This window comes from Algoriphagus sp. SE2 (genome assembly GCF_039563885.1).
In the GTDB taxonomy this organism is placed as follows: Bacteria; Bacteroidota; Bacteroidia; order Cytophagales; family Cyclobacteriaceae; genus Algoriphagus.
Map to the genome: position 1 here is coordinate 1 of NZ_JBCLWJ010000015.1, position 57,671 is coordinate 57,671.

The 57,671-nt window shown below is 37.3% G+C and carries 54 protein-coding genes and 1 other RNA gene (1 of these 55 running past the window's edge); 18 read left to right on the top strand and 37 right to left on the bottom strand.

Features of this window, described 5'->3' with window-relative positions; translation table 11 throughout:
• Positions 1 to 22: 22 nt before the first annotated feature.
• The 10 genes from AAGF08_RS15940 to AAGF08_RS15985 all read right to left on the bottom strand — a co-directional run bounded on the left by AAGF08_RS15940 (position 23) and on the right by AAGF08_RS15985 (position 9,261).
• Positions 23 to 487: a GNAT family N-acetyltransferase gene (locus tag AAGF08_RS15940; protein ID WP_343512292.1), complete on the bottom strand. Its 465-nt coding sequence runs from the start codon at positions 485 to 487 to the stop codon at positions 23 to 25.
• A 158-nt stretch (positions 488 to 645) separates the two neighbouring features.
• On the bottom strand, positions 646 to 1,608 hold the full coding sequence (locus AAGF08_RS15945) for a transketolase family protein (protein WP_343512294.1): 963 nt from the start codon (positions 1,606 to 1,608) through the stop codon (positions 646 to 648).
• A gap of 24 nt (positions 1,609 to 1,632) precedes the next feature.
• On the bottom strand, positions 1,633 to 2,484 hold the full coding sequence (locus AAGF08_RS15950; RefSeq protein WP_343512295.1) for a transketolase: 852 nt from the start codon (positions 2,482 to 2,484) through the stop codon (positions 1,633 to 1,635).
• Between the two features lie 9 nt (positions 2,485 to 2,493).
• Positions 2,494 to 2,943, bottom strand: a complete 450-nt coding sequence (bcp, locus tag AAGF08_RS15955) for a thioredoxin-dependent thiol peroxidase (protein WP_343512296.1) — start codon at positions 2,941 to 2,943, stop codon at positions 2,494 to 2,496.
• 28 nt (positions 2,944 to 2,971) lie between these two features.
• A complete protein-coding gene (locus AAGF08_RS15960) occupies positions 2,972 to 4,843 on the bottom strand; it encodes a M23 family metallopeptidase (protein WP_343512298.1) in 1,872 nt (623 codons plus the stop codon).
• Positions 4,830 to 5,441, bottom strand: a complete 612-nt coding sequence (locus tag AAGF08_RS15965) for a fumarylacetoacetate hydrolase family protein (protein WP_343512300.1) — start codon at positions 5,439 to 5,441, stop codon at positions 4,830 to 4,832. The genes AAGF08_RS15960 and AAGF08_RS15965 overlap by 14 nt, the downstream gene beginning before the upstream one ends.
• Positions 5,442 to 5,450: 9 nt before the next feature.
• Positions 5,451 to 6,128, bottom strand: coding sequence for a DUF4377 domain-containing protein (locus AAGF08_RS15970; RefSeq protein WP_343512301.1), 678 nt, complete (start codon positions 6,126 to 6,128; stop codon positions 5,451 to 5,453).
• A complete protein-coding gene (locus AAGF08_RS15975) occupies positions 6,125 to 6,838 on the bottom strand; it encodes an SGNH/GDSL hydrolase family protein (RefSeq protein WP_343512302.1) in 714 nt (237 codons plus the stop codon). The genes AAGF08_RS15970 and AAGF08_RS15975 overlap by 4 nt, the downstream gene beginning before the upstream one ends.
• 7 nt (positions 6,839 to 6,845) lie before the next feature.
• The gene (locus AAGF08_RS15980) at positions 6,846 to 7,889 is read right to left on the bottom strand and encodes an LD-carboxypeptidase (protein WP_343512304.1); all 1,044 of its coding nucleotides are present in this window, start codon (positions 7,887 to 7,889) and stop codon (positions 6,846 to 6,848) included.
• Positions 7,890 to 8,139: 250 nt separating this feature from the next.
• Positions 8,140 to 9,261: a hypothetical protein gene (locus tag AAGF08_RS15985; RefSeq protein ID WP_343512305.1), complete on the bottom strand. Its 1,122-nt coding sequence runs from the start codon at positions 9,259 to 9,261 to the stop codon at positions 8,140 to 8,142.
• A gap of 672 nt (positions 9,262 to 9,933) precedes the next feature.
• On the opposite strand from AAGF08_RS15985, the gene AAGF08_RS15990 reads away from it, so the two are divergent.
• Positions 9,934 to 10,704: a DUF6090 family protein gene (locus AAGF08_RS15990; protein WP_343512306.1), complete on the top strand. Its 771-nt coding sequence runs from the start codon at positions 9,934 to 9,936 to the stop codon at positions 10,702 to 10,704.
• Between the two features lie 325 nt (positions 10,705 to 11,029).
• A complete protein-coding gene (locus tag AAGF08_RS15995) occupies positions 11,030 to 11,509 on the top strand; it encodes a hypothetical protein (protein ID WP_343512307.1) in 480 nt (159 codons plus the stop codon).
• Between the two features lie 256 nt (positions 11,510 to 11,765).
• On the opposite strand, the gene AAGF08_RS16000 is transcribed toward AAGF08_RS15995, so the two are convergent.
• From AAGF08_RS16000 to AAGF08_RS16015, 4 genes are all read right to left on the bottom strand, one after another.
• Positions 11,766 to 12,392: a sulfotransferase family protein gene (locus AAGF08_RS16000; RefSeq protein WP_343512308.1), complete on the bottom strand. Its 627-nt coding sequence runs from the start codon at positions 12,390 to 12,392 to the stop codon at positions 11,766 to 11,768.
• Positions 12,393 to 12,622: 230 nt separating this feature from the next.
• Positions 12,623 to 13,933, bottom strand: a complete 1,311-nt coding sequence (locus AAGF08_RS16005) for a D-alanyl-D-alanine carboxypeptidase (protein ID WP_343512309.1) — start codon at positions 13,931 to 13,933, stop codon at positions 12,623 to 12,625.
• Complete coding sequence (locus AAGF08_RS16010) at positions 13,911 to 14,306, bottom strand: DUF423 domain-containing protein (protein ID WP_343512310.1); 396 nt, start codon at positions 14,304 to 14,306, stop codon at positions 13,911 to 13,913. Before AAGF08_RS16010 ends, AAGF08_RS16005 begins: the two co-directional genes overlap by 23 nt.
• 268 nt (positions 14,307 to 14,574) lie before the next feature.
• Positions 14,575 to 15,243: a YggS family pyridoxal phosphate-dependent enzyme gene (locus AAGF08_RS16015; RefSeq protein ID WP_343512311.1), complete on the bottom strand. Its 669-nt coding sequence runs from the start codon at positions 15,241 to 15,243 to the stop codon at positions 14,575 to 14,577.
• Positions 15,244 to 15,292: 49 nt separating this feature from the next.
• Between AAGF08_RS16015 and AAGF08_RS16020 the strand changes: the two genes are divergently transcribed.
• Both AAGF08_RS16020 and AAGF08_RS16025 read left to right on the top strand, forming a co-directional pair.
• Positions 15,293 to 16,840 carry a GH3 auxin-responsive promoter family protein gene (locus tag AAGF08_RS16020; protein ID WP_343512313.1) on the top strand — a complete coding sequence of 516 codons (1,548 nt, stop codon included), beginning with the start codon at positions 15,293 to 15,295 and terminating at the stop codon, positions 16,838 to 16,840.
• Entirely contained in the window at positions 16,840 to 17,463 is a 624-nt protein-coding gene (locus AAGF08_RS16025; RefSeq protein ID WP_343512315.1) for a LysE family transporter, read from the top strand. The genes AAGF08_RS16020 and AAGF08_RS16025 overlap by 1 nt, the downstream gene beginning before the upstream one ends.
• Here AAGF08_RS16025 and AAGF08_RS16030 read toward each other — a convergent pair.
• Entirely contained in the window at positions 17,460 to 17,852 is a 393-nt protein-coding gene (locus AAGF08_RS16030) for a DUF302 domain-containing protein (protein WP_343512316.1), read from the bottom strand. The genes AAGF08_RS16025 and AAGF08_RS16030 overlap by 4 nt on opposite strands.
• A gap of 128 nt (positions 17,853 to 17,980) precedes the next feature.
• On the opposite strand from AAGF08_RS16030, the gene AAGF08_RS16035 reads away from it, so the two are divergent.
• A complete protein-coding gene (locus tag AAGF08_RS16035) occupies positions 17,981 to 18,586 on the top strand; it encodes a hypothetical protein (protein WP_343512317.1) in 606 nt (201 codons plus the stop codon).
• 28 nt (positions 18,587 to 18,614) lie between these two features.
• Here the strand turns inward: AAGF08_RS16035 and AAGF08_RS16040 are convergent, their stop codons facing one another.
• Together AAGF08_RS16040 and ald are read right to left on the bottom strand one after the other, a co-directional pair.
• Positions 18,615 to 19,313, bottom strand: a complete 699-nt coding sequence (locus AAGF08_RS16040; protein ID WP_343512318.1) for a DUF502 domain-containing protein — start codon at positions 19,311 to 19,313, stop codon at positions 18,615 to 18,617.
• A 205-nt stretch (positions 19,314 to 19,518) separates the two neighbouring features.
• A complete protein-coding gene (gene ald, locus AAGF08_RS16045; protein ID WP_343512319.1) occupies positions 19,519 to 20,634 on the bottom strand; it encodes an alanine dehydrogenase in 1,116 nt (371 codons plus the stop codon).
• Between the two features lie 428 nt (positions 20,635 to 21,062).
• Between ald and AAGF08_RS16050 the strand changes: the two genes are divergently transcribed.
• A complete protein-coding gene (locus AAGF08_RS16050; RefSeq protein WP_343512321.1) occupies positions 21,063 to 23,477 on the top strand; it encodes a thiamine pyrophosphate-dependent enzyme in 2,415 nt (804 codons plus the stop codon).
• Between the two features lie 28 nt (positions 23,478 to 23,505).
• Here AAGF08_RS16050 and AAGF08_RS16055 read toward each other — a convergent pair whose 3' ends face one another.
• Positions 23,506 to 24,177 carry a hypothetical protein gene (locus AAGF08_RS16055; protein ID WP_343512323.1) on the bottom strand — a complete coding sequence of 224 codons (672 nt, stop codon included), beginning with the start codon at positions 24,175 to 24,177 and terminating at the stop codon, positions 23,506 to 23,508.
• A gap of 67 nt (positions 24,178 to 24,244) precedes the next feature.
• On the opposite strand from AAGF08_RS16055, the gene AAGF08_RS16060 reads away from it, so the two are divergent.
• Positions 24,245 to 25,240, top strand: coding sequence for an acyl transferase (locus AAGF08_RS16060; protein WP_343512324.1), 996 nt, complete (start codon positions 24,245 to 24,247; stop codon positions 25,238 to 25,240).
• 185 nt (positions 25,241 to 25,425) lie between these two features.
• On the opposite strand, the gene AAGF08_RS16065 is transcribed toward AAGF08_RS16060, so the two are convergent.
• Both AAGF08_RS16065 and rnpB read right to left on the bottom strand, forming a co-directional pair.
• Positions 25,426 to 26,583, bottom strand: coding sequence for a sigma-54 dependent transcriptional regulator (locus tag AAGF08_RS16065; protein WP_343512326.1), 1,158 nt, complete (start codon positions 26,581 to 26,583; stop codon positions 25,426 to 25,428).
• A 17-nt stretch (positions 26,584 to 26,600) separates the two neighbouring features.
• Positions 26,601 to 27,011: RNase P RNA component class A (rnpB, locus tag AAGF08_RS16070), an RNA gene on the bottom strand.
• Between the two features lie 222 nt (positions 27,012 to 27,233).
• Here rnpB and AAGF08_RS16075 point away from each other — a divergent pair.
• Both AAGF08_RS16075 and AAGF08_RS16080 read left to right on the top strand, forming a co-directional pair.
• Complete coding sequence (locus AAGF08_RS16075; RefSeq protein WP_343512327.1) at positions 27,234 to 27,707, top strand: DUF4442 domain-containing protein; 474 nt, start codon at positions 27,234 to 27,236, stop codon at positions 27,705 to 27,707.
• Positions 27,708 to 27,757: 50 nt separating this feature from the next.
• A complete protein-coding gene (locus tag AAGF08_RS16080) occupies positions 27,758 to 28,321 on the top strand; it encodes a DUF3109 family protein (protein WP_343512328.1) in 564 nt (187 codons plus the stop codon).
• A gap of 64 nt (positions 28,322 to 28,385) precedes the next feature.
• Here the strand turns inward: AAGF08_RS16080 and AAGF08_RS16085 are convergent, their stop codons facing one another.
• The 4 genes from AAGF08_RS16085 to AAGF08_RS16100 all read right to left on the bottom strand — a co-directional run bounded on the left by AAGF08_RS16085 (position 28,386) and on the right by AAGF08_RS16100 (position 33,555).
• The gene (locus AAGF08_RS16085; protein WP_343512329.1) at positions 28,386 to 30,665 is read right to left on the bottom strand and encodes a DPP IV N-terminal domain-containing protein; all 2,280 of its coding nucleotides are present in this window, start codon (positions 30,663 to 30,665) and stop codon (positions 28,386 to 28,388) included.
• Between the two features lie 99 nt (positions 30,666 to 30,764).
• On the bottom strand, positions 30,765 to 31,319 hold the full coding sequence (locus AAGF08_RS16090; RefSeq protein ID WP_343512330.1) for a DUF4287 domain-containing protein: 555 nt from the start codon (positions 31,317 to 31,319) through the stop codon (positions 30,765 to 30,767).
• Between the two features lie 23 nt (positions 31,320 to 31,342).
• Positions 31,343 to 32,335, bottom strand: coding sequence for a hypothetical protein (locus tag AAGF08_RS16095; protein WP_343512332.1), 993 nt, complete (start codon positions 32,333 to 32,335; stop codon positions 31,343 to 31,345).
• A 74-nt stretch (positions 32,336 to 32,409) separates the two neighbouring features.
• Entirely contained in the window at positions 32,410 to 33,555 is a 1,146-nt protein-coding gene (locus tag AAGF08_RS16100) for a DUF5009 domain-containing protein (RefSeq protein ID WP_343512333.1), read from the bottom strand.
• Positions 33,556 to 33,678: 123 nt separating this feature from the next.
• Between AAGF08_RS16100 and AAGF08_RS16105 the strand changes: the two genes are divergently transcribed.
• Together AAGF08_RS16105 and AAGF08_RS16110 are read left to right on the top strand one after the other, a co-directional pair.
• Complete coding sequence (locus AAGF08_RS16105) at positions 33,679 to 34,560, top strand: PPK2 family polyphosphate kinase (RefSeq protein WP_343512334.1); 882 nt, start codon at positions 33,679 to 33,681, stop codon at positions 34,558 to 34,560.
• A 226-nt stretch (positions 34,561 to 34,786) separates the two neighbouring features.
• Positions 34,787 to 36,025 carry a S8 family serine peptidase gene (locus AAGF08_RS16110; RefSeq protein WP_343512335.1) on the top strand — a complete coding sequence of 413 codons (1,239 nt, stop codon included), beginning with the start codon at positions 34,787 to 34,789 and terminating at the stop codon, positions 36,023 to 36,025.
• Positions 36,026 to 36,102: 77 nt separating this feature from the next.
• Here the strand turns inward: AAGF08_RS16110 and AAGF08_RS16115 are convergent, their stop codons facing one another.
• The 4 genes from AAGF08_RS16115 to AAGF08_RS16130 form a co-directional block, all read right to left on the bottom strand.
• Complete coding sequence (locus tag AAGF08_RS16115) at positions 36,103 to 38,307, bottom strand: tetratricopeptide repeat protein (protein ID WP_343512336.1); 2,205 nt, start codon at positions 38,305 to 38,307, stop codon at positions 36,103 to 36,105.
• Positions 38,308 to 38,781: 474 nt separating this feature from the next.
• A complete protein-coding gene (locus tag AAGF08_RS16120; protein WP_343512337.1) occupies positions 38,782 to 40,911 on the bottom strand; it encodes a c-type cytochrome domain-containing protein in 2,130 nt (709 codons plus the stop codon).
• Positions 40,912 to 40,919: 8 nt separating this feature from the next.
• Positions 40,920 to 42,374 carry a DUF1501 domain-containing protein gene (locus tag AAGF08_RS16125; protein ID WP_343512339.1) on the bottom strand — a complete coding sequence of 485 codons (1,455 nt, stop codon included), beginning with the start codon at positions 42,372 to 42,374 and terminating at the stop codon, positions 40,920 to 40,922.
• A gap of 1 nt (position 42,375) precedes the next feature.
• The gene (locus tag AAGF08_RS16130; protein WP_343512340.1) at positions 42,376 to 44,694 is read right to left on the bottom strand and encodes a PSD1 and planctomycete cytochrome C domain-containing protein; all 2,319 of its coding nucleotides are present in this window, start codon (positions 44,692 to 44,694) and stop codon (positions 42,376 to 42,378) included.
• A gap of 303 nt (positions 44,695 to 44,997) precedes the next feature.
• Between AAGF08_RS16130 and AAGF08_RS16135 the strand changes: the two genes are divergently transcribed.
• Together AAGF08_RS16135 and AAGF08_RS16140 are read left to right on the top strand one after the other, a co-directional pair.
• Complete coding sequence (locus AAGF08_RS16135) at positions 44,998 to 45,501, top strand: hypothetical protein (RefSeq protein ID WP_343512341.1); 504 nt, start codon at positions 44,998 to 45,000, stop codon at positions 45,499 to 45,501.
• Positions 45,502 to 45,675: 174 nt separating this feature from the next.
• A complete protein-coding gene (locus tag AAGF08_RS16140; protein ID WP_343512342.1) occupies positions 45,676 to 46,089 on the top strand; it encodes a hypothetical protein in 414 nt (137 codons plus the stop codon).
• 76 nt (positions 46,090 to 46,165) lie between these two features.
• Here the strand turns inward: AAGF08_RS16140 and accC are convergent, their stop codons facing one another.
• The 7 genes from accC to pdxA all read right to left on the bottom strand — a co-directional run bounded on the left by accC (position 46,166) and on the right by pdxA (position 51,832).
• Positions 46,166 to 47,515, bottom strand: a complete 1,350-nt coding sequence (gene accC / locus AAGF08_RS16145; protein WP_343512343.1) for an acetyl-CoA carboxylase biotin carboxylase subunit — start codon at positions 47,513 to 47,515, stop codon at positions 46,166 to 46,168.
• Positions 47,516 to 47,538: 23 nt separating this feature from the next.
• A complete protein-coding gene (gene accB / locus AAGF08_RS16150; RefSeq protein ID WP_343512344.1) occupies positions 47,539 to 48,015 on the bottom strand; it encodes an acetyl-CoA carboxylase biotin carboxyl carrier protein in 477 nt (158 codons plus the stop codon).
• A gap of 94 nt (positions 48,016 to 48,109) precedes the next feature.
• A complete protein-coding gene (gene efp / locus AAGF08_RS16155; RefSeq protein ID WP_343512345.1) occupies positions 48,110 to 48,673 on the bottom strand; it encodes an elongation factor P in 564 nt (187 codons plus the stop codon).
• 26 nt (positions 48,674 to 48,699) lie between these two features.
• Positions 48,700 to 49,698 carry a beta-ketoacyl-ACP synthase III gene (locus AAGF08_RS16160; protein WP_343512346.1) on the bottom strand — a complete coding sequence of 333 codons (999 nt, stop codon included), beginning with the start codon at positions 49,696 to 49,698 and terminating at the stop codon, positions 48,700 to 48,702.
• A gap of 229 nt (positions 49,699 to 49,927) precedes the next feature.
• Positions 49,928 to 50,119: a 50S ribosomal protein L32 gene (gene rpmF / locus AAGF08_RS16165; RefSeq protein WP_008201274.1), complete on the bottom strand. Its 192-nt coding sequence runs from the start codon at positions 50,117 to 50,119 to the stop codon at positions 49,928 to 49,930.
• A gap of 18 nt (positions 50,120 to 50,137) precedes the next feature.
• On the bottom strand, positions 50,138 to 50,704 hold the full coding sequence (locus AAGF08_RS16170; protein ID WP_343512348.1) for a DUF177 domain-containing protein: 567 nt from the start codon (positions 50,702 to 50,704) through the stop codon (positions 50,138 to 50,140).
• A 111-nt stretch (positions 50,705 to 50,815) separates the two neighbouring features.
• Positions 50,816 to 51,832, bottom strand: a complete 1,017-nt coding sequence (pdxA, locus tag AAGF08_RS16175) for a 4-hydroxythreonine-4-phosphate dehydrogenase PdxA (RefSeq protein WP_343512349.1) — start codon at positions 51,830 to 51,832, stop codon at positions 50,816 to 50,818.
• A 117-nt stretch (positions 51,833 to 51,949) separates the two neighbouring features.
• Between pdxA and rsmA the strand changes: the two genes are divergently transcribed.
• The 5 genes from rsmA to AAGF08_RS16200 all read left to right on the top strand — a co-directional run bounded on the left by rsmA (position 51,950) and on the right by AAGF08_RS16200 (position 56,100).
• Entirely contained in the window at positions 51,950 to 52,735 is a 786-nt protein-coding gene (gene rsmA, locus AAGF08_RS16180; protein WP_343512351.1) for a 16S rRNA (adenine(1518)-N(6)/adenine(1519)-N(6))-dimethyltransferase RsmA, read from the top strand.
• Positions 52,722 to 54,089 carry a magnesium transporter gene (mgtE, locus tag AAGF08_RS16185; protein WP_343512352.1) on the top strand — a complete coding sequence of 456 codons (1,368 nt, stop codon included), beginning with the start codon at positions 52,722 to 52,724 and terminating at the stop codon, positions 54,087 to 54,089. The genes rsmA and mgtE overlap by 14 nt, the downstream gene beginning before the upstream one ends.
• Positions 54,090 to 54,098: 9 nt before the next feature.
• Positions 54,099 to 55,028: a 2-hydroxyacid dehydrogenase gene (locus tag AAGF08_RS16190; RefSeq protein WP_343512353.1), complete on the top strand. Its 930-nt coding sequence runs from the start codon at positions 54,099 to 54,101 to the stop codon at positions 55,026 to 55,028.
• Between the two features lie 162 nt (positions 55,029 to 55,190).
• The gene (greA, locus tag AAGF08_RS16195) at positions 55,191 to 55,664 is read left to right on the top strand and encodes a transcription elongation factor GreA (protein ID WP_296699571.1); all 474 of its coding nucleotides are present in this window, start codon (positions 55,191 to 55,193) and stop codon (positions 55,662 to 55,664) included.
• Positions 55,665 to 55,707: 43 nt separating this feature from the next.
• Positions 55,708 to 56,100, top strand: coding sequence for an HIT family protein (locus AAGF08_RS16200; RefSeq protein WP_343512354.1), 393 nt, complete (start codon positions 55,708 to 55,710; stop codon positions 56,098 to 56,100).
• Positions 56,101 to 56,136: 36 nt separating this feature from the next.
• Here AAGF08_RS16200 and AAGF08_RS16205 read toward each other — a convergent pair whose 3' ends face one another.
• Together AAGF08_RS16205 and AAGF08_RS16210 are read right to left on the bottom strand one after the other, a co-directional pair.
• Positions 56,137 to 57,012, bottom strand: a complete 876-nt coding sequence (locus tag AAGF08_RS16205) for a carbohydrate kinase (protein WP_343512355.1) — start codon at positions 57,010 to 57,012, stop codon at positions 56,137 to 56,139.
• 3 nt (positions 57,013 to 57,015) lie between these two features.
• Positions 57,016 to 57,671 carry the end of a sugar porter family MFS transporter gene (locus AAGF08_RS16210; RefSeq protein WP_343512356.1) on the bottom strand. It continues 676 nt past the right edge of the window, so 656 of the gene's 1,332 nt are visible here — the last part of the coding sequence; the start codon falls outside the window, past its right edge; its stop codon occupies positions 57,016 to 57,018.

Genomic DNA, 57,671 nt, shown 5'->3' on the forward strand with positions numbered 1-57,671 from the left:
CTTAAGTAAGGAGAGGCTTTTTTTATGTTTTTTTACTCATGATCTGTATACCTCTAACTTCAGGATGAAGTCTTTCAAAATCTAATTGATATGTAAAAACCTTCGTAAAACCCATATTTTCATAAAACCTCTTGGCTTGAGGCTTTTCAACCATCGCTTCTAGCCAGATATTATCTAGTCCATTGGCTTTGGCAACTTGTTCGACGTAAGCCATCAATTCTTTTGCAACACCTTTGCCATGTACTGAGGCATCTAGGTAGAGTCTATGAAGCTTCATGGCATTGGGGATTTCTATCTCCCTGGGAGAAAAAGGGAAGTCATATTTTAAAATCCCAACGGTTCTACTTTCATGTTCCACAAAAAAATAATGGCTTCTTTCCCTAGAAAGCTCCTTTTTCACATTTTCAGGATTATAACATAACTCTAAATACCAATCTCCTCCATCTATCCAAAAATCTTCATATGCATTTTTATAAACTCTTTCCATTAAGCTAAAGAGCTTTGGTTGATCTTCTGGGTGTATGGGGATTAATGAAAGTTTTGAATTAATAACAATCATGGAAATTGAATCAAAGCGTAAGATAGAAACAATAAAAAACCACAGCCATATTTGACTGTGGTTTTCAATATGAAAATCGTTAAATCTTACTTTCTTGAAATAGCTTTCTTAGCAGCTTTGACGATATTTTCGGCATTCAGGCCATACTTTTCTAACAATTGAGCGGGAGTTCCAGATTCTCCGAAACTATCATTCACACCAACATACTCAAGAGGTGCTGGATAATTTCTTGTTAGCGTTTGAGCGACACTGTCTCCCAAACCACCATTAATTTGATGCTCTTCAGCAGAAACTGCACATCCCGTTTTTTTGACTGATTCCAAGATTGCTTCCTCATCCAAAGGCTTAATAGTATGGATATTGATCACTTCAGCGTGAATTCCTTCTTCTCGAAGCATAGCTTCAGCAACAACCGCTTCCCATACAAGATGACCCGTGGCGAAAATGGTGACATCCTTCCCGTCGATCATTTTCCATGCTTTACCAATTTCAAATTTCTGATCAGCAGGAGTGAAGATTGGCCAACTTGGTCTTCCAAATCTCAAATAAACTGGCCCCTCGTACTCAGCAATTGCTAAAGTAGCAGCCTTCGTCTGATTGTAATCGCAAGGATTGATTACTGTCATATTTGGAAGCATCTTCATCATTCCCAAATCTTCCAAAATCTGGTGCGTAGCTCCATCTTCTCCTAAGGTCAAACCAGCATGGGAAGCACAGATCTTGACATTTTTTTCTGAGTAAGCGACGGATTGGCGAATTTGGTCATAAACTCTTCCTGTTGCAAAATTTGCAAAAGTTCCTGCAAAAGGGATTTTGCCACCTAAAGCCAAACCAGCAGAAAGTCCGATCATGTTTGCCTCTGCGATACCTGTCTGGAAGAATCGATCTGGGAATTCCTTTTGAAAAGCTCCCATTTTTAAAGATCCTATCAAATCAGCACAAAGTCCAACCACATTTGGGTTCTTTCTTCCTGCCTCTAAAAACCCATCTCCAAAGCCGGAACGAGTATCTTTTTTTTCTGTATATGTAAATTTTAAGTCTAAGCTCATCTTTTGATTTTTTTGGGATTGGGATTAATAGTCACCTAGCGTTTCTTCAAGTTGGGACAATGCATTCTCAAGCTGCTCATCATTTGGAGGCGAACCGTGCCACTTATGTGTACCCACCATGAAGTCTACTCCAAATCCCATCTCTGTGTGAAGTAGATTCATCACGGGCTTACCTTCACGGGTTAGATTTTTTGCTTTCTCCAAACCGATAAGAACAGATTCCATATCGTTTCCATTTGGAGTTTCCATTACTTCCCATCCAAAAGCCTCAAATTTATCCCTCAGGCTTTTCAAGTCCATTATTTTGTTGGTTGGGCCATCGATCTGCTGTCCGTTATAATCCACAGTTGCGATCAGATTATCAACTCCGTAATGCGCAGCATACATCGCTGCTTCCCAAACTTGCCCCTCTTGGAGTTCACCATCTCCCATCATCACATAGACTAGTTTGTCGTCACCATCAATTTTCTTTGCTTGCGCAGCTCCTAAAGCTACGGAAAGGCCTTGGCCCAATGAGCCTGAAGCCACACGTACACCAGGAAGGTGCTCTTCAGTAGCCGGGTGACCTTGAAGCCTAGAATTCAACTTTCTAAATGTTTTTAATTCTTCTACAGGGAAATATCCACTTCTCGCCAAAACGGAGTACCAGCCCGCTGATAGGTGTCCATTTGAAAGGAAGAAAATATCTTCTCCTTTCCCATCCATTTTAAAATCTGGATTATGTCTTAACTGGTTAAAATATAATGCTACAAAGAATTCAGCACAGCCTAGTGGTGCACCTGGATGGCCAGATTGAACGGCATGTACCATTCTTAACACATCTCTTCTGAGCTGGGTAGCAATTTTTTGGAGTTCTTCTACTGATTTTTTTTCCATTAGGTAGGTTTATTTTAAGATTTGAGCGGTATGATCCTTTGTTTTAACTTTTTCAATGATTTCAGCAATCTTCCCTTCTTCATCGATAATAAAAGTGGTACGGGCTGTTCCCATATACTTTCTTCCATACATGGATTTTTCCACCCAGGTCCCATAGGCTTCATGTACTTTTTTATCTGGATCTGCGATCAATGAAAATGGTAGAGATTGCTTTTCAATAAACTTTTGATGTGATTTTTCAGCATCTGAACTGATTCCCAAAACCACATATCCGGCTTTTTGAAGTGCTTCGTAATTATCTCTCAAGTTACATGCTTGTGCAGTGCAACCCGGAGTATTGTCTTTTGGATAAAAGTAGAGAACCACTTTCTTACCACGGTAATCAGAAAGTTTGATGGTTTCACCTGTTTCAATTTTCGCTTCAAAATCTGGAGCCATTTGGCCAACTTCTAATTTCATGTCTTTTCTTTTGGAATAAATAATTTGTTTATAAAGTCCCTTTCCACTCAGCCACATTGCCTGCTTGGTCAGTTACCTTAAGGACAATAGATCCTTTTATTGGTTCCCCATTTTGAGTTTCTGACCATATAAGTGATTGTTTATGTTCATAGCGCATCAATAGCCATTTGCCATTGACATTTGCCTCAAAACTAGCGATGCCTGAAGAATTATCTCTTATTGTAAACCTCAATCCAGAGGAGTTTATCCGTACTGGAGTTATGCTTGGTTTGTCATCGTCTGTGGCCAAAACAAAAGTACCAAAATTTCTGGTTTTAAAACGGATAGATTCGCCTTCCCATCTGCCCCCAACAAAAGACTTCCTTCCACTAGAGGATTCTTGGAAAACAAAAACCTTTTCTTTATTTCCAGAATAGCCTGGAAGATTCCAAGTGATATCCATATCACTCCATAGATATTCTGAAGGTTCATTTATTTCAAGAAGAGGGGAGGAGGAACTTCCCGAATGATTAACCCTTAGGTATAGATCTTCTAATAAGGATCTGTCATGAAATCTAATCTTTACATTTTCATTTGCAAAGAGATGTTCCGTATCAACGGGGATTTTGGCATTTATTCCTACAATTACTACCTCAGAACAAACATCAATCTCTTCGGGAATTCCAAAATTCATATCCCATAGGTACGTTCTGCTTTGTGAATTTTGGTATGCAGGAAGCATTTCAAAAGTGTTTGCTCCTACGTAAAATTTAGCTAAACCACCATCGGGTGAAATTGGAGCTTTTACTTTCAAAATATGACCCTCATAAGAAACAGTAGCCCTGGTAGGGGCCGGGCCGTCGTTGACATTATGCTCTAAATCTTGCCCTTGTAGAGGAATGGAGATCTTTCGTGAATTTCCATAAGCATCAGTTAACGATAGCAGATAGGTTTTTTTTACGCCGGGGTCCAATTCAAAATGACCTGTATTTGGTGCTTTAGGATCGAAATAGTCAAATTTCAAATCTTCTTGTACATACAGTTTTGTAAATCTGTTTCTGTAGGTGTGTAGTAAAAATTGACGGGTATAATTGAAATCAACCTTATCCACGACCAATGAAAAAACCTTGCTTGAATCATCTGATAGTTCAAAGGTTGGAAAACCATTTCTATTGCTTGCCCCATCTAGTCGATCAAAACTCTGAATTTCAAGACCAACTTGACCTGTGATCTGAACAGTAGACGGAAGCGTGTAAGACCCCCTGGAATAGACGGGAGTGACTTCTAATCGCTCAAATTTTCCATTTACCCTTGAGTCAATATTAAGAGGTACTATCGCGATTTTTTGAGGGGTGGGAGGTGTGTTATCCACGATTTCGGGAAATCCAAATAGGAGGGGATCCATCGCCCGCTCCAGACTATCCCGAATTTCAAAATGCAGATGCGGGCCGCCTGAACCGCCAGTATTTCCACTATCTGCGATTCTTTCTCCTTTTTTTACAGGTAATTCTCCAGGTTCCGGATAGACCTCTAATTCATTGACTTGTGCTTCATACATTTTATTTCGCATGAACTCGGTCAATTGATTATTGAAGTTTCTCAAATGTCCATAAACCGTGATTTTGCCATTGGGGTGCCTGAGGTAAATGACATTGCCATATCCAAATGAAGAGACTTTGATCCTATAAACCCAACCATCAGCAGCTGCCACAATTGGTTCTCCTTCCTGACCACCAGTTTTGAAATCCAACCCGGTATGAAAGTGATTAGGTCGTAATTCAGCAAAGTTTCCTGATAAATAATTTCTTATTCCAGGTTTGATTGGTGAAATAAAATAATCCCTGTCAACTTCTTGTGAAAAAGAAGAAAGGCAAAAATTTAAAAGTAAGAGAATAATGGGAATTGATTTATTTAACTTCAAAATCAAGCAGTTTTTTTGTCCCAATGAATCCTTCTAATCGATCTCCAATCTGCACTGGTCCAACTCCAGCTGGTGTTCCTGTATAGATCAAATCACCTTTCTTTAACATAAAAAATTTAGTGACATATTCGATGATGGTTCCAAAGTCAAAAAGCAACAAACTGGTGTTTCCTTTCTGTCGAATTTCTCCATTTATTTCCAGATGAAAATCGATGTTGTTCAGGTCTTCAAACTCAGAAACCGGGAGGAAATTTCCTATCGGAGCTGAACCGTTAAATGCTTTTGAAATTTCCCAGGGAAGCCCTTTGGCTTTACATTGATCTTGCAAGTCCCTTGCGGTAAAATCAATACCAAAACCAATTTCATCAAAATAACGGTGAGCAAACTTCTTTTCAACGTACTTTGCTTCCTTGTTGATTTTCAAAACCAACTCAGCTTCGTGATGGATATTTTTTGAAAACTCAGGATAATAGAAAGGAGCTCCCTTTTTTAAAATAGCAGTCTCAGGTTTTAAAAATACAACCGGATTTGTAGGCTTTTCATTTTTGAGTTCCTCAATATGCGCCACATAGTTACGACCAATGCAAATTATCTTCATGATTACCTATTAATCTACTGCTTGGAAAACCATTAAAACAGCTCCATTATCATCCAACAAAGTAAGTTGATTCTCTCCAATTTGATACGTTTTTGTAGCAGTAATTGCTTTGAGAATTTCATTTTCTACGCTCATGTCAATGCAGGCCATTTTAGTACTTGCACCAGGACCAAATTCAATATTCGTTGAATCAATTGACTGAATCTTACCTCTTACTGTATTACATCCCATATCCCCAAAAAAGGACATCTCACTAGCATTGAATTCAAAAATCAATGTCTCATTAGATTTCTTATTTATTGGGTTTTCAATTTCTCCGACTTTCAATAATTTCCAAGTATTGGTTATCCTTAAATTCTCGTCCATTTCTTTACTCATTATTTCCACTAATTGATAAACTTTAGAGGATGCATCGGCTGGAACTGGGGTGCTTCTATCTGAGACTTTGACTTTAATTTGATAAATGTAACCAGGCTCATAATCGAACCCTTGAATCTGATCATAGAAAAATTGCCAGTTGCCTTCTTCCAAGGTTTTGGCTTTTTGAATCTGTAAACAACTCATCGGACCTACACCAACGCAGTCTTTTTTTGAGGAATTTATCCACCAGGTTTCTATGTCCGTCCCTTCCTTTTCACAGCTCATTACACTCAAAATAATAACGATTAAAGACAAATAGATTTTCATTCGAATTCTTTTTTTGAAATGGTATCAAATAATGCCTCTGCCCATGTTTTATAAACCAATCCACTTGGATGGAGCTGGTCCTCAACAATCATTTCCGGTTCTCCACCAATAATTCGATAATCTGTGGTGATGTCAATGAATGTGACTCCATATTTTTCACAAATTGCTTCCTTAGCCTGATTAAATGCCGTAATTTCTTCTGCTACCTTAGCAGAATTTTTGCCATTTTGAGACGCAAAAGGAGTTACTCCCCAATCGGGAATTGAAATAACGACCACATGATCTGGTAAATTGCCAGCAAATCCAATCGCACGAAGCAGCATTTTCTCAAAATCTACTTCATACTTGCTTAATGATCCTCCTCTGTATTGGTCATTGACACCAATCAATAAGGTGACCAGGTCGTATGGATCATCTACAAGCGCTGCGTTGTTAATCCCTTCTTCTAATTCATCAACAGTCCAACCCGTTTTTGCAATGATTCTTGGGTTGTCCCATTTGACATCGCTAGACTTATTTAATAGTGCTACCAATTGATTGGGATATCTCTTACTTTCTTCTACTCCCTCACCGATGGTATAGCTATCTCCCAAAGCCAAATAGGTCAGGTTATAATTTTCATCCATTTCATTTTCAGTTCCAGTTTCTTTCTTCGTTTCTTGGCAAGCGACAAGACAAAGAATTGCAAATAATAGTAATGAAGTTTTCATTATGTTATTAAGATTCAAAAACAGACTCCATTAGTGTAAAAGTACCTGCATCAGCATCCATTTTTACTTTGGCGCCCACAGGAATGATAAACTGCTTCGAAATATGACCGATCATCGCTCCAGAATACGCCGGAATCCCCAAAGGTAAAATATAATCATCCAGCACCTGATCCAAAGTAAGGGATCCATAACCACCGCCAGGTTCACAGTCAGAACATTGACCAAAAATAAACCCTTTGATCTGATCTAAGGTGCCATTGAGTTTTAACGTACTCATCATTCGATCCATTCGATAGGGATCTTCTCCTACATCTTCGATAAATAAAATTGCGTCCTTGAAATCCGGATAGTAAGGACTTCCTGAGATAGCAGTCAAAACAGTCAGGTTCCCACCGAGAATTTTACCTTCTGCCATGCCACTTGTCAGGGTTTGAATTCGGTTAGATTTCACTACCAGATCATCACTTTCGGGGTGGATATTTTCATAGGTTACCCGCTCATGATCAAAGAAAAGTTTCTGAAACTGCTCCACATTGAAGCTATTCCAACTTCCAGAACCCATGGGACCATGGAAAGTGATCATTCCTGTTTGTGCCTGAATGGCACAGTGCAAGGCAGTGATGTCAGAATAGCCAAGCAGCGGTTTAGGGTTTTTAGAAATTTGCTTGTAGTCGATAAGGGGTAAAATTCTAGCAGCACCGGATCCCCCACGAATGCTGACAATCGCTTTCACCTCTGGATCAGCAAACATGTCATTCAGATCTCCGGCTCTTTCTTGATCTGTTCCAGCCAAATGACCTCTTCTGTTTTGGGCATTTGCTCCCATTTTCACCCGAAATCCCAAAGCTTCTAACGCTTCTTTTGCAAAGGTAAACTGCATTCGATCTGCAGAGGCAGAAGAAGGACTAACGAGTCCCACGGCATCACCTTTTTTAAGCGCTTGTGGTTTTAAAGTTTTGGCAAATTCTTCTTTCCCTGGAAAGGTAAATGAAAGTGCCGCGGCCGAACTGGCCATTAAGCCAAGAGATTTTAAGAAATCGCGTTTTTGCATTCGATTGGTTTATTTTCGAAATGTGAAAATAAGCTTTTTTATCGCTTGACTAAAGAGGAAAGGGACAATTGGTCGTTTCTTATTGTTACCGATTTTAAAAAAACAATCTAAGGCTTTATGCCTACAAAAAATGGGATGCAATACCATGACTAAATCAAGTCATTTCGATGGGTGGGGGTATTAACTTGAAGAAAATGAAAAAAGCCCGATTTAGTAAAAATCGGGCTTAAAGATAAACGATTCTGCTATTTTACTTTTTCTTCCCAAAAACTACTCCGATTGGTGTAAATAACTCTTCGCTTTCTGCGATGTTAATTCCATCCTCTGAGTTTCTTGTTCTGGCAGCTTCAGATGGAGTAGGAAGCTCATAACGCTCACCTACAGTTGCTGCACCATAACCAAGATCTCTCACAGATCCAGCAGTAATTCTGCTCAATGGGTTATCTACACCACCATTTAAGAAACCGGTCATTAATTCATTAAACAAAGCATCCTCATCCCAATGGCCAAAAGAAGTTCCTTGACGAATAAATGGAGTTCCATCAGGTCTGAAAAACACGCCTTCTACTGGTAGTAAACCTTCACCGCCTTCAGTTTTCCAGAACAAATTACCCCTATTGCCTAAATAATCCGGATTAAATATCTGTTCAATAGTAGAAAGGTTGATTAAATTTTCTACATCAAATCCAAAATCTCCAAGTCTCCAAAGTGTACCAATTCCCAAGACGTGGCCCATTTCATGAAGAATCACATTCTCAAATTGACCCTGCTCTTCCAATCTATCCAAGTCAGCTACATCAAATTCCATTATTCCTGCTAAACTTGTAAAACCCTCGGTCGATTCGAATTCAGCTCTAATCCATGTCGGACCAGCTCTCCCTAAAATTCTTCCTGGACCATCGATCTCTCTCAGGTTAACTTCTATGACTAAATCATCCAGCACTCCTTCGGAAGGTACAACATCTGGTTGACCTGGATAGAAAGATGGAATAGTTACTCCTGTCAGATCTGCTTCATCTTTAATAATGATTCTTTCCCAACGTTCTACTGCTGATTCAAAAACTTCTCTTTGTCTTTCTGTTGGTTCAACTACAAATTTCAAATCAATATTGAATCGGACACGATCAGAAGGAATTCCTCTGCTTTGTGCATTAGTTGCTTCTCCTTCTGCGGAGGCTTCCAAAAATGTTCCTTCTAGTTGAAGTAGGTTGGGATTTAATTTCGATAGCGCTTTATCGGTCACTACGTTGGTCAGGTCCGAAGTATCAGGCTCATCCTCTACCGTGGAACAGGCAGAAAACAAAAGCCCGCCGAACAAGGCCAAAATTAAACTTAACTGCGGGAAGCTAAATTTCCATTTAAATTGTTTCATAAAATTTTGTTGATTAAAAGGTTGTTAAAAATAATTTGATAAACTAAATAACAAGTAATAAGGACGTAAGAAAAATGTCCTTTATAAACTGCATTTAATATAAGAATAAATAACATTATTCTCATTTAAATGTTTTTTTTAAAAAAAATCTAACAAATTTTCCTCTTGAGGACTATCCTAATCAGGGTATTAATTACATCTTTTTTCTACTTTCCTCACATAGGCAAATTTTTGATAAAACGAAAAACTTAAAAAGAACTATTGTTTTATTACTTGGGCTGATCTATCTTACCTGAGTAATTAATTTTTAACCCTTAAAATCAATTTTTGTTATGGAAAACAAAGTATCTATCGATATTCCAGCTGCAGATCTCCAGGCCATCAAAGATGCAGTCGCTGTATTAGTGAAATAATATTGATTTTAGCTCAAAGCGTATTTTGTATTTACTTTTTTTCATGGATTTTAAAATAAAAATTAAAAGATTTCCTTCCTGTCGGTAGGCTAGCTTTCTTACCTATAGCGGATCGAGATGACTCGAAATCTTCTTGACAGCGCCTGCAATTATGCTTTTTGACTGGGGCTTGTAAATCAGTATCTTTCACCAAACTTAAAAGTTCAAAAACTCTTTAGCTTGGTGTACTACGTTTGCTTCTTCACCCAATCGCTCATTAATGATTAAATTCTTTAGAAAAATCCGACAAAGTTTCCTGACTGAAAATAAAATCAGCAAGTATTTACTCTATGCGATTGGTGAAATTGTTCTTGTCGTAATCGGGATATTAATTGCCCTTCAGGTAAATAATCTGAATGAACTTGATAAGAAAAGGGAATCAGAGCTTCTTTATTTAAATGCCCTTCATGATGAATTCTCTAACAATCTCAAAGAGGTAGAACGAGTCATGAGCACAAATGAGACAAATTTGAAAGCGGCTCATGCACTTTTAAGTATCATGGGAACAGATAATCCAGCTATTACTGAAAAAATGTTTGATTCATTAATGTATCGGACAATTTTAGCAGAAATTCAGTATCGCCCTAGTCCTGGTACGCTCATAGAGTTAATCAATTCAGGTAATTTGGGTGTCATTTCGAATAGAGAATTGCGATTAAAACTCGCCTCTTGGGATGGCGTGCTTGCCAGTGTCTTGTTTCAGGAAGAGGAGCATTCCAAGCCCCGTTACAATCTGATTGATTTATTAAATAAATGGGGCAATGGAAGAAAGTCATTCATTAATGGTTTGGGAAATAGACTAGATATGCCAAATAGTAATTTCAAGGCCTCGAGCATTGTGCTATTGAATAATCTGGAATTTGATAATCAATTAACCTTGTTTTATGCCACGGGAATTTTCTTGAATTCAAGCTATTACACTCCCCTCAAAAACAATATAATAGATACACTTAAGATAATTGAAGGCGAACTTGATCAACGAATGGATTGAGAATAGGTGTCGTAAATTCAATCCCCGAGGAAGAAAAAGGAAGAATGCCCCCCACTAAGCGGAGATTATTTCTCCACTTTTTTTCATGAGTCATAAAAGGAAAATGTAAGAGATTTCCTTCCTGCTGGCAGGCACGCTCTCTCGCTTACGGCGGATCGAAATGACTTGAAAACTGGTAATTTTGGATGACTTGAGACTTTGTATTCCTTTCTGACTGTTAAAAAATATCCTGAAAACTGATAAATGTCATTCATAAGGCTTGGGTGACTAGCTAGTTTTATAGATATGATTTAGAATTTGTTTCCTACCTCTAAAATCTAATCCGATGAAGTTGTTCAAAAATATCTTAATGATTCTGTTTATTTCCCTGGCATTTGCCTGCTCGAAGGAGGATGAGGAAGAGATACTTGTCAAAGAAGGTCCTTTCAAAATAAGTGAATTGGCAGGAAATTGGGACGCCACAAAAGCTCAATATAGTGTAAGCTCGATCTCCGTAGATGTAGTGGAAAATGGAGGTACGGTCACCATGTCCGTTCAAACGAATGGCCGATTTACATTAACCATTGATCCTGTTGACCGGGACGCCTATACTGTCAGTGGAGAAATGTTCTGGGAAGAGTGGCAACAAACTTATCACTTTGCGATAAGATGGGATAAATCCTCGGAAGTTTATGAAACGTATGGGCACACCTATGATGGAGGAACATTTTCCCTGAATGGGGGAGAAGGTAGCGGAGAATATGACTTTAACAATGACGGGGATTTTGAAAAATGCTCGGTCCATTTCTTTTTTAGCCGATCCTAAGGTTTGTGTGAAATGATGCCTGAAAAGTGAATCAATAAGAACATCTATTTTTTCTATGAAATCTCAATGGCTACAAAAGGAAGAGATTTCCTTCCTGCCGGCAGGCAAGCTCTCTCCGTTCGAAATGACTTGAAAACTGGTGATTTCTTTGGTTTTAGACCTTATTCATTGACTCGGAATTAGCTTTTAAAAAACACCCCAAGGTTTAATCCTTGGGGTGTTTTTTGGAGATATTGTGACCAATTATTTTAATGGTTTATTGGCTTCCTGCATTGACCAATTCCCAGAACTCCTCGCGATTATTTGAGCGTGGAAACTCCTCATTTGGCACTGGCACATCGAGGAATTTACAAAGTGGTTCCCATCCATCTTTCACCTGAAAAATAAGCAACTGATCTGCTGGAATGGTTTCCCTTACTGCCTTTCCATGAGCGATAAAGCCTTTCATTAATCCATCCCGATCCAGTCCCTCCGGGAATCCAGTGTTAGAAATTACTTCAGTTCCCATTTTTAACCACTCTTGTATTTTCTCCGGAGCCTTATCTTTTCCTTGAAGCAGTTTATAGATGGTTGAACCGAAACTATCCGCCCAACTTTCAGGGCTTCGCTCAGTCAGGATAAATTTTGCAGTTGGGTACTCTTTGATTAATTCCCGAAAAAAAGCTGCTGTAGGCCAATCAACAGTACTGTTAAAGCCATCGTAAATAGCATTCCAGTCTGGATTTCCTTTTGAAGCTTCTAACCAGAGTGGAACCTGAACATCCATATTTTTCAGAACCTCTTCCATATGGTGGCACGGACCAAACCCAAGTTGGTTTAAAGCCATTCTAAGTGAGTACGTACCCGTACGTCCCACGCCAACTCCAATAATCTTAAGTGACATAAAATTTCTTTTAATGAGTAATAAAAAGTTTTAGCTGAAAAAGATACTAATAATAAATGTCATACCAAGGGTTATTGCGGGAGCCTTTATATTCATTTCGGTTTTAAAAAAGGAAACCTTCGAGGTTAGGAAAAATCTCAAAGGTTATCTATACTGTGACTGTTCACCCCACAGTTAAAACAATGGGCTACGAAATGACATTCCCAACCTCCAACTTCCCAAATCTGACATCACAACATATCCCTTATTTGCACCATGACCTTTTCCATCTCCCTGCGGACTTCGGAAGCTTTGTAGGGATAGTTGGAGTTCATAAAAGCAAAACAGTATAGTTTCCCGCTTTTACCTTTGATAAGTCCCACTAAACTATAGTTGTTGCTCATGGTGCCTGTCTTGGCAAAAATATAAGGAGTCTGAGCCTGATAGCTGTTTTTTATAGTTCCAGAGACCCCACCCGTAGGTAGGATTTCATAAAGTTCCTGATCGGGTATCATCCGATAAATTTTTTCAAAAAGTGCCACCATCGAACGAGGTGTCATGAGATTATGGCGACTCAGTCCGCTTCCATCTACCCATTGCGGCTGATCAGGTAGATCAAACAAATAGGTTTTGAGCATGTACTCAATAGCTCTCTCGGTATCCAACCGCTGGAAAAGACGATCTGAGACCATAAGCATCAGTTGTTCGGCCAAGAAATTGTCGCTTTCCAGCATCATTTCTTTTAGAATGGGAGTGAGGGGAGCTCCGCGCCATTCCTGATGGATTCTTGGCAAGCTGTCTGGTTGATAAATCCAGTCTTTTCCGGTGGCCTCCGCTGCTAGTTCAATGAATAACTCTGGACTGGTGATAAAGGGGATGTATTCTTCTGAACCCCGGAAATTATTGGGATTGTAAAAGAATCTATTCGAATGGAAATCTCGTTCTAGTTCTCGAATAGATCGATTTGTAGTAGAGACTGCCGACTGGAATCGGGCAGGGGTTACAAGGGGGCTATTTCCGGACTTTTTTACCTGAACCAGATTCCCATAAATCGGAAGGGAGGTTCGCTCGGCGGAATAGTCATAGTAATAATCGTCCCACTGCCAACCATATCCAAAGGCAGGAGCATCCTGGTTGGCATCTGAGAAAACAACCACCTGATATGGAGCAAGGAGTTTTTGAATGTCGGGTTGGAATAATTCTTTGTATTTCCAGCTGGGATCCCCAGCTCCCCATATGCGAATGGTATCTCCATTAGTGACATAACGAATCGTTTGCGTGGAGTCGTTGAGAATGACCAGACTTGAAAAAAGGGTAAATAGCTTGGTGGTAGAAGCAGGAATAAAGCGCTGTTCGCTGTTTCGTTCATAGATCACTAATTGCTTGTCTAGATCATAGAGTTCGAAGCCAGAGAGGTGCTTTGCAAAAAAGCTTTGGTCACCCACCATCTGTTCCAGTTTTTCATATTGATCCCGGTTGAGTTGGGCAAAAGAAGAACTATTAAGTAGTCCTAAAAAAACGATGAGTATGAAAGAGATTTTAGTCAACGACAATTTGATCATTTCTTAAAGCTGCATAAAACAAACCCAACCAACCCAAGATAAAAAATACGCCTCCCAAAGGAGTCACGGCTCCCCACCAAGTGATTCCAGTCAAAGATAGGATATATAGGGAGCCAGGGAAAATGACGATTCCGCCGATCATACACAAGGCACTAAAATGAAGGCTTTTCCATTTGGTACGAACGAGCATGATAAGACCAATCAGGGTCAAAGCAAGGGTATGATAAAAATGATATTTCACGGCTGTTTCAAAGGTTTCTGTTCTCCCGTTGGCAGTCAAAACTTCCTCTAGTCCATGAGCGCCAAATGCGCCAAGACCTACCGCTAAAGCTCCGGAAAGTCCTGCGATCATGATGATTTGTCTTCCGTTCATGTTTATGGTTTTCAATTTTTATTCAAAATGTGGTTTGTTGTCCAATATTTAATAGTCAACAAATTGTAATCGTCTTTGTCCTCCTGCAAATTTGATTGCTTTCCGAAAATAGAATTGGGGCAGGAGGGATGGTTTTTTATTTTTTTACCCGGGGTTGAAACCCCTGGCTATAAATATTTCATACCTAGGCATGATTTTTATATCAGATTTTTTTATTAAATATCTAACATCTCAAATCCTATATCAAACATCCGACATCCGACATCCCTCAGCCTCTGCTTCCGAAGATCGCAGACCCGACTCGTACCATTGTGCTTCCTTCTTCTTGTGCGATCAGATAATCTCCACTCATTCCCATGGAAAGTTCTTTCATCTGTACGAATGCTGGTAGGGTTTCTTTTTTCAGGCTTTCAAAAAGATTCTTCAGACTTCTGAACTCCTTTCTGACTTGATCTTCATCCTCCGTAAAAGTAGCCATACCCATCAATCCCTGGATACTGACATGCGTGAGGGTCATAAAACCCGGGTCTTGAAACATCTCCTGGAGCTCTTCGGTATCAAATCCAAATTTACTTTCTTCTTCAGCTATATGGATCTGAAGCAAAACAGGTATGACACGATTGATTTTCTTTCCTTGCTTATTTATTTCCTTGAGTAATTTGAAAGAATCCACTCCATGAATCAAATGGACAAAGGGAGCTATGTATTTCACCTTATTGCTCTGGAGATGACCTATCATATGCCAATGCGTATCATCAGGCATTTCGGGCTGTTTTGCTTGGATCTCCTGTACTTTATTTTCTCCGAAATCCCGAACGCCCCATCGATAGGCGTCTTTTAGATCGGAAAGCGGCTTGGTTTTGCTTACCGCTACTAAGAGACAGTCTGGATTAATAAAAGTTTTTTTTACTGCTTCTAGATTGGCTTTAATGTCCATTTTCTATTTTTATACTTTACTTTTTCACTAATAGGCCTAAAACAAAGATATGGCGATCATCAGTACTTTGCTAAAAAGTGGAATAAGACTGCGTGAAAGTTTGGAACAGGAGTATTCTATGCCCCTGGAACTTCAACGTGCTACTCTCAAGAAATTATTAATTAAAGCAAGCCGCACCGCCATAGCAGAAAAGTATGATTTCTCATTCATTTTGAGAGGGTTCAAACTCAACAACCACGAATTTTACAAACGATACAAAGCTCAAGTTCCTATTTATGATTACAATAAAATACATGCCGAATGGTGGTATTTATTGCAGGAAGGAAAGCGGAATGTTACATGGCCAGGCAAAGTCCGATATTTTGCATTGAGTAGTGGAACATCTGGTACCTCTTCCAAATACATTCCGATCACGATTGATATGGTGAAAGCAATCCGGAAAACTGGAGTTCGACAGATATTATCGCTATCTAAATATGATCTCCCGGACTCTCTTTTCACCAAAGGTATTCTGATGCTTGGAGGAAGTACAGATCTCGAATTTAATGGCACCTATTTTTCTGGAGATCTCAGCGGGATTACTGCTGGAAGATTACCGATTTGGTTTCAGCGATTTTACAAGCCGGGAAAGAAAATCTCCAGAAATAAAAACTGGGGAGAAAAACTGGATCAGATTGTCAAAAAAGCACCCCATTGGGATATTGGAATTATAGTAGGAGTTCCTGCCTGGTTACAAATACTTATTGAGAAAATAATTGAGAAATACCAAGTCAAGAACATCCATGAGATTTGGCCGAACCTTCAGATTTTTGTCCATGGCGGAGTATCCTTTGAGCCTTACAAAAAAGGTTTTGAGAAACTTTTAGGAAAGCCTTTAATCTATATTGAAACATATCTTGCCTCTGAGGGTTTTCTGGCTTTTCAGGCTTTACCTGATCGTAAGTCGATGCGTTTGGTTTTGAATAATGGAATCTTTTACGAGTTTGTTCCATTTACAGATGACAACTTCGATGAGGAGGGAAATATCCGGGACCATGCGATCAATTTAAAGATCGATGAAGTAGAAGAAGGTGTAGATTATGCACTTTTGATCAGTACTTGTGCCGGAGCTTGGCGTTATCTCATTGGAGATGTGATAAAGTTTGTGTCCAAAGAAGAAAGTGAAATAGTTATTACAGGGAGAACCAAGCATTATTTGAGCCTTTGTGGAGAGCATTTGTCAGTAGATAATATGAATAAGGCGATTGAGTTTGTATCAGAAGAGTTGAATATCACAATCCGTGAATTTACTGTCATTGGGGTTCCTCACAAAAATCTGTTTGCCCACCATTGGTTTGTGGGAACCAATGACCAGGTAGATCCAAATGATTTGAAGGAGTCATTGGATGCTCATTTGAAAGCTCTGAATGATGATTATACGGTGGAACGACTCCATGCCTTGAAAGAGGTGAAAGTAAATGTAGTGCCTTCTTCGTTGTTTTATGAATGGATGAAACTACAGGGAAAAGAAGGCGGTCAAAATAAATTCCCGAGGGTATTAAAGGGTGAGAAGACCACTTCTTGGTTAGAATTTGTACAATCAAAAAATAAGATTTGATGAACCCGGCATTACTCGAAGGTTTGAGTATGGGGCTTTTGCTTTCCGCCCTAGTGGGTCCAGTTTTTTTTACCTTAATCCAAAGCAGTCTCAGTCAAGGATTTCGCTATGCAGCGATACTTGCCTTTGGGATTTTAGTCAGTGATAGTATCTATGTGATTATTACTTTTTCAGGAGTTAAGCTTCTGGCTGATCTTAGCTACTTTGAACTGGTACTGGGTTATGTTGGGGGATTGATTTTGATAGGATTTGGGATTAGCTCTCTAATGAAAAAAAGGGTGTTGAGACCTAATTCCGGAGGTATGAATATTTCCAGATTCAAAAAAAGATCAGCCTTTATCAAGGGATTTAGTATTAATGGCATCAATCCCTTTGTGCTTTTATTTTGGATTTCGATAGCAAGTATCGTTCAGATGAAAGATACGTTTGGCACTACAGAAGTCTGGCTTTATTACCTAGGCATTTTGGGAACTGTATTTAGTATCGATATATTGAAAGCGTTTATTGCAAAGCAGCTTTCACATTTGGTAACTCCCAAAATGATGGGATGGCTAAATAAAGCAGTAGGCCTGATCATGATTGGTTTTGGTGTCAGAATGTTGATTCTTACCTATCTCAATTAATTCAAGCCGTTAAGTACATTCATAAGTTTCTCACGGACCTCAGAAGCGAATTTGCCTATTTCAGGATTATTTACAACTCCCATTGCTGTAGAAGGGTCCATTACCGAGACATCATATTTACCAGGTTCAATTTCCCTGATGACAACATTACAAGGAAGAAGAGTTGCTATCTGAGGGTCAATTTGTAATACTTTGTCAGCAAAAACCGGATTACAAGCTCCTAATATCACAAAGGGTTCATAATCCTTATCCAGCTTTTTCTTCATAGTTGCCTGGATATCTATCTCAGTTAACACTCCGAAACCTTCTTTCTTTAATAGTTCCTCCACTCGATTTCTTACGGTTTGAAGTGAATCTGAGGTTAATTGTTTTGATTGAAAATAGCTCATGTTTTTATTGTTTAATGCTCTAACTTACGTATTGATTAAAATTTTTTACGTGTGATTTATCACATACCAGTTTAAATCAATTTTATGTTTTGTCCAAAACACTTCATCGATAGCTAAGTTTTGAAACTATGAGAAATCAACCAATAATTATTGTTTTAGGGTTCATACTGATGTGTTTTATTCCTTGGAATGCTTTCTCTCAAGAAATTCCAGACTTACCTATTTTTAACGAGACAAGGATCAATTACAATAAATCTGGAATGCTGATTCTGGGTTCATGGGCCTTAGGAAATATGATATGGGGTGGAATAGGAGCCAGCAACTCTACAGGTCAGACAAAAGCATTTCACCAAATGAATATTTATTGGAATTCAGTTAATTTGTTGATTGCAGGATTGGGGTATTGGCAGGCTACTAAGGAGATTCCCTCTAATGATTTATTAGCAACAATATTAGCTCAGGGCAAAATTGAAAAAATCTTGTTGGTAAATGCTGGATTGGATCTAGCTTATATGGCTGGTGGGATGTATCTCAAGGAAAGGGGACTAAGATTAAACAAGGATAAATTTGTGGGCTTCGGGAAGTCCATCATCCTTCAGGGAGCCTTTTTATTGACATTTGATGCGCTGATGTATACATTCCATGTAACCCATGCTAAAGAATTACCAGCCTTTTTTGAGCAGGTTTCTTTTACTCCTGCTGGATTTACAATGACCATTCCTTTGGCTCGTTAAGCTACAATTCCATTCAATTGGAAGGATTTTATTCAACCTGAAGCTCAGGATTCAATTGTTTTTTGGATTCTTCAGAGCAGTCACTCACAAAACTTTCTCCAGCGGATGAAATCAAATCGCATGTTCCTGTACCCATTCCCATAATTGTTCTCATTGCATCTTGAGTATTGACACTTAAAAATGTGATGGAGCTTTTCGGAATATGATAGATATTTCCATTGGTGGGGTTTGGTGCTGTGGGAACGAAGACCGTATACAAATCTTCATTCACTTGATCAGTAATAAAACCTGTCATCATTGTTCCGGATTTGTAAATATCAATTAAAACCACTTCAGAAAAAGGGAGTTTTTTCAAGCCAACGAATTGGTAGACTGTCTGATGGATTAGGCTGTATAATGGGACTTTAGTAAGATACTTTTTCTCGAATTTTGAGAAATAGCTTTTCCCGACTTTATTTCTGATGAGTACTCCAATGACGAAAATGAAAATGACTAAAATCCCAATGGAAAGAAAATTGATCGACCAATGAGGTTCTTCTATACCTGGATCGAGAATAGAACTGATTGGAGCTACAATTTTGAAGATAAAGTTGAATGAAAAAGAAAGTAAAATGAGGACGATTGAGATAGGAAGTAAAATTAAAAAGCCTTGAAAAAGTGTATCCAATAAAAATCCACGTTTTGAATTGGTGTTGATATTTTCTGGGGTATTGAGCTGGGGTTCCATTTTATTAAATGATTACTGGTTAATATTCAGTTATTTATCATTCAAATTCATGCCATCTATACTGTAATCGTTTAATGCCAATTTCTTAGAATTCTGTTGAGTAGGTTTCGGATATAATTGGGGATTATTTACCTCTATTTATTTTTAGGGTAAAAAAAATCCCTCCCGCGAAAACGAGAGGGATCTAAATTAATTTAACTGATGCTTAGTCAAGATATTTTACTACAGGAGTATAATCTAAATCAAAAGCTTCTGCTACTGCTTGGTAGACAATATCACCATTGATAATGTTAAGGCCGGGTACTAACTCTGGATTTTCTTGAGCAGCTTTTTTCCAACCTTTATTTGCCAGTTGAATGGCATAAGGTAATGTAGCATTAGTTAATGCCAAAGTAGAAGTATAAGGTACTGCACCTGGCATATTTGCTACGCAGTAATGAACCACATCATCTATAATAAAAGTAGGATCTTGATGGGTAGTAGGCTTACAAGTTTCGATACAACCACCTTGATCCACTGCCACATCCACAAGAACAGTTCCCGGTTGCATTTCTTTTAACATGTCACGAGTAATCAAGTGAGGCGCTTTTGCACCTGGAATCAACACTGCTCCAATGATCAAGTCATGGTTTTTGATCATTTTTCTGATGTTGTATTCATTTGACATCATAGTTTTCACATTTGCGGGCATGACATCAGCTAAGTACCTCATTCTAGGTAAGGAAACGTCCATGATAGTAACATCTGCCCCTAAACCTGCAGCCATCCAAGCAGCTTGAGTACCCACAATTCCACCACCAAGAATCAAAACTTTTGCAGGTAAAACTCCAGGAACGCCACCTAGAAGGATTCCACGACCTTGCAAAGGTTTTTCTAAGTAGTTAGCACCTTTTTGAACTGCCATTCTACCTGCCACTTCAGACATTGGAATCAAAAGAGGTAGGCTTTTGTCTGATTTCTCTACTGTTTCATAGGCCAAACAAACGGCTTTGCTTTCTACCATAGCTTTGGTAAGGGGTTCGTAGGAAGCAAAATGAAAATAAGTAAATAACAATTGATCCTCTTTAATCAATTTGTATTCAGGCTCAATAGGTTCTTTCACTTTCATGATCATCTCAGCAATTTCATATGTTGCTTCGATAGTAGGGAGAATATTCGCACCTGCTTCTACATAAGCTTCATCAGGAAAACCTGAACCTTCACCAGCAGTGTGCTGAATATATACTGTATGGCCTCTTTTGACCAACTCTTTCGCACCTGCGGGAGTGAGCGCTACTCGATTCTCATTGTTTTTAATTTCTTTAGGAACACCTATAATCATGGCACGTATATTTGGATTGGAATATTGGCACAAAGATACTAAGCAAATACAAACTCGAAAGGCTGATAACAAATAGTATTTGGTATGATTTCGAAAAAAAATATTTTTCGAAATTTAATTCTGTTAAAATTTTTAATAATTCTAAAAATTTCAAGAATTGACTTTTAAACAAGTTTAATTTGGATTTTTTTTTATCAGGAGCTTAAAAATATATTCACATGATAAATATCAGAAAATCAGTTGATTGAATTGAATGGAATTTAAAAACAAAATAAAATTTTGTATTGCCTTTATTTTAGCGTAACAATCCAAATTTTTGATTGGAATTTATTAGGCTATTAATTTGTAAAAAATGCGGAATTGGCTATTTTTGGAGTATTCTAGGTGAAATCCAAGATAAACCCAAAGTAACTTAAGACAAAAGATTTATGGCAGAAGTAAAACCAATTCCAAAGAATCAAATTTCTCCAAACTTTTCAAAAGCTGCGGTATTAGAAGATTTTCGTGCTGCTTTGATGAGTAGGCATGCATCGTTAGTTGGGAGAAAAGAGGTTTTTATGGGAAAGGCGAAGTTTGGGATTTTTGGAGATGGAAAAGAGCTAGCGCAGATTGCAATGGCTCGTGCCTTTCAAATTGGTGATTTTAGATCCGGTTATTATCGGGATCAAACTTTTATGATGGCCATAGGTGAACTTACTGTTCAGGAATATTTTGCTCAGCTTTATGCGCATACGAATGTCGAAGCTGAACCTGCAAGTGCAGGTAGATTAATGAATGGCCATTTTGCGACTCGCTCATTAAATGAGGACGGAAGCTGGAAGGAGCTTACAAAGATGTATAATTCTGCTGCTGATATTTCTCCGACTGCGGCACAAATGCCAAAGCTTTTGGGTTTAGCTTATGCTTCAAAACTTTTTAGAGAGAATAAGGGACTCAAGAATTTTTCAAATTTATCAATTAATGGAAATGAAGTAGCTTGGGGAACCATTGGAAATGCTTCTACCTCTGAAGGCTTGTTTTTTGAAACCATCAATGCAGCAGGGGTAATGCAAGTTCCTATGGTCATTTCGATTTGGGACGACGCCTATGGAATTTCTGTCCCTCAGGAATATCATACCACTAAAGGAAGTATTTCAGAGGCAATCTCTGGATTTGAAAGAACAGAAAGTCAAAAAGGCTTCGAAATCATAAAAGTTAAAGGCTGGGATTACGAGGGATTAATGCATGCATTTTTCAATGCAGGTAAAATTGCAAGAGATGAGCATGTTCCTGTATTGATTCATGTGGAAGAAATGACCCAACCACAAGGTCATTCTACCTCAGGTTCTCATGAGCGCTATAAATCTGCGGAACGATTGAAGTGGGAAAAAGAGTGGGATTGCATTAGTAAATTCAGAGAGTATATTCTTTCCTCACAAATTGCAAGTCCAGAAACACTCGATAAAATTGAAGCAGAAATAAAGGCTGACGTCAAGAAACAAAAGGAAACAGCTTGGGCTGATTTTTCAAAGGAGATCAAAGCTGAACTTCAGGAAGCATATACTCTTATCAAAAAAGCAGCTGAAAATAGTACCAGGAAAGTTATTTTGAATCAAATGGCTGATGAGCTTTCCAGAACTTTAAATCCAATTAGAAAAGATGTTATTTCTACTGTTCGGAAAGCTATTTTGACGCTTCGTTTTGATTCCGGTGAGTCAAAAATAGCCTTGAAAAACTGGTACAGTGCACAGGTTGAAAAAAATCATGACCGCTATAATAGTCATCTTTATAGTGAATCTAAGTGGGGTGTTTTAAATATTGAAGAAGTAAAGCCGAAATACGATGAAAAATCTGTTTTAATTGATGGAAGAGAAATACTTCAGAAATTCTTTGATTTTGCTCTTGAAAATAATCCTAAGTTTTTCGCTTTCGGAGAAGATGTTGGAAAAATAGGAGACGTAAATCAAGCTTTTTCAGGCCTGCAGGCAAAGTATGGAGAATTGAGAGTTTCGGATACAAGTATTCGTGAAGCAACAATTATAGGTCAAGGAATTGGTACTGCATTGAGAGGATTGAGACCAGTTGCCGAAATTCAATATTTAGACTATTTATTATATGGTCTTCAGATGCTTTCTGATGATCTGGCATGTCTTCAATATAGAACAAAAGGTGGGCAAAAGGCCCCGTTGATCGTAAGGACAAGAGGCCATCGACTGGAAGGTGTTTGGCATTCTGGTTCTCCAATGGGAATGATTTTATCTTCATTGAGAGGGATGGTTGTTTGTGTACCAAGAGACATGACACAAGCAGCTGGGATGTATTCTACACTATTAAAGTCGGATGATCCAGCAATCATGATAGAATGCCTGAACGGATATAGACTTAAAGAAAAGTTACCTTCTAATTTAGGAGAATATACTGTGCCAATGGGAAGGCCGGATATTTTGAGAGAAGGAAGTGATATTACTATCGTTACTTACGGCTCAATGTGTAGAATTGTGACGGAGGCAGCTTCCGAATTGGGAGAATTAGGGATAGAGGTCGAGGTGATAGATGTACAAACACTCCTACCATTTGACGTATATGGAATTATCGGGGAATCTATCAAAAAGACGAATCGGGTTGTTTTTGCTGATGAAGATGTGCCAGGTGGAGCATCTGCTTATATGATGCAGCAAGTGATAGAGAATCAAGAGGTGTTTAGATATTTGGATTCCGAACCAATAACAATTGCTTCTAAACCGCATAGGCCTGCATATTCTTCTGATGGTGATTATTTCTCCAAACCGAGTATTGAAGATGTTGTAGAAAAGGTTTATAAGATTATGAATGAAGTGAATCCAAAATCTTTCCCAGCACTATAAAATTAAAGCCCTTTTAAAAGGGCTTTTTTTAATTACGGGTTATGTTATTTAGAGTCACATCTGGACTTGAGACCTCATTGCTTCTATTGAGCTTACGATCCTGAATTTGCACTTCCACCCTCAAAGTATCATTTCTAAAAATAGATTGCCATCCAGAAGAAAGCATAGCATATTTAATATTTCCTTCAATTGCTTGGCTTTCATCATTATTTAAAACTCTTGGAAACCTACCATTAAATGTGGTAAAGAAAGGAGGGTCTTGCCATCTGAATTCCGTGTATTGCCCGTTCCTTTTCACAAAGAATTTTACAAAAATATTATATTGATTTGGGTTCTGAACTACCCAGATCGTGTCTTTGACAGTAGCGTTGTTAATTATTGGATCAATAACCCAATCAATTGGATTATATGTAGGTGCCTCAGGAGGCCTTGTAGAGTAAGTGATTAATTCCCCGATATTATCTCTTTGGTATTCGACGGCATTGAAAGGAGGATTGATTTCTGTTGCTCCTAATCCTAAATCTCCCTCAGCATCTTTAAAATCTACGGAAATTATCAATGAATCGGGTCCACTAGTGGGAACATATTCTATGGTGGAGAAATTAATTTCAGGAGTACTAGGGAAATTATCGGGTGAGTTTACACAAGAAAAACTTGCGACTGCTAAAAAGAATATTCCTGAATAGTTTTTGAAACGCATAAGGCGAAAGTAAATTTACATCCAAGTTGATAAATTAGCGCGATTGGACTTCGCAAAATATAAAACGATGCAGGATTTTAAAAGTTTTTCAGAACGCATTAAAGATTTAAAATCTGAGGACTTTGAAACCTTGGCTTTAGAACTATTTAAATTTCAGGCATCGGAAAATCAAATCTATAAAAAATACATTGAAGCTCGTCGAATTGATATTTCCAAAGTAGATCAGATCAAAGCTATCCCTTTTTTACCAATTCAATTTTTTAAAGATTATAAGGTCATTTCAGGAGATCAATCCTTGTTTCCTGGATATTATTCTAGTAGTGGCACGACAGGTATGATTACAAGTAAACATTTTTATTGGTCAGAAGAATGGTATTTAAATCATGCTCAAAGGATTTTCGAGCAAGAGTATGGATCGATTGAAGGATTTCATGTTTTGGTATTACTTCCTTCTTACCTTGAGAGGAAAGGAAGCAGTTTGGTGAAGATGGCAGATCATTTCATTCGTAAAAGTAATTCTAAAGATTCTGGTTTCTATCTCTATAATCAAAATGAGCTTATAGAGAAACTTATTTCGCTTTCTGCTGGGAGCAAGAAAATTTTGCTTTTGGGAGTGACTTTTGCGCTTCTGGATTTGGCTGAGTCAGGGGTTAAGCTTCCAGAAATAAAAAATTTAACGGTGATGGAAACTGGAGGTATGAAGGGGAGGAGAAAAGAAATGGTACGAGAAGAGGTTCATTCTATTTTAAAATCTTTTTTTGGAGTATATGAAATTCATTCTGAATATGGAATGACAGAATTAATGTCTCAGGCTTACTCAAAAGGGAAAGGGAAGTATACATTACCATCAAGTATGTACGTTATGCTAAGGGATATAAACGATCCGCTTTCCTGGACTACTAGAAAACAAGGAGGTATAAATGTGATTGATCTCGCAAATTTCCATTCTTGTTCATTTATAGAGACGCAGGATTTAGGGAGTTTTGATGAAAATGGGGAACTTGAAATTTTGGGAAGAATTGATAACAGTGAAATCAGAGGATGTAATCTTCTGGTGCAGTAATTGCTATCTTAAGAATTATTAGACATATTTGATCAGCATAAAATCTGAATTATGAAAAAATTAGCAACAATCGCATTATTGGTAGGAATTTTAGCTTTGGGAGCTTGTGCTTCCAGTAAACCTTGCCCGGCATACGCCAAAGCTCCTTCTACTGAGAAACCTAATAGTTAAAAAAAATGCTGACCTTAATAGTCAGCATATTTTTTTATATCCTCTAGACTAATTTCTGGTTCACCTAGAATAACAAGTCTTTCCATCACGTTTCTTAATTCGCGTATATTTCCTGTCCAAGGAAATTCCTGAAGTTTTTTCAAGGCAGAATTTGAAATTGATTTTTTGGCATCACCACTTTCAGAAGATATATCCTCTAAGAATTTATCAACGAGGAGCGGAATATCCTCTTTTCTGTCTTTTAGGGAAGGTACTTGGATTAAAATAACACTTAATCGATGGTATAAATCTTCTCTGAATTTACCTTCTTTAATCTCGCTTTTCAGGTCTTTATTGGTGGCCGCTAAAACCCGAACATCAACTTTGATGTCTTTATCACTTCCTACTCGATTTATTAGATTTTCCTGAAGTGCTCTCAGTACTTTTGATTGGGCTGAAAGTGACATATCTCCAATTTCATCAAGAAAAAGAGTTCCCCCTTGTGCCTGTTCAAATTTACCTTGTCTCTGTTTATGGGCTGAAGTAAAAGCTCCTTTTTCATGACCAAATAGCTCACTTTCTATCAGTTCTGATGGGATCGCTGCACAATTCACTGCTACAAAAGGGTGGGCAGACCTATTACTTTTTGCATGAACCCAATGAGCTACTAATTCCTTTCCTGTTCCATTTGGTCCAGTGATCAACACCCGAGCATCTGTAGGTGCAACTTTTTCAATGGTTTCTTTTACAATCTGAATGGCAGTTGATTCTCCTACCATATCCAGTTTTTTAGAAAGTTTCTTTTTTAGAACTTTTGTTTCCGTAACAAGATTCTTCTTATCAAGTGCATTCCTTACTGTTAATAGTAACCTGTTGAGATCTGGAGGCTTTGGAATAAAATCAAATGCTCCTTTTTTTGTGGCTTCTACTGCTGTTTCAATGCTTCCGTGTGCGGAAATCATAATGAATTGAGGAGATTTTTCTAAAGCTTTAGCTTGATCCAACACCTCAATTCCGTCCATTTTTGGCATTTTGACGTCACAAAGCACTAAATCATAATCCTCTTCAGTGAGTTTTTTGAGTCCTTCTTCACCATCTTGTGCTTCTGAAACTTCAAATTTCTCATATTCTAAAATCTCACGTAATGTGGCTCTGATGACTTTTTCGTCATCAATAATCAAAATCTTCGACATGTCTCTAATTTAAAAGAAAAAAGTGCAAGTCTATAAGCCGGGTTCTGTTTCCTTCTGATATGAACCAAAAGGACTCTTGCCATTTATCTAGTCCTGACTTCACAATCAGGATCCATCGATCTACCCATTCCGCGTAAGAGCGAGCAACTCTTCTTGGAACTTAATCCAATGCGGAACCTATTTGATCTTTCAACCCATAAGGTTTACCATGCCCCCGACATCACTGGCGGAGCGGTAGGCTCTTACCCTACCTTTTCACCCTTATCCCGATAGCTATCGGGACGGTATATTTTCTGTGGCACTTTCTGTAAACTGACCGTCTCCAGTCAGCCTCCTTCCCGTTAGGAAGTATGGCGCTCTTTGTTGCCCGGACTTTCCTCTTTGTCCAAGTTTTGAATCTTGGATAAAGCGACAAGACGACTTGCACTTTGTAAAGTACGGAATTTAATTCCAGAAGGGTTTCAAGTCTTTGCTAAATGGTTATTAAAAAAAATTAAAGTTCTTCTTATTTATTTTAAAAAGATTAAAACAATTTTGAATACTCCATGTTTGTTACCTAAAGGCTTTTAAAAGCTGATTTTCATAGTGCTGGGTTGAACCGCTCCTAACAGAGCGGTTCTTTTTTTATAGGATTACTGTATCTTTTAATTATGAAACCCAACAGAAAATTCAAAAAGCTGATAAGAGCCATAAATTGGTATCCACCTTATCTATTTTCAGGTATTAAGGTTATTGAATATTCTGAAGATTTTACCAGATTCAAAGTGAGGCTAAAGCTTACTTGGTATAATAGAAATTTGATTGGTACAGCCTTTGGAGGTTCTTTATATGCTATGTGTGATCCTTTTTTTATGTTTATTCTAATTACAAATTTAGGAGAGGATTACATTGTATGGGATAAGTTTTCCCATATAGAATTTATAAAACCTGGTAAAGGCGATGTTTTCGCAACGTTTTCATTAGCGCCAGATGAGATCATGGAAATAAAGAATACTGTTGATTCTTTAGGAAAAAAAGTGTTTGAATTTCCATGCCAAGTGCTAGACAAATCAGGGAATTTGATTGCAAGCCTCAATAAAGGAGTTTATGTGAAAAGGAGAGATTTTCAAAAGCCTAGATTGTAAGTTCCTTTTGAAATGCAATGCTTACCTTTGAGTTCTAATTCGAATAGCTTATGATTTTAGTAGGAAATGCGGTTCTTTCAGATGATATAAAAGAAAACTTTTTTGTATGTGATTTGGAGGCTTGTAAAGGTGCGTGTTGCGTGGAGGGAGATGCAGGAGCCCCTTTGGACGATGAAGAAACAAAAATCATTGAGGATATCTATCCTATCGTCAAAGAATATATTACCGAGGAAGGAAGAAAAGTGATAGAAGCTCAAGGGACTTGGGTTATTGATAAAGATGGAGATAAAGGTACTCCAACAATAGGGGACAATAGAGAGTGCGCATATGCTTTATATGATGAAAGAGGAATCTTGAAATGTGGAATTGAGCAAGCCTATCTGGATGGTAAAATCACTTGGAAAAAGCCAATCAGCTGCCATATGTATCCGATTCGAATTACCAAATACGATGAATTCGATGCTCTTAATTATGACCGCTGGCATATCTGCGATCCTGCATGTCAATTAGGGTCAAATTTGAAAGTTCCTATTTATAAATTTCTTAAAGATGCACTTATTCGTAAATATGGTGAAGCATGGTATGAGGAATTAGTGAAAGAAATAGAGGGGTAGTGGACATGATATAGGAATGAATTAGGAAATAGAAAATAGTAAACTGATATTTTTAATTCTATATCTAATCAGTTTTGATTTGATAATGCCTAATCGGCTCTTCTCCTAAAAGATGTTCAATAAAATAGTCCCAACGTTTTTTGGTGAAATAATCGCCTGAAGTTCTACCAAAACTATGGTTTCGGCTAGGCCAAATAAATAAATCAAAATCTTTTCCTGCATTGATTAATGCTTCAGCAAATTTAAATGTTGCAGAAGGATTTACATTTTCGTCTATTCCACCATGAGCCAAAAGTAAATGTCCTTTAAGATTAGCAGCATTGGTAATATTGGACTGATTATGATAAAAATCTCCAACTGGATAGCCCATATACATTTCTGGCCACCAAGCTTTTTCCATTCTATGATCATGGTCGCCTGCTGAAGCGACAGCTACTTTGTAAAAATCAGGATGTAATAAAATTGCTCTACCTGCATCATATCCTCCAGCGGAGTGGCCAAAAATGCCAACTTTGTCGATATCCACGAATTTATTTTTTGACGCCAGTTTGTTAATGGCCAAAACATGATCCGTGGTACCATCGCCTAAATTATTGTAGGAAACATCATTGAATGCTTTTCCTCTTCCATGAGTTCCCAATCCATCGACAGTAACTAAAACAAACCCCAATTCAGCCATTGGCTGCTGCAAGCCAACAAGTCCAGATTTAAATGTTTTGGGAGTAATGGCAGTATGAGGACCCGAATAAGTATAATCTATAATTGGATATTTCTTCTTCGTAGAAAAAGTTGTTGGTAGATAATAGATACCGTAAATGGTGGTTTTTCCGTCTTTGGCGGTTGCAGTGAATTGTTTTGGGCTTTGGTAGCCTCTTTTTAGAAGATTTGAGATATCAGCCTTCGAAACTTCATAAACTATCTTGCCAGTCTCTAATTCCCTGATCACGGAAATTGTAGGGGTATTTACCGTAGAATAATTATCGACAAAATACATTGACCCAGGAGAGTAGGAAACATCATGGAATGAGTTTTCTGGAGTCAGCAGAGTTAAGCCCGTTCCATCAAGATTCACTTTGTATACGAAAGAATAATATGGATTTACATCTTTTTCCTTTCCGGAAGCTTCAAAGTAAAGAACTTCATTATCCTCGTCTAGGTACAAAATGTTTTTGACGACAAATTCTCCATCGGTGATTTTATTGATCAAACTTCCACTGTTCCAGTCCATCAGATACAATTGATTCCAACCTGACTTTTCAGTGCCTAGAATAAAGGAACCATTATCAAGCCTCCTAAAGATATTATTATTGTTAATGTGAGTGGGTGAACTCTCTGAATATACTTTACGGATTTCTGCTGTTTGGGCATTGATTTCTAGCAGGTCAAAAGCTTTAAATCCACGATGTAAATAAGTCCCAAAAAGATTTTCGCTCGAGCTGTCCCAATTGAAATACATACCTATAAAATGGGGAAGAGAAAGCTCTTGAAATTTAGTTTCTGATTTTTCTTCCAAGTCAAAAATTACAGGAGTATACATGACGACGGTTGTGTCTCCGGGAGATGCTCTGTAATACCCCATCAATTGAGGTCTAAACTTATCATCTTGACTATTGTCAAGAAGTAGCATTTTTTCTGCTAATCTTAAATCTACTATTTGGGTTTGGATTCTCTTAGAATCAGGAGACCAATTTACGGTGAAATGAAAAGGCCTTTCTCCATTTTCCCCATGAATCATATCGGACCATCCCCAGAAAGAGGCATATTCATAGTCTTTTTTTCCATCGAAACTCAGTTGAATCTCCTCGCCAGTTTCAAGATTTTCTACAAATAGGTTGAAATTTCTAGTGTAGGCTTTCCAATTCCCATCTGGTGAAATTGAAACCTCTCTATTTCTTGGTTCAGTAGCTTTTTTCGATTCTAAATTCCCTTTGGTATAAGTCCAACTTTGGTTTCTCCATTCAAAACTAATTGAACCATCTTTTCCAATTTGAATTCTATTGAATGGCAGGTCTTTTGAATCGATTGATTCACCTGTTCTTTGCGTGATTAATTCTGCTAGTTCTTGGTGATCAAAAGCCTCATTTGTAATCTTTTTTTCAATATCTGTTGAGAAAAACCGTTTTCCGTCTGCGGTGTAGGTTTGATGCCAAAACCCTGTTTTATCTTCATTCCAATTGGGATTTACTTCCATGTGATATACTTCCCTTTGGATGTTGTTACTCAGGAAATATTCAGCTCTGTGATAGGTTTCTTCATTGATTTGGGAATAACTTGTATTCCAAATAATAGAAAGTAAAATGAAAAGCTGTAGCCGGAAAAGAGGGAGCGTTTGAAACTTAGACATGAAAATAATTTATCGATTTAAAATCAAGATATGTCTATAAATTAAAAGATTCACTTACATAAGTGATTAAGAGTAATCTTATCATATAAGTGGTGGGAATTAACCTGCTGATTCATAAGCTTTTTTCAGCCAGTTTATTAAATCTTTGGAATATTGTTCTTCATGATTAATGACAATCCTATGACTTACCATTCCATTAGATTTTGTATCAACTTCAAGAATCCCTTTCGGTTCTTGTCCTTTGAGGTTGATTCCTACATCAAATCTGGTTTTAGTTGCAGGGATTAACAGGGCAAACTGTTTTTTTCGGCGGACACTCATATAAGCATTTTTTGGAACAAATTCTATATCATTTCCGAAAGACCCAATTTCTTTTTTAAGCTGATTATAAAGAGGTAGAAAGTGCTCTTTGCCTTTATACTGCTTCTTTATTAATTCATCTGCTCCACTAGCAGAACCAGCATCGGACTTAAGGGTTTTATGTGCCACTAAATTGGCAAACCCATGCGTGAATCCATGCTTTGTTTTGAGGAATTTTAAAATTTCCCCATGTTTAGAAAAGTTTTCTTTTTTGACAATTGAAACCCATTCATCTAGGCTTTTTCCATAATTTTTTTCAAGGTTGTCAATCATCGTTTGGGCTGCTTGATCCATGAACTTGCTGTTTTTTGTTTATGTTAAAATTCAATTTCAGTTAAGACTGGGAAATGATCAGAACCTTTAATCAGCGATTTTCTAATGTTTTGTATCATGTCATCATCTTTTTCAATGTAAGGATTCCAAACCTTTCCACTGAGTACTTTAAGTCCTTGACTTGCCAAAATATGATCAATTAAAACATTTACATAGTCACCCGTAATCCTGTCTTTAAAACGACTTGAATTAGGCTGCCATCCGTATGAATTGAGTTTTGGCTTAGGTAAAACCGATTTTAGGATATATTCTGGATGCCAGGTGTCTCCAAGTAATAATTCGACTGCACTTTTGCTAAATCGATTTTCATAAAAATCTAATTCAAATCCGTCATTAATGTCACCCATGACCATCACTTGTTGACCTTTTTCTAAATATTCGTCACATCGTCCGCGGATAGACATACATTCAGCAAAAAGTTTAAGTCTATCACGCTGAGAAATTTGTTCAAATCTAGCGTAGTCTACCATATCAAATATTCCTTTTGATTTGGTATGAGCAATTATAACCCGTGTAAGAAAGGTGTTATCCAAACCTAAAATACTTAGCTCCAAGGGCGGTCTATAATGCTTATACTGTTCTTTAATGAGTCGATTCAGGGTGTCTACCAAAAAAGCTTCATCAAACCTTTTACCTTCTTTTGTTTCTGGAGTGAAAAGTACTTTGATTTTTTCCGGATTATATAAAGCGCAAAGTTCCTGCTGTCCGGGAGAAGGGAATCCATGTATGCCTTTAAAGTTTTTGTTTGGAATAAATTCCTGAACCCAAGCTTCCAACTGTAAACTTGCAGTTTTCGACTTGTCTACTAATGTATTGGGTCCTTCAACTATACCTAGAAAATCAGGATCCATAGCCTCAACTACCTCTGCCAATTTCTTACTACGATCTCCGTCATCCCCGGTGGTTTTTGGGTTACCCTCTGAGTCAAAAAGGTCCCGCATCCATTGAACATTATATACTCCGATCTTTAGTTTCATAAAAATTCCAGTTAGATAAAACTGATATAAGTTACAAAATTCAGATTAGAGAATTGATGCTCAAAGAATTAAGTTTAAACTTTGATGTAGATCCGTCTTTTGTCCATCCAAAGCCCAATCAGCCAGATTAACAGCATATAGGAGAATGCAAAGAAGAAGGAAGCATTCTTTGGGCTAAGCCAACTAGTAAATAAGTTTTGATAGATTACAGATCTTAGAGACATGTCACCTATTGGAATCATCCCAAAGAGTGTGATAACTATTCCAGAGGCGATGTAAAGTATCAAGGGGTTTCTTCCAAAGACCAAGAAGAAATACGTCCAATTAGTGATTTTTCTCAATTCAATGATAAATACTAAAACAGCTAGAATTAACATGTCTATTCCAACAGTTAGCAATACATAAGAACTTGTCCAGATTTTTTTATTTATTGGGAAAAGGATATCCCAGGCATAGGCAGCAACAATTAAAATAATTCCTGCAATAATTAACTTTTTAATAGACTCCATATTATTGCCTAATTGTTGAATCATCTTTCCAACGATATATCCGGCAATGACATTTACAATTGAAGGAAGCGTACTCAAAATTCCCTCAGGATCAAATGGAATTCCCTCACCACCATACATACGACCTTCACCTACTAGAGCTAAATCAAGTTTGATTGCTGCATTTCCAGTAAGCCCAAAAGGATCGGCTGAGTCTCCAAACACGAGCATGATTGCCCAGTAACCTAATAGCGCTACTCCACTAAATATCCATCCTAACTTTACTCCGCCCAGATAAAGGATTATTGCTGCAAAGAAATAGCCTAAAGCAATTCTTTGTAAAACTCCAAATAAACGGACTTCGGTGATATTAATAAAACTGAATTCTCCGGAATCAGAAATGTCATAAAAAGGAAAAGCATTCAAAAGCCAGCCAATGAAGAAAATCAAAAATGCCCTTTTTCCTACTTTTTTAAAGAAATCTACTGTTGGCATATCTTGGAGTTTTTTCATTGAAAAACTCATCGCATTCCCCACAACAAACATGAAGGTGGGAAAAACCAGATCAGTAGGAGTAAATCCATGCCATTTTGCATGAGCCAATGGAGCATAAAGATTCGACCAATCGCCTGCTGTATTGACAATGACCATAAAAGCTATTGTCATTCCTCGTAATACATCTAAAGCAAGATACCTATTTGATAAAACTCCGGGACTTGTTTTAATATCCATAATTTAAGTTAGGTTGGGTGGTTATGTAACTTAAAAAGTAAAAGAAATAATTAAGCTACAATTTAAAATATTATCTTGTTTTTTACTTTTTAGATAATTTTTTAATCCATTAAACTTATCAAAATGAAAAATATAGAAGTAGACGAATTCAAAGTAGTCGATCCAATAGTATTAGAAAAATTGCCTACGGTTTTGGATTTGGGAATTTCAGAAAAAAAGAAATCCAAGAAATTAAACGATTACAGAGAAGATCTTAGTGATCATCAAGACACTATGTATGCGCATAACAAGTATTCAATCCTGATATGTTTACAGGGAATGGATACTGCTGGAAAGGATAGTTTAATCCGTGAAGTATTTAAAGAGTTTAACCCAAGAGGAGTCGTTGTTCACAGTTTTAAGACACCATCTACGAATGAGTTGAAACATGATTATTTATGGAGGCATTATGTGGCGCTACCACAAAGAGGGAAATACGGCGTCTTCAATAGAACACATTATGAAAATGTACTGGTTACCAGAGTTCATCCAGAATATGTATTGAATGAGAATATTCCGGGCATTAATTCTGTGGAGGAAATCACTCCATCATTTTGGGAAAATAGATATGAACAGATCAATAATTTTGAAAAGCACATTAGTCAAAACGGAGTTATTGTCCTAAAATTTTTTCTTCATTTAAGTAAAGAAGAACAGAGACAAAGACTACTTCGTAGGTTGGATAAGCAAAAACATAATTGGAAGTTTTCACCTGGTGATTTGAAAGAACGGAATCTCTGGGACAAATATCAGCAGTTTTATGAGGAGGCCATCAACAGAACATCTAAACCTCATGCTCCTTGGTATATTATTCCTTCAGATAATAAGAAGACTGCCAGATTGCTTGTTGCTAAAATTATACTGGATGAAGTTACCCGATATAAGGATATCAAGGAACCTGAATTAGAAGAATCTATTGCTGAAAATATTAGCAAGTATAGAGAAATGCTTCAAAAGGACATTTGATGAGTTGTAGTTTTATTTCCCTGGTCCTTAGTTTTTTATTGAATAAAATTATGTATTAAGGTTAATTTCGTTTCGCTAGGTTCGAATTGAATTTTTCAGTTGCGGTTTATAGTTATGTTTTAAAATCTACTAATCCAAAAGAAAAAAGTATTTTAGAATAATAAAATTGTACTTTAGGATTAAAGATTTCTTAATATATCTTGTAATTCAACCATATTGTTTTAAAATGAAAAATATCATAATAATAATTTTTAGCCTTTGTCTTTTTTCTGGAGTATTTGCTCAAGGGGAAAAAAGATATGTCATCAAGCTCAAAGAGAATGGGGTTTTTACATCTGCCGATGTCACGGACAGAGACCAAGCGCAAAGTAGTAATAGTTCGCAGCGAAAGATGAAAAGGGATAAAGCCGAAAATATTGCAAGAGGTAAGGGAGTTAATAGGATATTAGAATCTTTTTCTGATGTCGCAGTTGGGTTAGTTGTGGAGATGAATGAAACTCAAGCCGAGGCACTGAGGGCAGATTCAGATATTGAGTCGGTCATTGAAGATTTTATAATGCAAGGAAGACCAAGAATGCAAGCTAGGAGGCCAATTATGCAGGGAAGGCCAAGAATGCAAGAAGAATATGGGTATGATATAGAGGCCGGAACCAATTGTTCAATTATTGAAGCAGGAGGAGGGCAAAGAAGAAATGGAGCTGAAAGAAATTTCATTTGGATTGTAGACTCGGGAATAGACGGAAACCATGACGACTTGAAAAGCAGTATCAATAAATCTAAGAAATATGCAAAATCATTTGTGGATAATAATCCGTGGAAAGACGATGCAGGTCATGGGACATTTATGGCAGGAATAGCTTCTGCAGAGTCGAGACCTAATGGAAATGAATTTGCAATGAATGGGATAGCTCCTGGTGTACCCACAATATCTTTAAAAGTACTTGATTCAAATGGGGAGGGGTTTTGGTCTGATATCGTTTTAGCATTAGACCATGTTGCCCAATTTGGAAGGAGAGGAGATGTAGTTTCCATGAGTTTAGGAGCATTTGGGATTTCAAATTGTGCTGATTCCAATCCCATACTCAGTGATGCAGTCAAAAATGTTGCAAGCAAAGGAATATTCCTTGTCATGTCAGCAGGTAACGATAGTGGTGATTCAAATATGAATTTGCCGGGTTGTATAACCGGGGAAAATATTTTCACCATAGGTTCAATTGATTTTAATTGCCAAGATGGTGAAGGGGGTTGCTCAAGTTTCTCTAACCTTGGATCAAATGTAAATTGGGTTGCTCCGGGAAATCCAGTTTTCTCTACTTCCCCAGGAAATGAATATCAGGTCTGGTCAGGAACCTCTATGTCAGCAGCCTATGTGGCCGGAATAATATATGCTTCGCAAGGATCTCCAGCGGTTGCGGGGACTGTCAGTTGTGGAGGAAGAACTTATTCAATTCCAAAGATTAGATAAGAATATTTAGGAAGGGAAAAAAGAAGGACATGAAAACTTTCATGTCCTTCTTTTTTTATAATCCTGTTTAAAAGGGATTAATTTTTCTTAATGGAAGCATTTAATTTCATTACTCTTATTTCAGATTTTATATCCTCTATTAATATCATGAATTCGGGATTATCTCGAATTGAGTCAAATAGTGGATTGATTTCCAGTAACTGATAATCTTGAAAATTCATATCTTTTGCTAAGTTTAAGAATTCTATAGCCTTCTCTTTATTCTTTTTCATTAAATATAAAGCTGCCGTAAATACTGCAAATTCCTTATCAGCATTTTCTCCCTTAAGCTCCATAGTATATTCATTCAGCTTTTTGTTGATGTAAAAATCAGCTTCATCGGATTTGCCCTTGGATTGAAATATACTAGCCAAATATATTGGTGCATAAAAGTATGGATCTGATTCCCAATTATCTTTTTCCTCAATGGATTGAGTCAAATAATTTTCAGCATTTTCATAATCCCTATTCATGTAGGATAGTATTCCCGCAACTTGATCATTACTTGATTCATTGTTATGCAATTTCCTGACTTGGGCAATAACTGACTTGACACTGTCTGATTTTCCTTCAGCTAAAAAACTTAGGCCCAATTGCTCATACGTATCAAAAGAGGGTTTTATGGAAATGGATTTTCTTAGCCAGTTTTGAGCCTGTTTTTGATTTTCAAAAAGACGGTAGTTCCAGCCTAAAATTTGAAATGGAATAAAGCTTTTAGGATTAAGCCCTGCTGCTTTTCGTTGTAAATCCAAAGATTTATCAAGTTGGCCTGTGATAAAATAAACCGTGGCGAGGTTTCCGATGGCCTGCGCATGATTGGGACTTATTTCAACAGCTTTTTCTAAATATTCTAATGCCAGTTGATATTGATTATTATAATAATAGGCTACTCCCATTGCTTTATAACCTTCGGCTAGTCTTGAATCCATTTGAATAGCCTTACTCCCTGCATAGAGTGATGAATCCAACCAAACTGAGGGATAATTAAAAATCCCATACATCTGCGCATAAGCATCACCTAATCCTGCCCAAGCCAATGCAAAGGTTGAGTCAATTTTAATTGCCTCTTTAAAACTTGCTAGGGCACTTTTATTATTGGTAAGCTGATATTCGTAATATTGACCTCTTCCTTTTAAGTATTGCTCATAGGCCTCAAAACTTGATGTAGGCTTTTGATTTATTTGATCTATTTCAGAAAGGGTCACCTCGGCTTGTAGCTTTGTGGCTATTTCCGATGCAATGCGGCTTTGAACATCAAATAAATCTTCAATCATTTCCAGATCAAATGTTTCTGCCCAAATAGCTTGGTTTGAATTTGCATCTATCAATTGAACCCGAATTCTAAGTCTTTCACCTGACCATTGAACACTTCCTTCTAGTAGTGTACTTACTCCTAAGGCTAAGGCAATTTCAGGATTACTCTCTTGGGAGTTTTTGTATAAGACCGTACTAGTCCGGGAAATTACACGAAGTGAATTTATCTTGGATAGTTGCGTAATAATATCTTCTGTAAGTCCATCACTGAAATACTCTTTGCTCGGATCTGCATTCAGGTTTTTTAAAGGTAGTACGGCAATAGACTTATCTTTGGTCCAACTTGTAGATTCACCCCAGTTTATAAACCAGATCAAGAAAGCTATGATGCTTATTAAAAGTCCGATTCCAACCCAGTACCTCCAAGTTTTTCGTTCCTGATATTTGATCGTACTGATCATTTCCTCTCTTCTTGGAACGACTAAGGGTTCTGTCGAAAGAGCAAATAAGGTGAGGCCACGCTCAACGTTCTTCAGCTTAAACTCTCCTAATTTTACATTTGGAAACTCATCCTCGGATTTAATGAGTGATTTTAATTGCTTAGAAAATAATACGCATGATGGAACCCCAATACTTTGAATTCTTGAAGCTATGTTGACCGCATCCCCATAAACATCACCACGGTCAAAAATAACATCACCACAGTGTAAGCCGATCCTTAGCCTAATTTCACCACGTGATTGCCATTCTGTTTGGATTTCAATACTCGCGTTAAGAGCATCTTCAGCATTTTCAAAAATCGCTAAAACGCCATCTCCAAGTTCCTTTATTAGTGTTCCTTGATACTTTTCAAAAAAATGCTGATGAACATCAAGATTATCTTTCATCAGTTGATAAGCGTTATCTTCATCTCTCCCCATTAGTTCGGTGTAGCCTACAATGTCAGAGAAAAATACAACTGAAAGCTTCTTGTTTAGACTTTGATTCATATAAACAGTACCATGCTTCTAATCGTAGAAGCAAAAGTTGGGGTTTCTTAAATTTATTTCAAGATAAAGATCAAAATACTATTTCTAATCGAAAATTGAATTAATTGTATTTTTGAATTGTATTAAATCCCTTCAAAATAGGTGACTATGGATAGAATAGACTTGTCTTCGAATTATCCTTATTTTGCTTCAAAATAAAGCATTTTATATCTGTTACTTCTCATTGTTCTTTCGCATTATATAAGTGGTAAATTAAAAAGAACAAAAATTGGATTATTCTTTTATTATTAATTCCCTTTTTCTCTATTATGAAAGGTGACAATTTTGGTTCTAAATAAGAATAGCGAACCTTGAGGAATCTGGAATTCTGAATTTAGACTTGATACTTTTTTAAACTTCTTATTGACCTTTTGTTAAATTGATTTTTCCTATCACATCCAAAAAATAAGATTGGATTTAGGTAGTTTGAATTGCTTAGTTTAAGAATGAAATTTCATCCATGAATACCCACCCTTTTGATCCAGCACCGGGATGCCACTTAGGAAGAGATTTAATGGCTTTCATTTTTATCTTGACTTTTTTAAACTCTGTGGTTGGCAAATCATAATTCAAAGCTTGAAATCTGGAAGGTTTAATATCCGTTGATTGAGTTGGGATTTCATCTATGATTTTTTCCCAATTCCCAGTATTTTTTATCCAAACCTCAACCTGAGTAGGTGGAAAAATGTATGCTCCTTCATGATAAAGCAAACTAATTGTCAATTCTTTAGGTTTTTGGTCATCGGCCAAAGTAATTTCCACTTCAGGATCTTCATCCTGGAAGCCTAACCACTCTCCTGATGTGTGATTATTTTCTCCTTTTATTTGATCTATTAGGGTTAATTCACCTTTCCCAAAATAATTTGGATTCGGTTGCGTGAGAAGTTTTAATTCCTTTGGAGGGTTTCCACTTCTGAATAATAAAACACTTGAGGAGGGACTTCCTTTCCAATCTTTTGCAAAGGCTCGAGCTTTTACTTCAGCAGTCTTATTTATCCAGATTGGCCCCTTATAGATTGGAGAAGAAATACTATCTGGTTCTTCGCCTTCTGTTGAATACCTAATTTCAACAGTTTTTATTGGATGTGTTATTTCTAGCTTTGCGCTATCAGCAAACATATTTACTTCTGAAATAATCGTCGGTGAATTAAGATCATAAATAACTCCTCGACCATCGAAACCATATTCAATTTTTGTATCGGGCAATTTATCTTCCAATTTTTCCTTTTCAGCATCACTAAGCCCGGTTTGCCATATAAACAGTTTTTCAAGACTTTTCATCTTTCCTAAACTTTCTAAGCTTTTGTCGTCTAAAGTATTTCCAGAAATAGCTAAAGAAGTTAAACTTTGTAAGTTGGTAATCTCAGAAATTTCATCTGAAGTGAGATCTGTGAAATTGGCCTGAAGCTCTCTTAGATTTGGGAAATTGGAAAGAAATCCAAAACTCACACCATTGAGTGGCATCTTATTCAGATTTAACTGAACGACCTGCTCCCCGATTGCTTTGAGTTCACCTAATGAGTTCGGATCAAATGCCGAAATCCCAAAATATGAAACTACCAAAGCTGGAGAACCTGGGTAGATAGGCGCTACTTCCCTGAAAAAATTATTTAATTCTAAGATTGTTTCAGGATCTGCTGCATCGAAATTATAATTTTCTTCAGTACTAAATTTCTGAGATGCCAATTGAAATAATTCAGATTCTGTATCTACTTCCTCAAGTTTCTGATCAAAGCTAGCACCTGAATATACCCAGTCCATTAGAATCGTTTTTTCTTCATCAGTCAACTGAATTTTATTTTTTGGAGGCATATGCTCTTTCTCTTCCAGTGGAAGGTTGATTCTAGTCACCAAAAGGGACTTTTCAAAATCACCGGGTACCACAAAAGGTCCTGATTTCCCACCTTTCTTAATGTGCTCCACTAGGTCCATCCTAAGCTCTCCCTTAATCTTACCCTCTTTATGACAGCTTATACATTTGGCTTGAAGGATTGGTTGTACTACATCTCTAAACACTTCTGCCTCACTTAGGGCTATGGTTTCTTGTTCTTCCTTTAGAATAGGGGAGAGCAGAAAATTTTCCCCGTGGGTTAAATCAGCCCCCCAATGACCAGCTTGCAAAACTCCAACTGCAATTATTGCACTTAGACTTTTAGAAAAATTTATGGATTGATTTCTTATAAAGTAAAGCAGAATACTTAACCCAAATACAGCAAGTCCCGCCCATTTGTGCCATTCTAAAGCCGATCCCTCATAATCCTCTTGGGCAAGAATTAGACCAGCTAAAACCGTAATTCCTGCAAAATTACACCCTAGGAGGAAGCTGATTTCTCCAAATTCTTTCAGATCCTTTTTAGCCTTTAGATTTGGAGCCCAAAAAAACAATAGGCCGAAAAGCAAAAGAACAATTGGGAAATGCAAAATAAGTGGATGACTTCTGCCAATAACTTGCAGCCATTCCGGGAGAAATAAATTATCCCCACCAATAGTCAAAATCAGGGCCAAACCTATCCATACAAATAGGGTGTTTTCAAGAATGGATCTAAAAGTATTGAAGCTAATCATACAAAACCTTAAGCAATGATATCTTTAATTACATGTCCGGAAACGTCAGTCAATCTATACCTTCTTCCCAGATGTTTATAGGTCATTCGCTCGTGGTCTATACCCATAAGATTCATTACAGTGGCTTGGAAATCATGAACGTGTACAGGGTTTTCAGTGATATTATAACCGAACTCATCTGTTTCACCATAGACCATCCCGGATTTTACACCTCCACCGGCCATCCATATGGAAAATGCTCTTGGATGGTGGTCTCTTCCATAATTGTCCTCAAGGATTTTACCTTGGCAATAATTTGTTCTACCGAATTCACCTCCCCAGATGACCAGAGTTTCATCAAGCAGACCTCTCTGCTTTAAATCCTTAACCAAGGCCGCAGATGCTTGATCCACATCCTTGGCCTGCAGCGCCATTTCGCTTGGCAGGTTTCCATGTTGATCCCAGCCTTGATGATATAATTGAACAAATCTTACCCCACTTTCAGAAAGCTTTCTTGCTAAAAGGCAGTTTGCAGCATATGTTCCAGGAATCAGGCAATCAGGTCCATACATTTTGATAATGCTGTCAGGTTCTTTGGAAACATCAGTCATTTCAGGGACTGCTGTCTGCATCCTATAGGCCATTTCATATTGTTGAATTTTGGCACTGATTTCCGGGTCATTAAATTCTCTGTAATTCAGATCATTCATCGCTGAGATTTGGTCGAGCATTTTTCTTCGCTCATCTCTGGACATAGATTTTGGATCCTTCAGATACAAGACAGGATCTTCAGAATTTGAGAATTGTACACCTTGATGTGTTGCATCCAGAAACCCATTACTCCAAAGCTTGGAGTAAACTCCTTGACCATTTCCTTTTCCCCGACTCAACAGGACGCAAAATGCGGGTAGGTTGCTGTTTTCACTTCCAAGACCATAGCTGAGCCAAGAGCCCATACTTGGACGATTTCCCACTTGAGCCCCTGTTTGGAAAAAAGTCAAGGCGGGATCATGGTTAATTGCCTCTGTATGCATGGATTTAATGATACAAATATCATCAACTACACCTGCAGTATGGGGGAAAATCTCTGAAATCCATGCTCTGGATTCACCGTATTGGTTAAATTTATAATAAGAGCCAACTAATGGGAATGAGGTCTGACCTGCAGTCATTCCAGTAAGCCTTTGACCACCGCGAATGGATTCAGGAAGTTCCTGACCCATATTTTTATTCAATAATGGTTTATAATCGAAAGACTCTAATTGACTAGGGGCACCATTTTGGAAAAGATAAATTACCCGCTTTGCCTTTGGAGCAAAATGAGGTAGCGCAGACATAATGGCATCTTCATCAGGACTTCCGCCTTTGAATAGATCTGGAATAAGTAATGAGCCCAATGCTGCACTTCCCACACCTAAGCTAAGTTTCGATAAAAATTTCCTCCTGTTCAGATTTAAACCCTGCTCTAATATTTCCTTTTCCATTTTAAATCTTGGTAATCGTTTCTTCTAAATTATATAAACTTACTATTACCTGCATTAATGCTGCAGATCTAGCTGTTTCCTTAGTGGAGTCTATTGGATATTCTCCAACCTCCAAAGTAGGTTTTATCTGGTCTTCATTTTTTTCAAAACGTTCTAATTGATCTTCAAAATAATCCTCTATTAAGGCAGCCTCATCAGATTTCATATCTCTACAAAGAATTCTTTTGAAGGCCATTTCTAATGCTTCAGTATTGTCTTGGTACTTAGAAGTAAGGTTCATAGCCAAAACTCTGGAAGCTTCTAAAACCATCGGATCATTTAACATGACCAAAGCCTGTAAAGGAGTATTGGTTCTACCTCTGCCCACTTCGCATTGATCTCTATTACTTGAATCAAAAATGATTGCCTTTGGAGGTGGAACCGTTAATTTAATAAAATTGTAAAGTCCTCTTCTATATAGGCTTTTTCCAGTATCCTGAACATAAGTAGCCAAAACACCTCTTCCTGAAGATGCGGCTTCCCAAACTCCCTCTGGTTGATAAGGCTTTACACTGGGGCCTCCAAGTTCCTGATGCAGAAGACCGCTACTGGCAAGAATTAAATCCTGAATATTTTCAGCAGATAATCTTAATCTTGGTGCTCTCGCTAAATAGATGTTTTCAGGGTCTTTGGCTAAATGGTCTTTGGTTAATTCTGCAGATTGCTGATAGGTTGAAGAACTCAAAATCTGTTTCAGAAGTCTTTTAATATCCCAGCCATTTTCCATAAAGTCAACAGCAAGCCAATCCAATAATTCCGGATGACTAGGTAAATCACCTTGCATCCCAAAATCTCCTGCAGATTTCACAATCCCGGTACCAAATATTTCCTGCCAGATTAAGTTTACAAAAACTCTGGCTGTAAGCGGGTTATTTCTATCTGTAGCCCATTTGGCCAAACCAAGTCTGTTAGCTTCCAAGTCTTTAGGGAATTCTAAAATGGATGCAGGTGTAGAGGCAGAAACCGGAACTGTAGGTGCATCATAGACTCCTCTATCTAAAATATATGTAGTTCTTTTTTCTTCACCTTCAAGTTCTCCCATGACCGAGATACTCAATTTAGAGCTGTCTTGGTAATTTATAAAACTCATAATTCCGGAAAGATCCTGCTGATCTACCCATAAAACAGGTGTTTTAGCAGGTTTAGAAATCGAAACATCTCCCTCATAACCCTTTTCTGGGGTATTATTGAAAAAGGCAAAAAGCTCATAATATTCTTTCTGTGAAAAGGGATCGTATTTATGATCATGACATTGGGCACATTCCATGGTAATTCCCAATAATCCTTTGCTGAAGGTATTCGTTTTGTCTAAAACATACTCAATTCTATATTCTTCATCAATCACACCACCTTCTTCCGTGTATTTGTGGTTTCGGTTAAAAGCAGTAGCAAGAATTTGTTCTTTTGAAGCATTGGGTAATAAATCACCTGCAAGCTGCCAAGTTACAAATTGGTCATAAGGCATGTTTTCGTTGAAAGCATGAATAACCCAATCCCGATATGGCCATTGGCTACGGATATTATCGTCTTGATATCCATAGCTGTCAGCATATCTGGATATGTCCATCCATAGTACCGCTAATTTTTCTCCAAAAGCTTTATCGGCCAAAAGACCATCTAATAAATCATCATAGTTATTTTCTCCTGTGAAATCACCAAAGCGATCAAGTAATTCGGGGCTTGGGGGAAGTCCAGTCAAGTCAAGACTTGCTCTTTTGATTAATTCATGAGGTTTTGCAACAGGATTGGGCTCTAAGCCAATTGACTTCATTTTTTGATAAACAAAAAGATCAATCTCATTTTCAGACCAATCATTTGTTGCCGGTAAATTAGGCTTTTCTGCTCTTGTAAAGGCCCAGTGAGGTTCATATTTAGCCCCTTGCTTGATCCATTTCTTAATTAACTCTTTTTCTTTTTCTGTAAGAGATAAATTTGATTCAGGGGGAGGCATAAGTTCTCCCGGGTCTTCAGAAATGATTCTATGGTAAACTTCTGATTCTTCTAAGCTCCCAGAAACAAGAGCAAACTTACCGGGACTTTCTTTCAACGATGTGAAAGCACCTTCTTCCGTATCCAACCTTAAATCAGCTTCTCTTTTGTTTGCATCAGGCCCATGACATGCAAAGCATTTGTCAGAAAGGATGGGGCGTATATGAAAATTATAACTGATTTGATCACCCGCAGAAAGTTCTGGGATATTGGAATTTTCGGATGTACAATTCCAGGCTAACAATGCTAGTAAAGGCAGACTCCAAATACTTCGTTTGTTAATAAGTGCCATTAAAGTAATTTTTAGAATGTAAGTTATAAAAAATTTTTACAAAAGTCATTTCATATTATGAAAAAAAAGTAATAAAGTTTAAAAATCATAAGAAAGATACCTTTTATCATCGAATTTTCAAGTTTTAGTATTTTTTACAAATTAATATATTTCTATTATTAGTAAATAAGAGATTTTAATATTGTTTTATTAAAATAAACAGAATTTAATTCCAAATTAAGCGCATGAGATTTCATTAACTGTGACATTTAGATGATTTGAATAATTACTAAATGGCAAGATTGTTTAAAACAAATTAAAGAAATGAAAACTAAACTGATGTTTATTCTTTTACTCTGGTCAATTCCAGGGTTCTCTCAGGTTAGCGAAAAACCAATAGGTCCATTTATAAGGGTCTATGATTCACTAGAGAATAAAATTGAAAAGGGTAGATATCTCAATATTTCAGAAGACTTTGAGGAATTATTTCTAACAAATAACTCAGATACTCTCATTGTGCCAGTCGCCCAGATTTCTTATATCAGGACTAAAAGATCTCCTGGTCATTTGATATTAGTTGGAGGAGCCATTGGATTTGCGGCGGGTTTTACGATGGGAGCAATATCATACGATCCAGATGCTTGGTTGGATTTTGGTTATGGGTTTGAAACAATAGTTCCAGGATTGATTGTAGGTTTAGGTGGAGCGGCTTTGGGAGCAGTTGGAACTGGATTTAAAAAATCCTCTTTAAATCAAATTGATGGGAGTCCTGAAAAATTGAAAGAATTTGCAAATAGTGTTTCGCCCACCATGAACCTAGATGAATGAAAATATGCCTGCACCAAATTCAATTTTCAACTTAACCCAAGACTAGAAATTTATAAATGCTAAACGCTTGTGAAGTGAAATGATTGAGAAATCTTTTAGCAGGTACAATATGAAAAATACTGGAAGGGTGGGAGAAACAAAATTATCGAAAATCAACTATTAAAATCTATTTCAATGATGGTTATTCAAAAGTTATATGGGATTTTAATAATCCTGTTATTCATGTCCTTTACTTCCTGCAAAACCTACCAAAAAGTGGATTGGATTAAACCCCCGCTACCGAAAGAAGAAAGATCTATATTATTTGAATCAAGGCAGCTTTCTCGACTGAAGGAAGGGGATAAGATATATATCAAAACTAAGGACAGCTTAAGTTACGATATCGTCTATTCCATGGTCCAAAATGATTCTATAAAAGGTCAGTTTTTACAGAAAAATAATAGGAGAATTAAAGTTCCTATTGATACAGGAATCCCACTATCTCAAGTGCATATGCTAAAAGTAAAAAAGTCTAATCTTTTGGCTTCAATAGGGGTTGGCGTTATAGTACCCGTTTCTATTTGGGTTTATTTTTTGATATTCTATTGAAATATCCTACTTCCCTTTAATCTAAAACAAAAAAAGCTGCCCATTTGAGCAGCTTTTTACTGGGTATAAGGTTGGGTTATTTTTTAATGACTGAGAAATCGAATGTTTCTAAGAATTTGGTAGTAAAGTTCCCGGCTTTAAATTCCGGATCCTCCAATAAAGCAATGTGGAAAGGAATCGTAGTTTTAATTCCATCAATCACAAATTCCTCTAAAGCTCTCTTCATTCTTACGATTACTTCTTCTCTTGATTGACCGCTTACAATCAATTTAGCGATCATGGAATCATAATTTGGAGGGATTACATATCCTGCATACACATGTGAGTCTACTCTTACCCCACGTCCACCAGGGATATGCAAGTTTTGAATCCTTCCCGGACTTGGTCGAAATCCATTTGAAGGATCCTCTGCATTAATTCTACATTCCATTGCATATAGTTTTGGATAGTAGTTTTTGCCACTAATTACATCTCCAGATGCAACTTTAATTTGTTCTTTTATTAAATCAAAATCTGTTACTTCTTCAGTAATTGGATGCTCTACCTGGATTCTGGTATTCATTTCCATGAAATAGAAGTTTCTGTTTTTATCAACTAAAAACTCTATTGTACCAGCACCCTCGTATTTTATGGCTTCAGCACCCTTAATAGCTGCTTCGCCCATTGCTTTTCTTAACTCATCAGTAATGAATGGGGAAGGAGTTTCCTCTACTAACTTTTGATGCCTTCTTTGGATTGAGCAATCTCTTTCTGAAAGATGACATGCTTTTCCATTTTTGTCTCCTATAATCTGGATTTCAATGTGTCTTGGCTCTTCAACAAATTTCTCTAGATACAGGCCATCATTTCCAAAGGCAGCACCTGACTCCATTCTAGCATCATCCCATGCTTTTTTGAAGCCACTTTCTTCTTTTACAATTCGCATACCACGACCGCCACCACCGGCAGTAGCTTTCAAAATCACGGGGTATCCCATCTCATTTGATAACTTTATTCCTTGCTCGATAGAATCCAATAATCCTTCGGAGCCTGGAACAGTGGGGACACCAGCTTCACGCATGGTAGCTTTAGCCGTTGCTTTATCACCCATTTTAGCAATCATATCGGGACTGGCACCAATGAATTTGATTCCATATTCTTCACAGATTCTAGAAAATTCCGCATTTTCAGAAAGAAAACCATATCCTGGATGGATAGCATCAGCATTGGTGATTTCAGCTGCAGCTATTATTCTTGGGATGTTCAAATAAGAATCTCTACTGGGAGCTGGACCAATGCAAACAGCTTCATCTGCAAACCTTACATGAAGGCTGTCTTTATCAGCAGTGGAATAGACCGCAACAGTTTTGATTCCCATCTCTTTGCAGGTTCTGATGATCCGCAAAGCGATTTCTCCTCTATTGGCTATAAGTATTTTTTTAAACACGTCCGTATTTTTTGGTGAAAAAATTACCCTGCAGGGTCTACAAGGAATAAAGGTTGGTCATATTCTACCGGTGTAGAATTGGTAACCAGAATCTTTACAATTTTTCCAGAAACTTCAGATTCAATCTCATTAAAAAGTTTCATTGCTTCAATAATACAAACAGTTTGACCTGGTTTGACAGTATCTCCTACATTTACAAAAGCTGGAGAATCTGGATTTGGAGTTAGATAAAATGTCCCAATCATAGGTGATTTTATCTCTACTAAATTTGATGATTCAGCTGGAGTCGGTTCAGCAGGACTTGATGCCGCCGGAGTTGGAGCTGCCGCAACAGGTGCAGGTGCGGGTGCAGGTGCTGGAGCAGGTGCTGCTTCGACAACTCTTACGTTTGAAGAATCTTTTTTAATAGAAAGCTCAAATTCATCAGTTTTGATTTTGACTTCAGCCAAACCTGAGTTTGAGATATAATCGATTAGCTCTTGAATCTCTTTAGGTTTCATATTTTTGTTTTTAAAAGAATGTCCGAGGACAGTTCAAAATTGGGTTTAAATAAAAATAGCTGTTTCAATATGAAATTGAATACAGCTAAGTTAATTATTTTACTCTTTCTGAGTAGGATCCATCCCTAGTATCTACTTTGATCATGATATCCTGTTCCACAAATAAAGGTACCATGACGGTCGCACCAGTTTCTAAAGTCGCAGGTTTTAAAGCGTTGGTCGCAGTATCCCCTTTAATTCCTGGTTCTGTGTATGTAATCATTAATTCAACAAAAGGAGGTAATTCTACAGAAAGTGGAGTCTCAGTTTCATCATGAATTAGAATATCTACTAATTGACCATCCTTCAAAAGATCAGGTCTTTCAATCAATTTTTCTTCAATAGATATTTGCTCAAATGTATTGGTATCCATAAAATGATACCCCATATCATCTTTGTATAAGAATTGATGTGGTCTTTTTTCTACTCTTGCAGTTTCTACTTTTTCACCTGCATTGAAAGTTTTATCCAAGGTTTTGCCACTAGTTAGACCCTTTAATTTGGTTCTCACAAAAGCTGCTCCTTTTCCAGGTTTTACATGTTGGAATTCCACAATAGTGAAAATGTCATTGTTTAATACCAGACAAAGGCCGTTCTTAAAATCTGAAGTATTTGCCATATCCTTAATTTATTATTTTAATCTGATTATTTAGGGTCGTATGCCCATTTCAAATAAATAGCTCCCCAAGTGAATCCACCTCCAAAAGCAGCAAGTATCAAGTTATCCCCTTTTTTTAATTGACTTTCATAATCCCAAAGGCAGAGTGGGAGTGTAGCTGCAGTAGTATTTCCATATCTTTCAATGTTCATCATTACTTTGTCAAAGCCAATGCCCATCCTACTCGCAGTAGCATCGATTATTCGTTTGTTGGCCTGATGGGGAACTAACCAAGCTACTTCATCACTTGTAAGATTATTTCTCTCCATTACCTCTGCACTGACATCTGCCATGTTGGTCACTGCAAATTTAAATACCGTTGAACCTTCTTGTGCTGCAAAATGCTCTTTTGCATCAACAGTTTCATGTGTAGCTGGTCTCATGCTTCCTCCTGCCTTCATATTTAGATAAGGAGCCCCAGAACCATCTGAATGTAGCAAAGCGTCCATTATCCCAAACTCTTCTGTAGTTGGTTCTAATAATACAGCTCCAGCACCATCTCCAAACAAAATGCAAGTTGTTCTGTCTTCATAATTTACAATGGAAGACATTTTATCCGCTCCTACCACAATTACTTTTTTGTGCTGTCCAGTTTGAATGAATTGACTTCCTATTTGAAGTGCGTATAAAAACCCGGAACAGGCTGCGGCGATATCAAAGCTATAACTATTTTTTGCACCAACTTTATCTGCAATGATATTAGCTGTTGCAGGGAAAGGCATATCTGGAGTGACAGTAGCACATATGATTAGATCTATGTCTAGCGGATCTGTGTTAGTTTTTTCCAACAAGCCTTTTATGGCTTCAACACCCATTACTGAAGTTCCTTGGTTTTCACCTTTAAGAATCCTTCTTTCTTTAATTCCTGTTCTTGTGTAAATCCACTCGTCGTTGGTATCTACCAGAGTTTCAAGTTCTTTATTGGTTAAACGGTATTCAGGAACATATCCTTGTACTCCGGTTACCATAGCTCTGATTTTGTCCATTATTATTTGTTTATGCTAAGGAGCCTCAATAAATAAACTCCTTAAAATGGGTTGATAGGTAGGTATGTTTTCTTTGAGGAATGTCAAAAATATTATAATTGTCTCTGACCACCAAAACAAAAACTACCAATAGAATCCAATATACTGAAAGACAGCGGATTGAATTCCCATAAAAACAAAAAATCCATTCCTCATTAAGAATGGATTTTTATTTAACTTAAATAGTTGATTAAGCTAGGACTTCTTTTTCGATTATTACTTGTCCTTTGTAGTATAATTTACCGTCCAACCAGAAAGCTCTGTGTGGTAAGTGCATTTCACCAGTAGTAGGGCATTTAGCTAACCCAGGAGCCTCCAATTTATAATGAGTTCTTCTTTTATCTCTTCTGGTTTTCGAAATTTTTCGTTTAGGATGTGCCATTTTATGTGTGGTTTAAGATTATTCTTTGTTTTTTAAATTTTTTAATGATGCCCAACGGGGATCAATTTCTTTTTTTTCTTCAGAGTTTTCCTCAAGTTCATCGTCTTCAAACTCATCCTCATCAAAATAAACGATTCCACCTTCTCCTTCAAAATCATCTTCATCCAATTCATTACGGTAATCCGGATGGATTCTTTTTGCTGGGAGATTGAGTAGAATGAATTCGTAAATCAACTGTGCTACATTGATTGAAGGCGTATCCCTTGTAATCATTATAACATCTTCATTGATTTCCTTTTCTTCGCTACCATATTTATAGATGATGGTTTCATTGATATCCAATGGCTGGTCGTATTCCTCGAGACTTCTGTCACAAGTCAGTCTGACTGAACCCTGAATATGAAAATCCATTTCTATTAAATTGGCACCTTTATTCATTTTAACCCGTATGGTTAAATCGCCTTTTTCGACGAGATGATTGTCTTCAAACTGTTGGAAGAACGAATCTCCTATTTGGAAGTTGATTTCGTGTCTTCCCTCTACGAACTTAATTACCTCAATATCAAAGGTTCTCCAGAATTTCACGATTTCTCCTCTCGATTTAAGACCGCAAATTTAGGTAATTATTTAAACAGGATAAAATAGAATCTAAAATAATATTTGGTTTGGATAAGAAATCTTACTTTTTATTAAAGTTTATGCTAATTCCTGATCATGTTGACTGACAATATCGGCGGCTAAAAAAATAGCTGCTCTCATAGAACCTTCATCAGCAACATTTTTACCAGCTATATTATATGCAGTTCCATGATCTGGTGAAGTTCTGATTACCGGTAATCCTGCCGTGAAATTTACACCGGAACTAAATGCAATTGATTTGAAAGGAATTAATCCCTGATCATGATACATAGCCAATACTCCATCAAATTTATTTTGATGCATCATCCCAAAAAAACCATCTGAAGGATAAGGACCAAAAACCATTTTATTTTGATCCTTAAGTTCTTTTATCGCTGGTTTTATAATCTCTTCTTCTTCAGTTCCTAATAATCCATCTTCACCAGCATGAGGATTCAAGCCTAAAATCGCAATTTTTGGTTTGTTGATTCCGAAATCTTTTTCGAGCGAATTTAAAAGTAAATTGGACTTGTGAATAATTTTTTCTTTAGTAACGACTTCCGGAACTTTCGATAAAGGGACGTGGCCTGATACTAAACCTACTCTGAAATTTTCTGATACCATCAGCATCAAACTTTCCTTTGCATCAACTGCATTTGTAATGAATTCAGTATGACCTACGAAGTTTAATTCCTCGGAATTAATGTTGTTTTTATTGACAGGTGCAGTTACCAAAGCTTGGATTTGCCCAGACTTCAAATCATTTACTGCCTGAGAAAGTGCCGCCAAAGCCATTTTTCCTGCCTCTTGGGTTTCCACCCCGGGAATGATTTCAGGGCATTCCTCCATGACATTTATAACATTTACCCGTTTATGTTGAAGGTCTTCTAAAGATTTTACCTGTACAAAGTTAAAATCTTCAATCGACAGGACCTTTTTGTAAAATGAAATGGCCTTACCATGCCCATAGATTAATGGGATAAAGTTCTTTAAGATACGGTTGTCGGATAAAGCTTTGATTGTCACTTCTATTCCTACCCCGTTGATATCTCCAATACTAATCCCGATTATGGGTTTATTTTTTCTTACGTTCATATTATTTGGGCTTTGCGATAATTGGCTTTTACTTGCATGCCAAAGTTCACTGTAGTCCTTTAGGAATATTCTCTTAATTTTAGGCTGCAATTTATAAAAAATAATCAGAGCGAACCGATGGAAAAAGTCAGAGCCAAAAAACATCTTGGCCAGCACTTTTTGACCGATTTAAGTATTGCGGAGCGAATAGCTCTGTCGGTCAAAGGGCATGGAGGTGTGAAGAAAGTCCTTGAAATCGGACCGGGAATGGGGGTGCTGACTGATTTTTTGCTTAAAACTGACTTTGAGCTTTATCTGATAGATGTAGATAAAGATTCTATAGCGTATTTGCTTAAAAAAAACCCTGAATTGGGCGAAAGAATTATTTATGGAGATTATTTAAAATATGATTTCCAAAAAGTGATTAAGGATCAATATGCAATCGTTGGGAATTTCCCTTATAATATTTCTTCCCAGATATTCTTTAAAGTCTTGGAAGTTAGAAATCAGGTGACAGAAGTGGTTTGTATGCTTCAAAAAGAAGTAGCAGAAAGAATAGCTTCACCGAAAGGAAATAAAGCCTATGGTATTTTATCCGTATTGCTACAGGCTTTTTATGATATTGAATATTTATTTTCCGTTCCTCCTGAAGTATTTGATCCTCCTCCAAAGGTGAACTCAGGAGTCATTCGATTAGTTAGGAATGATGTTACAAGTCTTGATTGCAATGAAAAATTGTTTTTCCAGGTTGTAAAAGGTGGGTTTGGAAATCGAAGGAAAACATTAAGAAATTCTCTTAAGTCATTTCAACTTCCAGAGGAATTAAAGTCAAACCCTCTTATGGATAAGCGAGCCGAACAATTGGATGTCGCTGATTTTGTTTTTGTCGCTCAACAAATCGAAGCTTCTCGTGGAAATCATTAAGCAATTTGAACTTTCGAAGGAATACCTTGAAAGCCTTAGACATGGGATTGAGGAGGAGAATAATTCCTTTATTCAGGACTCTCTTGAAGGAGCAAATGTGGCTGATGTCGCCGCAATTCTTGATGAGCTTTCAATGGATGAGTCTATCTACGTCCTCCGCTTATTAGAAACTCAGTTTTCGGCAGATATACTCATCGAATTAGATGAGGATACTTTAACCCGAGTGTTAAAGGAAATGGAAGTTCCTGAGATTGCCGGTTTAATTGAATGCATGGACTCCGATGATGGGGCGGATATTCTGAATTTGCTCTCTCTACGAGAAAGGGAAGAAGTAATAGGATATTTTACAGATCGTCAGAAGTCGGAACAAATATTAGAACTTCTTCGCTATGAGGAGGATACGGCTGGTGGTATTATGGCCAAGGAATATATTCGGGCTAACAAAAACTGGAATGTTGTTCAGACGATCAATGAAATACGAAGACAGGCTGAAAATGTAGATAAAATCTTTTCGATTTACGTGGTGGACAACAAACAACAACTTCTAGGAAGAGTGTCCTTGAAGAAGATTGTTCTTGCATCTGAAAACACTAAAATCGAAGATATATACGAAGAGGAAGTTATTTCTGTTCCTACTCACATGGATCAGGAGGAAGTTGCTGAGATAATGAGAAGGTACGATCTTGAGACAGTTCCCGTAGTTAATGTTAAGAATAAATTGGTTGGAAGAATAACCTTTGATGATATCCTTGATATTATAAGAGAGGAAGCAGAGGAAGATATTCAGGCGATGACAGGTATTACAGATACGGTTGATGAATATGACAGTGTTATCCGTTTGACAAAAGCTAGATTACCTTGGTTGCTTATTGGGATTGTTGGTGGATTATTAGGGGCAGGCTTTATTGGTTTCTTCGAAGAAGGCTTGAATAAAGTTACCGCTCTTGCGTTTTTTATTCCGCTTATTACTGCCACCGGAGGGAATGTTGGGATTCAATCGTCGTCATTAGTTGTTCAATCACTTGCCAGTAAATCTGCTTTTGACGATTCAATAATAAAGCGGTTTCTGAAAGTGCTTGCTGTTGCGGTCATCAATGGTCTGATTTTGGCTACTTTTGTATTTGCAGTAGTGGTTTTATTCTATCAGAACGATGTCTCTTTTGGTTTGGTAGTTTCAATCGCTCTGTTTTCAGTTGTTTTGCTTTCTTCTTTTATGGGTACGATTACACCAATATTATTAGATAAAATCGGGATCAACCCAGCGTTGGCTTCTGGACCATTTATTACAACAGCTAATGATTTACTTGGACTGGCTGTTTACTTTTTGGTAGCGATATCTCTATTACATATTTAAATTATTACGATGAAAATTCTGATAATTGACAAAATGCATAAGAGTATTATTCCTATGCTTGAAAATGAGGGCCATGAGGTTACCTATTCCCCGAAAATCACGCGTTCTGAGATTTTGGATCAAGTAGCTCCATATGACGGGTTAATCATTCGTTCAAAAACTCCTATGGATAAGGAATTATTGGAAAGAGCTAAAAATTTAAAGTTTATAGGAAGAGCAGGGGCTGGCTTGGATCAAATTGATTTGGAATATATGGTAAGCCGAGGGATAAAGCTTTTTCATGCGGCCAAAGGGAATCGAGACGCAGTAGCTGAACATGCAGTAGGAATGCTTTTAGCTTTATTTAATAATATCAAAAAGGCAGATACCGAAATAAGAAAAGGGATTTGGGATAGAGAAGGAAATAGAGGGCATGAACTTATGGGTAAGACTGTTGGGATTATGGGTTTCGGAAATATGGGAAAATCCTTTGCCAAAAGACTTCAAGGGTTCGATGTAAAGATTTATGCCTATGATAAGTATAAATTGAACTTTGGGTCTGGGTTAGTTAAAGAAGTAATTTGGCAAAAGCTCAAGGCTGAAGTTGAGGTTCTGAGTATTCACGTTCCCTTGACCGCAGAAACCAAAAATTTTTTCACTTTAGAAGAGCTAAAAAGCTTTGCAAATCCTTTTTGGTTGATAAATACCGCTAGGGGAGAATTGATAAGTTTCAAAACATTAAATGAGGCTTTGGACAAGGGGATATTATTAGGAGCTGTGTTAGATGTTTTAGAAAATGAGAAGTTTAAAACATTTACTGATGAGCAAAAGATGGAGTTCGAAAAACTAGCTTCAAGAGATAATGTTCTTTTTACTCCACATGTAGCTGGCTGGACATTTGAATCCTATAAAAAAATAAATAAAGTATTGGTCGAGAAGATAACAAAAGCCTTCAAATAGGCCTTTTAAGACTGTTATTGGTATTTTTTGGAAAAAGAACCAATTGTTTTGTAGCATTTGGTTTATTATCTTTGTGCTTCAAATAAAGACATCTGGCAAAGTAACGGTCACCAAAAAGCGACCGTTACTTTGTTTTTGGTGCCTGTCTAATTGAGAATAATTATGGGAAAAGTACAATACTACACAGAAGAAGGACTTAAGAAGTTGAAGGATGAACTTCAAGAATTAAAGACCAAAGGTCGTACGGATATTGCGAAGCAAATTGCAGAAGCAAGAGACAAAGGAGATCTTAGTGAAAACGCAGAATATGATGCGGCGAAAGATGCTCAAGGGCACTTGGAACTTAAAATAGCCAAGCTTGAAGCAGTAGTAGGTAATGCAAGAATTTTTGACCAATCTCAAATGGATACTTCCAAAGTAGGTATCTTAAGTACTGTAAAAATCAAGAATGTAAAAAATGGGATGACGGTATCCTACACCTTGGTTTCAGAAGAAGAAGCTGATCTGAAAGCTGGAAAAATTTCGTTAGGATCTCCATTTGGAAAAGGTCTGGTAGGAAAGAAAAAAGGTGAAGTTGCGGAGATAAATGCTCCTGCAGGAGTGCTTCAATTCGAAATTCTAGATATTTCATATTAATTCTCATAATCCCGTATTTCGCGGGATTTTTTTATTTTAGACTATGGCTTCAATTTTCACCAAAATTATAAATCGAGAAATTCCCGCTCAGATAGTAGCAGAGGATGAAAATTATATTGCATTCTTGGATATCATGCCGCTAGTAAAAGGACATGTGCTAGTGGTACCGAAGCAAGAAGTAGATTATATTTTTGACCTTGATCCAGATGTATTATCAGGACTTCATGTTTTTGCTCAGAAAGTAGCAAAGGCAATGGATAAAACTATTAAATGCACTAGGATTGGAGTAGCGGTAATTGGTTTGGAAGTGCCACATGTACATGTTCACCTGGTTCCACTCAAGACCATGGATGACATTAATTTCACAAGACCGAAGTTAAAATTAACATCCGAAGAACTCGCTGAAACCGCTGAATTGATCAGAAGTGGATTTTAAAAAATGGATGGCAAGAACTCAAACTTGCCTCTTTTTTTATTGAATAGCATGAACTTCTGAAGCGGTATATTTTGGAGTACCTCCTTTTTTAGAAGCTACAAATGCTCCCAATTTACAGGCAAAATCAAGTGTTTCTTCAAGGGATTTTTTTTCAAGGTAACATTTAATAAAGCCGCTTAGAAAAGCGTCACCTGCACCGATGCTATCTGCAACTTCTACTTTATAGCCTGAATGCTCCCAAAACTCTCCTCCTTTAAAGATAAGTGCTCCTTTGGAACCTTTAGTTATGCAGATTAGATCCATTGGAAAATGATTGTCTAAATGCTCACAGACTGTTTTTATATTAGGTTCTAAGTCAAAATAGTCTGCGAAAATTTCTAACTCATCTTCATTTATTTTTAAGATATCTGTAAAACCTAGAAGTGTCTCAATAATTTCAAAATCGTAATAAGGGGAACGCAAATTCGCATCAAAAATTCTTAGAGTTTTCTGATGTATCAATTTTATTAAAGTCGACAGACTCTCAGGGTTTCTTACTCCCAAAGTTCCAAAAACAAAAGCGTCTGATTTAGCAACTTCATGCTCGGTTTCTGAATTCCATTGGATAAAATCCCATGCGACTGGAGACACGATTTCATACTTCATGTTTTCAGGATCTGAATCATCCACCAAAACTTTTGAAGTTTCCTGGTCTGCAATCACTTGAATCAATTGTGTTTGAAAACCGAAAGTGGTTAGAAAATCAATTAGCTTTTTCCCTTCAACATCATCCCCAACAGCTGAAATTAGCTTGGAATCAAGTCCTAATTGATGAAGGTGAAGAGCTACATTCATTGGAGCTCCTCCTGGTACAGAACCGCTTGGTAAACAATCCCAAAGCATTTCACCGAAAACAACAACTTTATTTTTCATGATTTAATGTATGTTTTGATGGATCTCCTCCAAAGATCTTCCTTTCGTCTCAGGCATTTTAAACTTCACCCACAATAATTGCAAAATCATCATAAATGCAAAGAATAAGAAGATATATCCAGGCCCAAATTGATTGGCAAAGAATGGGAAGACATTCGCAATAATTGCTGCTAAAATCCAATGGGTGAAAGATCCAATTGACTGACCGTAAGCCCTCAAGTCATTTGGAAACATCTCGGAGATAAACACCCAGATTACTGCTCCCTGTCCTACGGCATGAGAAGCGATAAATCCAAAAACAAAAATTGGTAGCCAGAAAGATGGAATTCCAGGGCCTAGAAAATTATAAGCCATCAATGAAAGTGATATGATATATCCTACGGATCCTATGTACATCAGTTTTTTTCTTCCTATTCGATCGATCAGGTATAGCCCAACAAAAGTTGCCAGCAGGTTGACTACACCGATACCTATTGTTGAGATCAATGCGCTTTCGGTAGAAATACCTGCCATTTCGAATACTCTAGGGGCAAAATAAATAATAGCATTGATTCCAGAGACTTGATTGAAAAAAGCAATCATAATTGCCATTATGGTCGTAGGTAGAAACCGCTTTTCAAAAATTGCAGAAAAGCTTCCTTTCTGATGCATTTTTTTCT

Excerpts from the sequence above, each read along its gene's own strand:
- AAGF08_RS15940 (WP_343512292.1), bottom strand. The coding sequence starts at position 487 with ATGGAAAGAGTTTATAAAAATGCATATGAAGATTTTTGGATAGATGGA.
- AAGF08_RS15945 (WP_343512294.1), bottom strand. The coding sequence starts at position 1,608 with ATGAGCTTAGACTTAAAATTTACATATACAGAAAAAAAAGATACTCGT.
- AAGF08_RS15950 (WP_343512295.1), bottom strand. The coding sequence starts at position 2,484 with ATGGAAAAAAAATCAGTAGAAGAACTCCAAAAAATTGCTACCCAGCTC.
- bcp (WP_343512296.1), bottom strand. The coding sequence starts at position 2,943 with ATGAAATTAGAAGTTGGCCAAATGGCTCCAGATTTTGAAGCGAAAATT.
- AAGF08_RS15965 (WP_343512300.1), bottom strand. The coding sequence starts at position 5,441 with ATGAAGATAATTTGCATTGGTCGTAACTATGTGGCGCATATTGAGGAA.
- AAGF08_RS15970 (WP_343512301.1), bottom strand. The coding sequence starts at position 6,128 with ATGAAAATCTATTTGTCTTTAATCGTTATTATTTTGAGTGTAATGAGC.
- AAGF08_RS15975 (WP_343512302.1), bottom strand. The coding sequence starts at position 6,838 with ATGAAAACTTCATTACTATTATTTGCAATTCTTTGTCTTGTCGCTTGC.
- AAGF08_RS15980 (WP_343512304.1), bottom strand. The coding sequence starts at position 7,889 with ATGCAAAAACGCGATTTCTTAAAATCTCTTGGCTTAATGGCCAGTTCG.
- AAGF08_RS15985 (WP_343512305.1), bottom strand. The coding sequence starts at position 9,261 with ATGAAACAATTTAAATGGAAATTTAGCTTCCCGCAGTTAAGTTTAATT.
- AAGF08_RS15990 (WP_343512306.1), top strand. The coding sequence starts at position 9,934 with ATGATTAAATTCTTTAGAAAAATCCGACAAAGTTTCCTGACTGAAAAT.
- AAGF08_RS15995 (WP_343512307.1), top strand. The coding sequence starts at position 11,030 with ATGAAGTTGTTCAAAAATATCTTAATGATTCTGTTTATTTCCCTGGCA.
- AAGF08_RS16000 (WP_343512308.1), bottom strand. The coding sequence starts at position 12,392 with ATGTCACTTAAGATTATTGGAGTTGGCGTGGGACGTACGGGTACGTAC.
- AAGF08_RS16005 (WP_343512309.1), bottom strand. The coding sequence starts at position 13,933 with ATGATCAAATTGTCGTTGACTAAAATCTCTTTCATACTCATCGTTTTT.
- AAGF08_RS16010 (WP_343512310.1), bottom strand. The coding sequence starts at position 14,306 with ATGAACGGAAGACAAATCATCATGATCGCAGGACTTTCCGGAGCTTTA.
- AAGF08_RS16015 (WP_343512311.1), bottom strand. The coding sequence starts at position 15,243 with ATGGACATTAAAGCCAATCTAGAAGCAGTAAAAAAAACTTTTATTAAT.
- AAGF08_RS16020 (WP_343512313.1), top strand. The coding sequence starts at position 15,293 with ATGGCGATCATCAGTACTTTGCTAAAAAGTGGAATAAGACTGCGTGAA.
- AAGF08_RS16025 (WP_343512315.1), top strand. The coding sequence starts at position 16,840 with ATGAACCCGGCATTACTCGAAGGTTTGAGTATGGGGCTTTTGCTTTCC.
- AAGF08_RS16030 (WP_343512316.1), bottom strand. The coding sequence starts at position 17,852 with ATGAGCTATTTTCAATCAAAACAATTAACCTCAGATTCACTTCAAACC.
- AAGF08_RS16035 (WP_343512317.1), top strand. The coding sequence starts at position 17,981 with ATGAGAAATCAACCAATAATTATTGTTTTAGGGTTCATACTGATGTGT.
- AAGF08_RS16040 (WP_343512318.1), bottom strand. The coding sequence starts at position 19,313 with ATGGAACCCCAGCTCAATACCCCAGAAAATATCAACACCAATTCAAAA.
- ald (WP_343512319.1), bottom strand. The coding sequence starts at position 20,634 with ATGATTATAGGTGTTCCTAAAGAAATTAAAAACAATGAGAATCGAGTA.
- AAGF08_RS16050 (WP_343512321.1), top strand. The coding sequence starts at position 21,063 with ATGGCAGAAGTAAAACCAATTCCAAAGAATCAAATTTCTCCAAACTTT.
- AAGF08_RS16055 (WP_343512323.1), bottom strand. The coding sequence starts at position 24,177 with ATGCGTTTCAAAAACTATTCAGGAATATTCTTTTTAGCAGTCGCAAGT.
- AAGF08_RS16060 (WP_343512324.1), top strand. The coding sequence starts at position 24,245 with ATGCAGGATTTTAAAAGTTTTTCAGAACGCATTAAAGATTTAAAATCT.
- AAGF08_RS16065 (WP_343512326.1), bottom strand. The coding sequence starts at position 26,583 with ATGTCGAAGATTTTGATTATTGATGACGAAAAAGTCATCAGAGCCACA.
- AAGF08_RS16075 (WP_343512327.1), top strand. The coding sequence starts at position 27,234 with ATGAAACCCAACAGAAAATTCAAAAAGCTGATAAGAGCCATAAATTGG.
- AAGF08_RS16080 (WP_343512328.1), top strand. The coding sequence starts at position 27,758 with ATGATTTTAGTAGGAAATGCGGTTCTTTCAGATGATATAAAAGAAAAC.
- AAGF08_RS16085 (WP_343512329.1), bottom strand. The coding sequence starts at position 30,665 with ATGTCTAAGTTTCAAACGCTCCCTCTTTTCCGGCTACAGCTTTTCATT.
- AAGF08_RS16090 (WP_343512330.1), bottom strand. The coding sequence starts at position 31,319 with ATGGATCAAGCAGCCCAAACGATGATTGACAACCTTGAAAAAAATTAT.
- AAGF08_RS16095 (WP_343512332.1), bottom strand. The coding sequence starts at position 32,335 with ATGAAACTAAAGATCGGAGTATATAATGTTCAATGGATGCGGGACCTT.
- AAGF08_RS16100 (WP_343512333.1), bottom strand. The coding sequence starts at position 33,555 with ATGGATATTAAAACAAGTCCCGGAGTTTTATCAAATAGGTATCTTGCT.
- AAGF08_RS16105 (WP_343512334.1), top strand. The coding sequence starts at position 33,679 with ATGAAAAATATAGAAGTAGACGAATTCAAAGTAGTCGATCCAATAGTA.
- AAGF08_RS16110 (WP_343512335.1), top strand. The coding sequence starts at position 34,787 with ATGAAAAATATCATAATAATAATTTTTAGCCTTTGTCTTTTTTCTGGA.
- AAGF08_RS16115 (WP_343512336.1), bottom strand. The coding sequence starts at position 38,307 with ATGAATCAAAGTCTAAACAAGAAGCTTTCAGTTGTATTTTTCTCTGAC.
- AAGF08_RS16120 (WP_343512337.1), bottom strand. The coding sequence starts at position 40,911 with ATGATTAGCTTCAATACTTTTAGATCCATTCTTGAAAACACCCTATTT.
- AAGF08_RS16125 (WP_343512339.1), bottom strand. The coding sequence starts at position 42,374 with ATGGAAAAGGAAATATTAGAGCAGGGTTTAAATCTGAACAGGAGGAAA.
- AAGF08_RS16130 (WP_343512340.1), bottom strand. The coding sequence starts at position 44,694 with ATGGCACTTATTAACAAACGAAGTATTTGGAGTCTGCCTTTACTAGCA.
- AAGF08_RS16135 (WP_343512341.1), top strand. The coding sequence starts at position 44,998 with ATGAAAACTAAACTGATGTTTATTCTTTTACTCTGGTCAATTCCAGGG.
- AAGF08_RS16140 (WP_343512342.1), top strand. The coding sequence starts at position 45,676 with ATGATGGTTATTCAAAAGTTATATGGGATTTTAATAATCCTGTTATTC.
- accB (WP_343512344.1), bottom strand. The coding sequence starts at position 48,015 with ATGAAACCTAAAGAGATTCAAGAGCTAATCGATTATATCTCAAACTCA.
- efp (WP_343512345.1), bottom strand. The coding sequence starts at position 48,673 with ATGGCAAATACTTCAGATTTTAAGAACGGCCTTTGTCTGGTATTAAAC.
- AAGF08_RS16160 (WP_343512346.1), bottom strand. The coding sequence starts at position 49,698 with ATGGACAAAATCAGAGCTATGGTAACCGGAGTACAAGGATATGTTCCT.
- rpmF (WP_008201274.1), bottom strand. The coding sequence starts at position 50,119 with ATGGCACATCCTAAACGAAAAATTTCGAAAACCAGAAGAGATAAAAGA.
- pdxA (WP_343512349.1), bottom strand. The coding sequence starts at position 51,832 with ATGAACGTAAGAAAAAATAAACCCATAATCGGGATTAGTATTGGAGAT.
- rsmA (WP_343512351.1), top strand. The coding sequence starts at position 51,950 with ATGGAAAAAGTCAGAGCCAAAAAACATCTTGGCCAGCACTTTTTGACC.
- AAGF08_RS16190 (WP_343512353.1), top strand. The coding sequence starts at position 54,099 with ATGAAAATTCTGATAATTGACAAAATGCATAAGAGTATTATTCCTATG.
- greA (WP_296699571.1), top strand. The coding sequence starts at position 55,191 with ATGGGAAAAGTACAATACTACACAGAAGAAGGACTTAAGAAGTTGAAG.
- AAGF08_RS16200 (WP_343512354.1), top strand. The coding sequence starts at position 55,708 with ATGGCTTCAATTTTCACCAAAATTATAAATCGAGAAATTCCCGCTCAG.
- AAGF08_RS16205 (WP_343512355.1), bottom strand. The coding sequence starts at position 57,012 with ATGAAAAATAAAGTTGTTGTTTTCGGTGAAATGCTTTGGGATTGTTTA.